The sequence below is a fragment of the Methylobacterium tarhaniae genome, from assembly GCF_001043955.1.
Lineage (GTDB): Bacteria > Pseudomonadota > Alphaproteobacteria > Rhizobiales > Beijerinckiaceae > Methylobacterium > Methylobacterium tarhaniae.
This window is the reverse complement of the sequence record NZ_LABZ01000201.1, coordinates 1-48,119: the sequence shown is the minus strand read 5'-3', so window position 1 is coordinate 48,119 and position 48,119 is coordinate 1. Positions and strand designations below refer to the sequence as shown.

Here is a 48,119-nt window from a genome sequence, read left to right as displayed (position 1 = left end):
CGGGCGCGGCGGCCGAGGCCGGATCCCGCTTGCCCGCGAGTGCCGCGGCCTTCGCCTCCGCCGATCCGGAGGTGTCGATCCCGTTTCCCGTCCCCGACGCGGCGATCAACCCCCCCGCCCCGGTGCCGAGCGTGCCCGATCCCGGCCGGCCGGCCCTCGGCACCGAGGTCGACGGCCCGGCCCTGCGCAGCGCGGTCGAGGCCTATCGGCGCGGGCAGGTGAGCGAGGGCGACCGCATCCGCGACGGTCTCAAGGACCCGGCCGCCCGCACCCTGCTCGACTGGGTGGCGATCCGCGCCGGGGCCGGCATCGGCTTCGAGCGCACCATCGCGTTCATCCGCGACAACCCGGACTGGCCGGTCGGCGCCATGGTGCGCCGGCGCGCCGAGGAAGCGCTTCTCTCCCAGCGCAAGTCGGCGTCCCTGGTGCGGGCCTATTTCGCCGCGCGCCGGCCGCAGAGCGCGCCGGGCAAGTTCGCCCTGGCGCTGGCCTTCAAGGCCGACGGCCTTGCCGAGGACGCCGCCCTCCTCGTCCGCGACCTGTGGCGCGAGGACAATTTCGGCCGCACCCTGGAGCTGAGGGTGCTCGACGCCTTCCCGGGCACGATCGGCGAGGTCGACCACCGCTACCGCATGGAGCGGGCGCTGATGCGGGAGGATTGGGACGCCGCCGGCCGGGCCGCCGCCTACGCCGGCAAGGCCTACGGCACGCTGGTGCGGGCCCGCCGCGCGGTCGAGGCCAAGGCCGCGAATGCCGGCTCCGCCCTCGACGCGGTGCCGCCGAGCCTGCGCCAGGATTCCTCCTACCTCTTCTCCCGCGCCCAGTACCTGCGCCGCCTCGACAAGCCGGCCGAGGCCGCGGCCGTGATCGTCCAGGCGCCGCGCAACCCCGAGGTGCTGGCCGATTCCGACGAGTGGTGGATCGAGCGCCGCATCGTCGCCCGCAAGCTCCTCGATGCCGGCGACGCCAAGGCGGCCTACGCGGTCGCCGCCGGCCACAGCGCCCGCTCGGTCGAGAAGCGCATCGAGGCGGAGTTCCATGCCGGCTGGATCGCTTTGCGCTTCCTCCACGACGCGACCCTCGGGGCGACGCATTTCGCGACCGCCGCGGCGATTGCCGAGACGCCGATCTCGGTGGCGCGCGCCGCCTATTGGCAGGGCCGCGCCGCCGAGGCCATGGGCCAGGCCACGGAGGCGCGGGCCTTCTACGAGCGCGCGAGCGCCCAGCCGATCGCCTATTACGGCCAGCTCGCCCGGGCCAGGCTCGGCCAGGGCTCCCTGGCGCTGCGGCCCTGCGGCACCCTCGACGAAGCCGCCCGCACCGCCTTCGAGAACCGCAACGCCGTGCGGGCCCTGCGCCTGCTCGCCGCCGCCGGCATCAAGGAGCTGATGCTCCCGCTCTACATGGATTTCGCCCAGCGCTTGACCGACCCGGCCGAGCTCAACGCCCTCGGCGACGTCGCGATGTCGTTGAACGACCCCCGCGCCCTGGTGGCGATCGGCAAGACCGCGGTGCAGCGCGGCCTGCCTCTCGACCGGCACGCCTACCCGACCAACGGCATCCCGTCCTACGAGGCCTCGGCCGCCGTGCCGCAGGTCGAGCGCGCGATGGTCTTCGCCATCGCCCGGCAGGAGAGCCAGTTCGACCCGCGGGCACAATCGAGCGTCGGGGCCCGCGGCCTGATGCAGATGATGCCGGCCACCGCCCAGCGCACCGCCCGCAGGGTCAGCGCCGCCTTCGACACCGACCGCCTGACCAGCGATCCGGCCTACAACGCCCGCCTCGGCCACGCCCATCTCGGCGAGCTGATGGAGGATTGGCGCGGCTCCTACATCCTCTCCTTCGCCGCCTACAATGCCGGCGGCGGCAACGTGAAGAAGTGGATCGACGCCTACGGCGATCCCCGCAACCCGAACGTCGACCCGGTCGACTGGGTCGAGCGCATCCCCTTCACCGAGACCCGCAACTACGTGCAGCGGGTGACCGAGAACCTCCAGGTCTACCGCAACCGCCTTGCCGAGGCCGGGGACGGGCGGAGCGCGCTGCTCATCGCGGATGACCTGAGGCGCGGGGCCCGGTGAGGAACGGGGCCGGCTGACGCCCCCGCGAACGGGCGTCTCGCTCGTCGCCCTGGCCTGTCAACCGGCGTCCCCGGAGGCGGCACGCCAGTTGCGGATCAGGGCGATGGGCGCCCAGATGAGGATCGCCGCGATCGCCCCCATGATTGCCAGGAGGGTGATCGTCCGGTTCCACAGTCGGTCGAGGCCGAGATCGGTGGTGACGAGGTCCGGGCGGGCGGGATCGGCCATCACCCCGACGCGGTAATCGCCGACAGGCAGCCCGGTGAAGACGTAGTTCACCCGCCGGGTCACCGTTTCCTCGGGCGTGCGGAGCGCGAGGGTCGCGTTGCAGACGTGGATGACGATCCTGGCCTTGCACCTGCCCTCGCTCATCCGGGCATCCGGGGCGGCTTTCGCCGCGGCGTGGACCTGCCAGTCGGAGATCACCACCGGTGCCGTGTAGACGGCGCAGGCGACCAGGATGGCCCCGAGCCCGACCCAACCGACCAGAACCCACATGGTGTTGAACCAGCCCTGCCGCCGGGGCGGCAGCCGCAGGGATTCAGGGTGCGGGGACGAGGCGGTCTCTGGCGATCCGGTCATGGTTCCTCTCGCGGCTCCTCTCTTTTCAGATCCGTCCTGGCCGATCCTCAGGCAGGTTCGGCTTCGGACCGGACGGCTTTGTCGGCGAGGATCCGCCGGGCTTGTGCCGCCGCCCGGTAGGTGCCGATCAGGTCGGCGAAGCCCTGCGGCGTCAGCTTGTGCGGTAGGGGAAGGGGCAGCGTGACGATGCGGCGCTTGGCATCGAGCTTCACGGCGTGGTGGCCCGGCAGCCGCTGCGGCCAGGGCGCGGCCGGCGGCAGCAGGATGCGCGTGACGATGCCCGTGTAGGTGGCCGTCATGTCGAGATCGGCGATGTCGTCCCAGGCGATCGGCCGGTCGAGCCCGGGCACCGTCAGCCCCTCGGCCCGCAGGACCAGGATGACGGGCTCGCCCCGCGACAGGACGAAGGCCCCGGCCCCGCCCATGACGACGGCGAGGGCGAGCGCCGCGACGAGGATGACGCCGACCTCGCGCGGCAGCATCCCGGGAATCCCGAACACGGCGACCCCCAAGGCAACCGCCGCGAAGAGGCCGCCGGCCATGACGAGCACGAGACCGCGGGTCCGGTCATTCGCGCGCAGCACCTGTTCGCCGGTACCGACCCCTGCGGCCGTGGCTTCCAGTTCGGCGCGGAATGCCGCGTCGCGGGCGCGGACGGCATCGAGGAAGTCGGCGGTCGCCGCCCGGCACAGGCCGGCCGGATCGGCGAAATAGGCGGCGAGCTGGCCCAGGGCATGCGGCGGCGGCGTGACGCCGGCGGCCGTCAGGAGGTTGGCATCGATGGTCTGCCCGAGGGCGGCGATACGCTCGCGGGTCGGCGGGTGGGTGTCGGTGGGGTGGGCCTGCTCGGCCTCCAGGTGGATGGCCGGGTCGTCGAGGCCGCGGGCGGCGGCGCGGTCGAGCATCGCCGCCACCAGGTCGGCGGGCGCGGCATGCGGTGCCGCGGCGGCGGCTTCCAGGGTCTCCGCGATGCGCGGCGCCACCGCGCCGCTGCGCAGGAGTGCCCGCGACGCGGCCTCGGCCGAGACCGTGCCGGCCCCGACCGCGTCGGCGGCGAATTCGCGCTGCCGGCTCCAGTGGCGCACGGCGAGGTGGAAGCGCTCCATCACGAACAGGCCGAGATGCAGGGCGGGGCCGAGAGGGCCGAGCGCGCTCGACTGGCGTGCGGCCACCGCATCGAGGGAACGCCCGACCCCGACATAGATCGGCAGGAAGCGCTGGCTGTAGGCGGTGTCGCCGCCTGCGTAATGCGCGAGTTCGTGGGCGACGATCGCCGCCGTCTCGTCTCCCCGCAGGAGGGCGAGCTGCGCCAGCGGGACATGGAGGATCCGGCCCGACAGCCGCGCGCCGCCGGGCTCCAGCTCGGCCGGGCCGGCGGTGACGAAGAAGCCGTCGGTGAGGCCGACGACCACGGCCTCCGGCTTCAGCGCGCCGATCCGCGCGGCAAGACCCTCGACCAGGCGCCACAGGCCCGGCGCCTCGGCCGGCGAGATCGGCCGGCCGAGGATCGGCAGCGGATCGGGCTCGAAGGCATCGAGCGCCCGGCGCAGGCCGACGAGGGCGCCGGCCGCCGCCAGGACCGTGCCGCCGACCGCGACGGCGGCGACGGCCAGAAGCTTCATGCCCTCGCCCGAGACGCCGCCCCGGACGAGGATCCCCGCCTCGAACACCACGACGGCGACGAACCCGGCGGTCGTCGCCAGGATCTGGACGGCGAGCGCCGCCGGGAGGATCCGGCGCACCAGCGAGAAGCCCCTCACCAGCGCGTCGCGCGACCGGCGCCCCCGCCACCCGAGCGCCGCGCCGGCGATCAGGACCAGGAGGGAGAGCCCGGCCGCGACCGCGCCGCCCGCGATCGCGACCGGCGGCAGCCGGCGCCGCCACTCCATCACCGTGGCGAGCGTGTCCATGCGGTCCCGGGCCTCGTGCGCCTTCACCACCGCGTAGGGACCGCCGTAGAGCTGGCCGTCGTACCGGAACTGCAAGCGGAAATCCGGGCGTCCGTCGCGCGGCGTGCGGGCTTCCAGATCCGCCACGATCCGGACGAGGCGATCGTGCTCGGCCCTGACCTCGGCCCAGTCGCCGGCGCCGCGCTGCTGCTCCCACAGGCCGACGAGCAGGAGTGCGAGCGGCACCAGCACGGTGGCGGCGACGAGGCTGGCGAGGGCGCGTGGACGCGAAGGCGCGAGCGAAGTCGTTGCCTCGGGGATGGTCACCTCCTGACGCGCGGGAGATCAGACGGCGGCGCGGCGCGTGGCGTGCCTGACGATCGCAAGACGATCCGGCATCGTCGTCGATGGCCGGCCTGTCCGAGGGGCCGGCAAAGCGGAGAAAGATCGGGCGCGATGCGTCCGATGCCTCGAATGACGACGAAATGTCTACCGTGACGGACGCGCAGGTCAACCCGATGTGTCCCGCGCAGGCGGAGCGGGTATGCGCGCCGTGCACGCTGCGGGGCCTCCCTCCCGGTCTGTCCCTTCCGTTGGAGCAGGACCCGGATTGCTCATGAGAGACCCTGGGTCAGGGACCGCCCTCCTGGCCTGCGCTCTGGTGCCTCGTCCGTCCGGTTTCCTGGTCCGTCGCAGGCGGTGATCGCGGAGGCGCCGGCCGGACGCCTGTTCAGCATTCCGCGTCGAACCGCTCCCCCTCGTAATCGAGGTGCAGGTAATCGGGATCGAACCGGGCGACGGCGGTCAGGGCATCGAGGTCGGGGATGGACAGATGCTTGTCGCGCCAGTCGATCAGGCCGGACAGGCGCAACTCGCGCAAGGTGCGGTTCACGTGCACCGCCGACAGGCCCAGCGCATCGGCGAGCTCGACCTGGGTGACCGGCAGCTCGCACCGTCCGCCCTTCACCCGCCCGACGGAGTCCTGGCGGACATAGATTTCGCAGAGCAGGTGGGCGACGCGCTCCAAGGCCGTGCGCCGGCCGATATTGACCAGCCATTCGCGGTGGATCGCCGCCGTGACCAGCACCTCCCACCACAGGGCCCGGTTGAGGCGCGGATCGGCGTTCAGCATCTCCTGGAGCAGGTCGCGGGAAATCTTGGCGACCGCGACCGGGGTGAGCGTGCCGAGCGCGTGGTCCATCCGGCGCAGGAGGAAGATGTTGAGATCGCACAGGTCGCCCGGGAGCAGGAACGACATGATCTGGCGACCGCCATCGGCGAGCTGCTTGTAGCGGCAGACCCAGCCGGCCAGGATCAGGTTGACGTCGTTCGGCTCCTCGCCCTCGGCGATGATGTCCTGGTGCGAGTCGTAGTTGACGATCCGGGCCGAGGCGGCCTGCTGCAGCAGGCGCTTGTCTTCGTCACTCAGGCGTGTGAACCGTTCCAGCTTCCGGATCAACGGATTCATCGGGCAAGCCCTCCCGGTCGCGGCCCGGCGGCACGGGCCTCCGTCGTTCCCTGCGAAAAGTTAGGGTCCGTTGCGGATCAGTAAAGCGCGGGGTCGTGCAGTGGCGTCAGGCAGCGGGAATGCTTGGTGCCGCATGGCTGATTTGCGGCCGCCCCCTCTCTCCCTTGCGGGAGATCGAGGATGAGCGGTGGTGTCGCACGGTCCGGAGGACGGGGACATGGTCCCCGTCGCGCCCGGGGGCCGCGCCCGGCCCGTCGAGGGCAGATGGACAGGGGCAGGTGGACAAGGGCCGGTGGAGAGGAAGCGGCCGTTATCCGCTCCCTCCCCCGCCGGGTCAGCCCTGCGCCAGGGCCGCCGCCACCCGGCGGGCGAAGGCGACGGGGTCGCGCGGCGGGTCGCCGCCCTGGACGTGGGCGAGGTCGACGAGCGTCTGTGCCGCCTCCCCGACATCCTCGCCGGCGGCCGCGCGCTCGGCGATGCGGCGGATCAGTTGGTGGCGCGGGTTCAGCTCCAGCACCGGCTGGCCGCCCATCCCGCCCGCACCGCGGCCGGCGCGGCGCAGCAGGCGCTGCATCTGCAGGTCGGGCCCGAAGGCCGGAGCCGAGAGCAGCACCGCGCTGTCGACGAGGCGCTGGCTCGCCTTCACGTCGGAGACGTCGTCCTTGAGCGCCTCCTTCAGCTTCGGCAGCAGGTCGGTGAGGTCGGCCGGGGCGTCCGCCTCGGAGACCGTCGGCTCGAAGGCCGAGAGGTCGTCGCTCCCTTGCGTGATGCTGCGGATCGGCTTGCCCTCGAACGTGTCCATCCGCTCGGGCCAGAACGCATCGACGTGGTCGGAGAGCAGCAGCACTTCGAGGCCGCGGGCCGAGAAACCCTCGATCTGGGCCGAGCGCTTCAACGCCTCGACGTCGTCGCCGACCAGGATGTAGATCGCCTCCTGGTTCGGCTTCATCCGCGAGACGTAGTCGGCGAGCGAGGTCCAGCCCTCGACGGTCGAGGAGCGGAAGCGCAGGAGGTTGGCGATGTCCTGGCGGTGCTCGGCATCCTCCCACAGCCCCTCCTTCAGCACCGGCCCGAAGGCCTGCCAGAAGGTGGCGTAGCTGTCCGCGTCCTTCGCCCGGGTCTTCAGCTCGGAGAGCACCTTGGCGGTCACCGCGCGGCGGATGCGGGCGAGCACCGGCGTCGCCTGCAGCATCTCGCGCGAGACGTTGAGCGGCAGGTCCTCGGTATCGACCACGCCCTGGACGAAGCGCAGCCAGGGCGGCAGCAGCCCGGCCTCGTCGGTGATGAACATCCGGCGCACATGCAGGCGCACCTTGCTCTCGCGCTCCTCCTCGACGGCGAGGAACGGCTTCATGCCGGGCACGAACAGGAGCGCGGTGAATTCGAGCTGGCCTTCCGCCCGCCAGTGCAGGGTCGCCCAGGGCTTGTCGAAGGCGTGCGCGACCTGGCGGTAGAACTCGGTGTATTCCTCCTCGGTGACCTCGGATTTGGCCTTCCGCCAGAGCGCCGTGCCCTTGGTGGAGGGCACCTCCTCGCCGTCGCGCACCAGCGTCACCGGCACGGTGATGTGGTCGGCCCATTTGCGCACGATGGTCTCGAGGCGCAGGGGCTCGAGGTATTCCTCGGCATCGGCCTTCATGTGCAGGACGATGTCGGTGCCGGGCTCGGACCTCGTCGCCGGGGCCAGCGTGTACTCGCCCTGCCCCTCGGACGCCCAGGTCCAGGCCTCGTCGGAGCCGGCCTTGCGCGAGGTGACCTCGACACGGTCGGCGACCATGAAGGCCGAGTAGAAGCCGACGCCGAACTGGCCGATCAGGCTCGGTCGCTCCTCGGGCTTGGCGTCGGCGAGCGACTGGCTGAAGGCCCGGGTGCCGGAGCGCGCGATGGTGCCGAGATTCTGCGCCAGCTCGTCCTTGGCCATGCCGATCCCGGGATCCGAGATGGTCAGGGTCCGGGCCGCCTTGTCGGGGGTGATGCGCACCTTGGCATCCGCCGGCAGGGCCAGGGCGGATTCGGTCAGCGCGCCGAACCGGCGCCGGTCGACCGCGTCGGCGGCGTTGGCGACCAGCTCGCGCAGGAAGATCTCGCGCTCGGAGTAGAGGGCGTGGACCACCAGGTCCAGGAGGCGCCCGACCTCGGCGCCGAACGAATGCCGCTCCACAGTCTCGCTCACGTGTTGGCTCTCCGATGGGAACAAATCGTCGCGGGCGGATATGCGGGGCCGGCTCCGGCTTTTCAAGGAAGCGGGAGCGCTACTCCGCCAGCCGATCGACGATCGCCCGCACCTCCTCGCGGTCCGCCGGACGTGGATCGACCGAACGGTGGATCGTCAGGCCCTCGATCATCGCGTCGAGCGCCCGGGCGGTCTCGGGGGCGAAATGCTGCTCCAGGGCCGCGCGGCTCCTGCCCATCCAGCCCTGCATCACGCGGCGCAAAGCCGGCACGCGAGCCGCGTAGGCATAGAGCTCGTAGCTCAGCAGCAGGTTGCGGGGATCGGCCCAGCTCTCGTCGACCACGAGGTCGACCACCGCCTCGCAGGCCTCGGTGCGGGTCCGGGCGGCGGCGAGCCGCTCGGTGAACCGGGCCGACACCGTGTCGGCCAGCAGCGTGAAGGCCTCGGTCAGGAGGTCGTCCAGGCCGGCGAAGTGGTAGGTCATCGAGCCGAGCGGCACGTCGGCGGCCGCCGCGATCCGCCGGTGGGTCGTGCCGGCGACGCCGTGCTCGGCGATGGTGTCGAGGGTGGCCCGGAGGATGCGGGCGCGGCGGTCGGGATCGTGGCGGCGTGTGGCGGGGGGCAAGCGGGTCTCGCGGGCGGGCTGGCTTTCGCATGCGATATGGACATATGTACGCATCGCGGCCGAGAGCCAACCGACAGCGAGGAACCATGACGGGCCAGAAGCCAAAGATGCTCGCCGGCGAACTCTACATCGCCGACGATCCGGAGCTGATCGCCGACAACCGCCGCATCTCGGAATGGATGGACCGCTACAACGCCCGCAACACGTCGAGCCAGCCGGAGCGGCAGGCGCTGATGGAGGAGGCCTTCGCCCGGGTCGGCGAGGGCTGCAACATCCGGCCGCCCTTCTTCTGCGACTACGGCTACAACATCAGCCTCGGCCGCGGCGTGTTCCTCAACTTCAACTGCTGCATCCTCGACGTGGTGCAGGTGACGATCGGCGACATGACGCAGATCGGGCCGGGCGTGCAGATCCTCACCGCCGACCACCCGCGCGATCCGGCCCAGCGCCGGCAGATGCTCGAATTCGGCCGGCCGGTCGTGATCGGGGCGAATGTCTGGATCGGCGGCGGGGCGGTGATCCTGCCGGGCGTGACGATCGGGGACGACGCCATCATCGGTGCGGGCAGCGTGGTGACCCGAGACGTGCCGGCGGGCGGCGTCGCGGGGGGGAATCCGGCCCGGCTGCGCAATCCGCAATAGGAAGCGCGATCCAGGGCCGGCCTGCCGGTCGACGACGTGTCCTACGCTCTCGCCTCATCGTGAGAGCCTGTTCGGGCGGTTTGCGTCGATCGATCCGGTGCACGCGCCGCCATCTCTCCGCGCCATCCCGGGTTCCGCTGCGCGGCCCCGGGATGGCGCGGAGACTGTGAAGCGGGCCTGCCAACTCCAAGCCGGCTCCCGGGGCATGGCCGAGGGTTGGGATGCTGCGTCGGTCGCGAGATCCATCACCCCTCCGGGCGGCGCACCACCAGCAGGTTGGCCACGAGCACCTGCACCGGCTCGCCGTGCTGGTTCAGGGTGGTGGTGCGCACCTTGGCGAGGCCCTGGCTCGGCCGCGAGCGGGAGGGACGCACCTCGATCACCTCGCTTTCGAGCCGGATCGTGTCGCCGGGGCGCAGGGGCTTGGGCCAGCGCAGCTCGTCCATGCCGGCCCCGATGATCCCGCCGGCAAGCCGCATTTCGCTCCCGACGAGGAGCCGCATGGTCAGCGCCGCGGTGTGCCAGCCGCTCGCCGCGAGGCCGCCGAAGAAGGTCGATGCGGCCTCCTCGGCGTCGAGATGGAAGGGCTGCGGATCGAAGCTTCTCGCAAAGCCGACGATGTCGGCCTCGGTCACCGTCGTCTCGCCCGAGCCGTAGACCTGTCCGGGTTCCAGGTCGTCGAGGTACAAGTCGCGCGTCATCGCCTATTCCCCTCCCGCCGTGACGAGGGCGGGCGACGGCGTCCGCTCCCCGCGAAACCACATCCCGGCGGCGACCGCGCCGGCATTGATGAGCCCGAGCGCGGCGAGCCCGAGGCCGAGCGCCAGGAAGACCCCGTCGAGCCCGAGGCCGAGGCGGAGCGCCAGGACGCCGCCGCCGACCGAGACCGCCATGCGGGCGAGCCCCGCCACCAGCGGCCAGCCGACCCGGCCGGCCCCTTGCGAGGCGAAGTAGAGGGCGAGGCCGATTCCGGCAAAGCCGTAGAACGGCCCGACGAGCTGCAGGTAGCGGCTGCCGGTGGCAAGCATCTGCGGATCGTGGCCGAACAGGCCGAGGAACGGCAGCGGCCACAGGGCCGCGGCGAGGCCGATCGCCTCCGTGAGCCCGCCCGCGATCGCCGCCCCGGTCCAGGCCACCCGTAGCGCCCGGGCGCGGTCGCCGGCGCCGATGCTGGTGCCGACCATCGCGCCGATCGGCGCGCCGAGGCCGAAGACGAGGGGCACCAGCAGGTATTCGAGCCGCGCCCCGGTGCCGTAGCCCGCCACCGCCGCCGGGCCCTCGGCCCCCGCGAAGGCGGTGGCGGCGGCGATGGTCACGTTGGTGGTGGCGCTGACGATCGACGAGACGGCGCCGATCCGCAGGATGTCGCGCAGGGGCGCCCAGGCGAGGCGCGGCGGGCGGGGGCTCGGCCGCAACAGGCCGCGCCCGGCCCAGAGATGGTGGGCGAACACCACCGTGCCGGCGGCGTAGTAGGCCAGCACCGCGACGCCGCCCCCGACGATGCCGAGCCCCGGCACCGGGCCGAACCCGTAGATCAGCGCCGGCGAGAGCGGCACGAGCAGGGCCGCGCCCACGCTGATGACGATGGCCGGCAGCGCCATGTTGCCGGTGCCGCGGATCACCGCCGCGAGCGCGTTGAACAGCCAGACCAGCACCGCGCCGCAGAACACCACGCCGCCATAGGTGGTGGCCGCTTCGAGCGAGGCGCCCTCCCCGCCCATCGCGCGGTAGAGCGCCGGCCCGAAGGCAAGGTCGAGCCCCGTGGTGAGGAGGCCGAGGACGAGGGCGATGGCGGCGGCGTACCAGGGCAGCCGGTCCGCATCCGCGCGCCGCCCGGCCCCCAGGCTGCGGGCCACCGCCGACAGGATGCCGCCGCCCATGGCACCGGCGGAGATCATCTGCACCAGCATCAGCACTGGGAAGACCAACGCCATGCCGGCGAGCGCATCGGTGCCGAGCCCGGCGACGAAGGCGGTCTCGATCAGCCCGACCAGGGCCTGGACCAGCATCACGACGACGTTGGGCGCGGCGAGCCGCAGCAGCGTCGGCCCGATCGGGGCGTGGAGCAGGCGGTGGGTGCGCGCATCCATCGGGCGGCACTCCTTCACGTGAGTCAGCGCGGCCGGCCAGCCCGGCAACGGATAATTAGTGGCATATGCAAGTTTTTCGTCAAGCCGGGAAGGTGGGCGCAGCCCATGTCGGCGCCCCTACGCCGCCACCCCGAGCGCCGCCAGCCGCTCCGCCTCGAAGGCCGCGAGGTCGAAATCGTCCTCGGGCACGCGGGGCAGGAAGCGCTCGACCTGCTCGCACAGCACGATGTCGGGCAGGATCCGCTCGACATAGCCCCAGTCGAGGTTCGACGACCAGATGAAGTGGACCTCGCGAAACGTCTCGGCCAGCATCGCGGTCAGGCCGTTGGGGGCGAAGTTGGCGCAGGAATCGCCAAACAGCACCAGGGTGCGGGGGTCGGCCTGCGGAGAGCGGTTGCGGTAGACCGCGTGGGCACCGCCATGCAGCTCGCCGAGACGCCCGGCGGCCGAATAGGCGTCGATCAGCGCGCCGCCGCCGACCCGCTCGGCATCCCGGAAGAGCTGGTAGTTGCGCACGGTCTCGAGAGGCTGCGCGTCGAGCTTGTTGCCGATATCGAGCACGGCCTCGAACTCGTGGAACGGCCGCTCCAGGAGGTCGGTGCGCGGCGTGGCGCGGCAGGCCCGGCAGACCATCCGGTAGGCCAGGAGGCAGCCGTGGATGTTCCAGTGCGTGTCGGTGCGGTAGTGCAGGTCCGGGCCGCCCCGATGCGCCCGCATCGGCCCGAGGAGATCGATCCAGGCCCGGCGCCCCGACCACGACCAGCGCATCAGGGCGCCGAGGCGGCGGGCCGGCGCGTGGCGCGGGTCGAGGGCGAGGCCGTCGAAGCGATCCTCGTAGATGCTGAGCTTCTCGGGGACCACCAGGTGCAGGTAGCGGGCACCGAGACCCTGGCAGCGCCGGACCCGCTGCACGATCCGCCGGCGCCACTGGCGCAGCACCCGGTCCATCGGGGGAATCCGCCGGTACTGGTCCGCGACCTCGTTGGTGCCTCCGGTGAGGAAGAGCCAGCCGTCCTTGCCCTCGTGATACATCCGCTTCCCTGCCCGCGGTCCCGCCGGGGAGATCCGCTACTGGGGCGGTCTGCTACCGCAGGATGGAAAAATAAAGGTCACCGCTCCGGCTCCGTCCACGGGGGCCGCGCCCGGGCCCGCCCTCAGCGCTCGCGGACCTTGGCGCCGTAGCGGCGGTTCCATTCGGCCAGGATGCGGGTCCGGTTGCGGGCCATCCAGTCGAGGTCGTTGCGGATCATCCGCGCCTCGGCGTGAGGCGGGTAGAGCGGCCCCGGGCTGGAGACGCCCGGATAGGCCACGATGGCGAAGCTGCGGGCATAGAGCGCGTTGGCCTCGCGGCTCGCCGCCCAGTCCGCCACCCGCCGGGCGAGCGCCTGGTGCGGCCGGCCGGCCACGACCGCGAAGCCCTCGGCCTCCCAGCCGGTGCCGTCGACCGGCACCACGATGTCGATGGGCGCGCCGGCCGCCTTCTCGGCCGCGGCCCGCATGTCGAGGGACAGGCCCACGGCGTGGCGTCCGGACGCGGTCTCCTGGCAAGGGGCCGAGCCGCTGGGCAGGTAGGCGGAGACGTTCTCGTGCAGGGCATCCATGAAGGCCCAGCCCGCCTCCTCCCCGAGGGTCTGCAGCCAGGCCGCGACCAGCATGTAGCCGGTGCCGGAGGCCGCGGGGTTGGGCATGACGATCCGCCCCTTGAGGGCCGGGCCGAGCAGGTCGCGCCAGAAGCTCGGGCGCGTGATCCGGTGCCGGGCCGCGACCTCGACGTTGAAGCAGATCACCCCGAGATAGGCGTCCATGCCGGTCCAGCTATAGGGCGGGCTCGGGTCGCGGAAGAACGGCCGCAGCGCCTCGACGCCGGCGGGGCGATAGGGATCGAGGAGGCCGGCGGCCTCGAACTGCAGGAGGCTGGTGGCGGCGATCCCGAGCAGGAGGTCGGCCTGCGGCGCGTCCCGCTCGGCGAGCAGGCGGTCGGTGATGATCCCGGTCGAGGCTCGCAGCCAGGCGATCTCGACCTCCGGCAGCGCCGCCTCGATCGCCCGGCGCATCGGATCGAGCTGCTCGACCTCGAGGGCGGTATAGGCGACGAGCCGGGTGCGCTCCGCCGCTGCGGCGGGCGTGGGGCCCGGAAGGCCGGATCCCGGGACGGCCATGCCGGCGACCACGAAGGCGAGCCCGGCGCAAAGCCGCCGGACGGCCGTGAGACGTCCTCCCCTGTCCCCCACGGATGCCTTCCGCATCTCGCTCCGCTCCTCGTCTGGTCCCTGCCGCCCCGCCGCCGCCCACCGGTCTCGCGTCCCGGCCGCGATATTCACTTCAACGCGGGCCGCTCCCAGGATAGAAATCCCGCACGACGGTGCGGTGACGCGCCGCAGGCCGCCGGTCCGGCCCTCGCGCACGGGAAGCCGGCTCCGTCTTCGCGCGCAACTCTCGCGGCGATGGCGAACCGTGCGATAGGTCGTTGATATTGCCAGTTATTCCGTGGCGGGAGGGTACCCACGTGCCCCCGACTTGCTCTACGATTGCCGGACGCACGGTTTCCAGAGACGCCACGGTATGACCCAATCGACTCCGCCAGTCGCCCTGATCGCGGATGACGACGACTTCTTCCGTCTCGCCGTGGTGGCGATCCTCACCCGCAGCTTCGGCTTCGTCGAGGTCGTCGAGACCGGCTCCCTCGACGCCGCCGTCGACCAGCTCTCCAACCGTCGGGGCGCCGTGACCCTGGCGCTGTTCGATCTCGCGATGCCCGGCATGGAAGGCCCCGGGAGCTTGAGCGCGGTGCGCGAGTGCTTCCCGTCCGTCAAGGTGGCGGTGGTCTCGGCCTCGACCGAGCGCAACAAGATCCTCACCGCCCTCGAGGTCGGCGTCCACGGCTACATCCCGAAGGGGATCGGCTCGGCCGAGCTGACCCGGGCGGTGGGCATGATCCTCGACGGCCAGATCTTCGTGCCGGCGTCCCTGGCGGTGCTCGACGGCGCCGGCCCGCGCCCGGCGCTCGAGATCCGGCCCGCGGGCCTCGACGGGCGCCAGGACGGACGGCAGCCCCGCATCCCCGACCTGACGCCGCGCCAGCGCGACGTGCTGGCCCTCCTGGTCGAGGGGCGCTCCAACAAGGAGATCGCCCGCCGGCTCCAGCTCGGCGAGGGGACCGTGAAGGTCCACATGGCGGCTCTCCTGCGCAGCCTCGGGGTGCAGAACCGGGCCGCGGCCGCGGTGGTCGGGGCGCGGCTCCTGGCAGACTGATCCGGCGGGCTTCCTCAGCGCGCCGGCGCGGACGAAGACCTGGCCGATGTCGGTATCCGGAAATATAGCCTCGATGCGATCGTCGCGCGGCACGGTCGTTCTCTCGTCCTCGTCGTCCCCGGCCAAGCGGCCCGACCCCGTCGTCTGTCGTCAGGGCGCCGGAATGGTCGGTCTATTTGCCGTTGTTGACCTTGCGGAAGATGGACGGCACAGTCTATGACTTGACACTGTGGGCTGCTGCCGTATCAGCTTACGGCGTAGCGGATCGGACGACGAGGGGCGCTCGCATCATCGGTTGACGGTTCAATCGTGGCGGGACGGAGCGCTGTCGCGTTGCGGGATCGACGGGATCCGCTGCGGGGCGAAGCGTGACGGGAACGAGCGATGGATCGGGAAGCGATCGGGACCGAGAACATCCACGCTGCCCTGGACGTCTTGCTGAACCTGCCGCCGCTGAAGAAGTCGCCGCAACTCTCGGCCTTCCTGTCCTACGTGGTGCACGAGAGCCTGGCCGGACGCGGCAGCCTGCTCAAGTCCTACACCATCGCGACCGACGCCCTCGGCCGTTCGACCAGCTTCGATCCGGCGACGGACGCCATCGTGCGCGTCGAGGCCCGGCGCCTGCGCCAGGTGCTGCAGCAGATCTACGCCGACCCCACCTGCCCCCTCGACGTGCGCATCGACCTGCCGCTCGGCCGCTACGAGCCGAGTTTCCGGCAGATCGCGCCGACGGCGAGTGCGCCGCCGGTCTCCGGCCCGCAGGAACCGGCGGACGGCCTGCAGGAGAGCGAGCAGCGCTACCGTGCCCTGGTCGAGGCGAGCGCGGCGGTGGAATGGCGCTCGGGCCCGGACGGCAGCCTGGCCCAGACCTTCGGCCTGAGCGCCCGCACCGGTCTGTGCGATTCCGAGCTTCAGGGCTTCGGCTGGCTCGACGCGCTGCACCCGGACGACCGTGCGGCCACCGAGGCCCTGTGGCGAGCCTGCTGCCAGAGCGGCACCCCGCTCGACACGACCTACCGGGTGCGCCACCGCGGCGGCCAGTATCGCTGGATGCTCGGCCGCGCCGTGCCGCTCGAGAGCCCCGACGGCACGATCCGCGAGTGGGTCGGCACCATGGCCGACATCGACGAGCAGGTCCGCGCCGCCGAGGCCCTGCGCACCAGCGAGGAGCGGCTGCGCCTCGCCATGGAGGCGGCGGAGATGATGGCCTGGGACGTCGATCCGCTCACCCGGCAGGTCACCTGCTCCGAGATCGGCGACCGCCTGATGGGCGCGACGACCGGACCGCTCGACGAGTTCCTGGCGATGATCCTGCCGGAGGATCTCCCGCGCGTCCTCGCCAGCCTCGAGCCGGCCCTGCGGGGCGAGTCGGCCTATGACGCCCAGTACCGCATCATCGACCACGAGGGGCGGCTGCGCTGGCTCTCGGCCCGCGGCAGCATGGTCCGGATGCCGGGAGGCGGCGGCCGGCTGATCGGGGTCGCCTGCGACATCACCACGCGCTACCCGGAACCGCAGGTCGCCGCCCAGAGCCGGTGGATGTCCGCCTGACGCGGGCGGCATCCCCGGGGGCCGTCGTTCAAGCCGCGGCCTTGGCCGGACGGGGGGTGCGCGGCGCGGCGGCGCGCTTGCGGGGCGCCTTCGCGGCGGGGGCGGCTGGTGCGCGCGCCGGCTCGGCGCCTCGGGCGCGCTCGCCCGCATCCCACTCGCCTTTCCGCCACCAGCCCTGCCAGCTCCAGCCGCCCGGGCCGGTGACGGCGTAGAGCACGAAGCCGGCGGCGAGGCCGAGTTGGGCCAGGAACAGCTCCTGCTCGACCCGGGCGACGGCGCCGGAGAAGTCCCAGAACCGGTGCAGCAGCAGCCCCGCCACCACCGCGTGGACGGCGAGGCCCAGGCCGACGAGGCGCGGCAGCAGCCCGAGCGCGAGGAGCAGCGGCCCGAACAGCCCGATCACCACCGAGGCGGTGGCGACGGCGTTCGGGTAGGGCATGCCGGTCGCCGCGAGCGTCAGGGCGAACCCCGACGGATTGAGCGCCCGCCCGATCGCCGCCGGCAGCAGGGCGGAGGCCAGGAGCAGCCGCCCGGCGAGCAGGATTCCGTCGTTGCGCGCACCCATCCCGAGACTCCTCGTCGTGATGCGGGGACGGTGGTCCGCGAGGGGTTAAGGGTGCTCTACCGGCCCCCGCTGCCGAACAGCCGGCCGCGCTCGGTCCACAGGACCGTCGCGAGGCCGAGGCCGCTCAAGACCCAGTAGCCGAGCGCGAGCGGGGTGACGGTGCCGTCGAAGGACTGGCCGACGAGGAGGCCGCAGAAGGCCGCGAGCAGCGTGGTGTAGAAGCCGATGAAGGACGAGGCGGTGCCGGCGATCGCCGCCAGCGGCTCCATCGCCAGGGCGTTGAAGTTCGGCATCGCGAAGCTCATCAGGAATTGGCACGCCGCCAGGGTGGCGATCAGGAGCCACAGGGGCGGCTTGCCCGCGAAGGCCAGGATCAGCGCGAGCTGGAGGCAGGCGGCGAGAAACAGGCCGAGCATGCCCGCATGGGCCAGCCGCCGCATGCCGAGGCGGCGCACCAGGCGCGCGTTGATCAGCGTCGCGACGCCCATCGCCCCGGCGATCAGCGCGAAGGCGACCGGGAACAGCGGCCCGAGATGGTAGAGGCCGGTGTCGAAGACGCCTTGCGCCGAGCCGACATAGGCCATGATGCAGCCGGTGGTGAGCCCGAGCGCCGTGGCGTAGCCGAAGGACGCCCGCGTCCGCACCGTGACGGCGATGCCCGACCCGATCGCCCGGGCCGAGACCGGCCGGCGGAAGGCCGGGTGCAGGGTCTCGGGCAGGCGCGTGCCGAACCAGGCCAGGGTGACGAGCGCCAGCACCAGCATCATGCCGAAGATCAGGCGCCAGCTGCCGGCGAGAAGGACGGCTCCGCCCATCGAGGGGGCGAGGATCGGCACGATGAGGAAGACCATCATGCAGAACGACATCACCCGGGCCATGTCGCGCCCCTCATAGCGGTCGCGCACGATCGCCACCGCCAGCACCCGGCCCGCCGCCCCCCCGATGCCCTGGATGGCGCGGGCGAGGAGCAGCACCTCGAAGCTCGGCGCCAGCATGGCGAGCACGCTGCCGGCGAGGTAGATGCCGATGCCGGCGATCAGGGCCGGGCGCCGCCCGGTCCCGTCCGAGATCGGGCCGTAGAAGAGCTGGGCGGTGCCGAAGCCCAGCATGTAGACGTAGACCAGCAGCTGCAGCCGGTTGGGATCCTCGACCGCGAAGTCGCGCTGGATCGCCGGGAAGGCTGGCAGGAAGCTGTCGATGGTGACCGCGGTCAGGCCCATCATCAGGGCCATCAGGGCCACGAACTCGACGAAGCCGGGCCCGGCCCAGCCCGGCTCGGCCCGTGTGGTCTCGACGGGGACCGGGGTCGCCCCGCCGCTTGCGCTGCTCGCCATGATGATCCTGAGAGGCCGGTACGGTTCCGATCAGTGCCGGAGGCGGTGCGCACCAACAAGGTGGGCCGGGGCATGGCAGCGATGCGGCGGTCCCGCCGCCGGACCGATGACGACACGGCCGCCCTTCGCCTCCGCCAGCCCTTGCGAGGCGAGCCCGTGCCGGGGCGTCGCCGGAAGTGCCGCGAGCGGCGGGACACGTCCTCTTTCGATCCCTCGATCACCGTGCCAAACTCGGCGGCCCGTGGCGCCCGGAGGACGTCCGATCGGTCCGTCGTCCGGTCTCCGGATCACGACCGGAAGAACGTCCGAATGCCGTCGCGAACCGATCTCTGCGACATCGCCTTTGTGCCGAGCCTCCCTTTCGACTACATCCCCCGTCGATAGACATCCCTTTTCCGCGCAGCCCTCCGGGCCGCGCGGCCCGGAGCCCGACCATGTCCGATGCTGGTGACTTGATCCACCCGGTGATCCTGTGCGGCGGATCGGGGACGCGGCTGTGGCCGGCCTCCCGCGAGAGCTTTCCCAAGCAGTTCATTCCCCTCGCCGAGCCCGGGCGCTCGTCGTTCCAGGCCACCGCCGCGCGGCTGTCCGACGCCACCTTCGCTCGGCCGGCGGTGATCACCGCCAACGACGCCCGCTTCCTCGTCGCCGAGCAGCTCGCCCAGGGCGGGATCGGGGCCGACATCCTGCTGGAGCCGTGCCGGCGCGACTCCGCCCCGGCCGTCGCCGTGGCGGCGCTCCACGCCGCCGCCCGCGACCCGCAAGCCCTGGTGCTGATCCTACCCGCCGACCACGCGATCGGCGACGAGGCTGGCTTCGTCGCTGCCGCCCGGGCCGCCCGGGCCGGGGCCCGGGCCGGCCACATCATGACGCTCGGCATCGCGCCGACCCAGCCCTCCACCGCCTACGGCTACATCCAGCCGGGCGGCGCCCTGCCCGGCGAAGCGGGTGCGTCCGGCGCCCGCGCCGTCGCGCGCTTCCTCGAGAAGCCGGATGCGTCCCGCGCCGCCGGCCTCATCGACGAGGGCGCATTGTGGAACGGCGGCTACTTCCTGTTCCGCGCCGACGTGATGCTGGACGAGCTCGAGGTCCATGCGCCGGAGGTGCTCGCCGCCGCCAGCGCGGCGCTCGCGACGGCCGCGCGCGACCTCGACTTCGTGCGCCTCGGCGCGGAGGCCTTCGGGAAGGCGCCGCAGATCTCGATCGACTACGCGGTGATGGAACGGACCGAGCGGGCCGGCGTCCTGCCGGTGAGCTTCCCGTGGTCGGATATCGGCACCTGGGGCGCCCTGTGGGACATCGCCGCACGGGACGCCGAGGGCAACGCCCTGCGCGGCCGGGTGGCCTTGCGCAACACCCGCAACAGCCTGGTCCATTCCACCGGCGAGATCCTGACCACGGTGGTCGGCCTCGACGACGTGGTGGTGGTGACGACGGACGACGCGGTGCTGGTGACGAGCCGCACCGCCGCGGGCGAGGTGAAGGGCCTGGTCGAGGGCCTGCGCCGGCGGAGCGAGCCCGAGGCGGATGCCCACCGGCTGATGTACCGGCCCTGGGGCTCCTACCAGCGCATCGACATCGGCGGACGCTTCCAGGTGAAGCGGATCACCGTGAAGCCGGGCGGGCGGCTGTCGCTGCAGAAGCACCATCACCGGGCCGAGCACTGGGTGGTGGTGCGCGGCACCGCCGAGGTGACGGTGGACGGAGTGGTGCGCCTCGTGCACGAGAACGAGGCGGCCTACCTGCCGATCGGCTGCGTGCACCGTCTGGCCAATCCGGGCAAGATCCCGCTCGAGCTGATCGAGGTCCAGGTCGGCAGCTATACCGGCGAGGACGACATCATCCGCATCGAGGACGTCTACGGCCGCGAGGGCGCGTAACGCCCGAAAGCCGCAGGAAGGCGGGGCGGCGCGCCACCCCGCCTTCCTGCGCGAGGCGAACGGGCTGGGACCACAAGACGGGTATCGGGAATAAATTCCGATCGATTCTTTTGGTGTTCCCGGGCTTCGCGACGGGGCCCGAGATCCTGCGCCCCGAGATCCTGCGCCCCGAGATTCTGCGCGATGCCGGGAAGCCGGAGGCGATCCGGTTCGCCGCGCCGCGGGGGCCCGCTCAGCGGGCGGAGCAGCGCAGGGCCTCGCGCTGGCAGGCGAAGCCGGGAGTGGAGCAATGGACCCCGTCGGCGTCGCGGGTGCAGACGCGGCAGGAATCGGTCCATTCGCGGCAGCCGGGATCCTCGGCGGGCGACAGGGCGATCGGCTGCGGCGCCGGCCCGCGGGCCGGCGCGACGTGGGCCACGAGAATCGTCGCCAGGGTGGCGGCGGCGGCGATCCACGCGAAGGCGGCGTCGCGGGAGCGGTCGGGTCGGAGTTCGGCCATGCCGGGGGTCCTCACCCGCCGCTTCCCGCCTGTCAATCCATCCGCGACTCGCCACCCGCTACTCGGCCGCCCGGACCTCCGGCACGCCCACGCCGGCCGCGGCGAGGCGCGGCGACGCGGAGGCCTGTGCCACCGGAAGGTCGTCCTCCTCGGCGAGGACCACGAAGCGGCCGACCTCGCCGTCATAGACCAGCAGGTGACCGGTCTCGATCTCGAACAGCCAGCCGTGCAGGGTGAGCTGGCCCGCGGCGAGCGCGCTCGCCACCGCCGGGTGGGTGCGCAGGTGGTTGAGCTGCACCAGCACGTTCTCCATGGCGAGGGCGTGCAGGCGGCGCTTGTCGTCGATGTCGTCCGGATAGGCGTCGCAGACGATCTTGCGGGCGGCCTCGCCGTGGCGCAGCCAGGCGCCCACGTTCGGCATCTTCTCGGCGAGGCCCGGCGTGAGCAGGCCCTTCATGGCGCCGCAATCGGAGTGGCCGCAGACCACGATGTCGCGCACGCCGAGCGCCATCACCGCGTACTCGACCGCCGCCGTCACGCCGCCCAGCATGGTGGCGAAGGGCGGCACGATGTTGCCGACGTTGCGGGTGACGAACAATTCGCCCGGACCCGCCTGGGTGATCAGTTCGGGCACGACGCGGGAATCGGCGCAGGAGATCACCAGGGCCTTCGGTTTCTGGCCGTCATGAACGAGGCGCTGATAGACGGAGCGCTGGCTCGGAAACACCTGCTCGCGGAACTGCGTGAACCCCTGAACGATATTGTCCATCATCGGCAACCTCCTCTCGACGGCCGCAAACGCGCGGGCCCGTCGCCGGGCCGCGCCACGAAGCCGAGAACGCCGGAAGCATCGCCGGGTTGCCTAAGGTCGCGCGTCTGCCGGCGCGTCATCTGGCCCGGCGGGGGAGCGGGATGAGACGCCGGTCCTCGACCGTGATCGCGCCTCCGGCGCCCTTTGACGGTGCGGCGATTTCTGCGACGAAGGGACGACCGCGCATCTCCCTGAGGCCCTTCCCGCCATGCATCCGCACACCTTCCTCTGCGTCGACGCCCATACCTGCGGCAACCCGGTGCGGGTGGTCGCCGGCGGGGCGCCGGTCCTGCCCAACGTGTCGATGGGCGAGAAGCGGCAGATCTTCGTCGCCGAGCACGATTGGGTGCGCCGGGCCCTGATGTTCGAGCCGCGCGGCCACGACGCGATGTCCGGCTCGATCCTCTACCCGCCGTCGCGGGAGGATTGCGAGCTCGGCGTGCTGTTCATCGAGGTCTCGGGGTGCCTGCCGATGTGTGGCCACGGCACGATCGGCACCGTCACGGTAGCCTTGGAGCAGGGCTTCGTGGTGCCCCGCCAGGAGGGGCGCCTCGCCCTCGAGGTTCCGGCCGGCAAGGTCGAGGTCGAGTATCGCCGCAACGGCCGCTTCGTCGACGAGGTCCGGCTCTACAACATCCCGAGCTACCTGCACGCCGCCGACGTCGAGGTCGAGGTGCCGGGCCTCGGGCGCCTCACCGTCGACGTGTCCTACGGGGGCAACTTCTACGCCATCGTCGAGCCGCAACCCGGCTGGGCCGGCCTCGACGGCATGACCTCCGCCGAGATCCTGACCCTGAGCCCCCGGGTGCGCGAGGCAGTGCAGCGGGCGGTGGCGCCGGTCCATCCGGAGGATCCGCGCATCCACGGCGTGAGCCACGTGCTCTGGGCCGACCGCCCGAAGCACCCGCAGGCGCATGCCCGCAACGCGGTATTCTACGGGACTAAGGGCATCGACCGCTCGCCCTGCGGCACCGGTACCTCCGCCCGCATGGCGCAGCGCGTCGCCAAGGGGCTGCTGACGGTGGGCGACGACTTCGTGCACGAGAGCATCATCGGCACGCTGTTCCACGGCCGGGTGGAGAGCGAAGCGGAGGTCGGCGGGCGCGCCGCCATCCGCCCGAGCATCGGCGGCTGGGCCCGGGTGATCGGGCACAACACCATCCTGGTCGACGAGCGCGACCCCCTCGCCTTCGGCTTCCAGCTCGCCTGATGCGGGCGGGGCACCCTATTGCGACGCCCCCTCCCCGATCATCGTGAAGCCCGGCGCCTCGAAGAAGCGCCGGGCGGCCTTGCCCCTCAGATAGGCGAGGAAGCGCGCGCCGCCCTCGCCCTTGGCCTCCGCCGTCACCGCGAAGGGATAGACAACCGGCGGATGGCTGTCGGCCGGAAACACCCCCACCACCTTCACCCCCGGATCTGACTTGGCGTCGCTCTCGTAGACCACGCCGAGCGGCGCCTCGCCGCGCGAGACCAGCGCCAGCGCCGCTCGCACGTTGTCGGCCTGGGCGAGCCGCGGCTGCACCTGCGCCCACAGCCCCAGCTTCTCGAACGCCGCCTTGGCGTACTTGCCGATCGGCACCGAAGAGACCTCCCCGGTGGCGAGCCGCCCGCCGGGACCGAGGGCCCGGGCGAACCAGTCCGGCGTGAACGCCGCCTCCCCCACCCGCGCGTCCTTCGGCGCCACCACGACCAGGCGGTTGGCGAGGAGGTTCACCCGGGTCTCGGGCCGGATCAGCTTGCGGGCGGCGAGATAGTCCATCCAGTCGAGGTCGGCCGAGGCGAAGAGGTCGGCGGGCGCGCCCTGCTCGATCTGGCGCGCCAGCGCCGAGGAGGCGGCGTAGCTCGCCCTGACCGGGATCCCGCTCTCGGCCGTGAAGGCCTTGCCGGCCTCGTCGAGGGCGTTCTTCAGGCTCGCCGCCGCGAACACCGTCGTGGGATCCGCGGCCGAGGCCGGAGCGGCGAGGAGAAGGAGGCAGGCGGCCCAGAGGGCGCGGGTGTGACGCATGGCGGGTGTCCTTCGCTCGTTGCAGCCGGCAGGTCAGGCCGTCGCGTCATATGCCGCCGCGCATAGCGCCAGCCAGCCCTGTCGTGAGGCGGGGGAGGATGCGCCGCGGCGAGCCTCCACCAACCATCGTCGGGTTCCCGTGACGCGTCGGCGCGTGCAAGGATGCGGCAAACAAGACGGTTCCGGGGGGGCCATCGCCATGCTGCTCTACGAGCACCCGCTCTCGTCCTATGCGCAGAAGGTCAAGATCGCCCTGCGCGAGAAGGGCATCGCCTTCACCGCCGAGTTGCCGGAGACCTTCGGTACCGGCCGGAGCGACGGCGCCTTCGCAGCTGCCAATCCGCGCACCGAGGTGCCGGTGCTGGTCGATGGCGGCGTGAGCATCTTCGAATCGACCGTGATCCTCGAATACATCGAGGAACGCTGGCCCGAGCCGCCGCTGCTGCCGCGGGACCCGGCCGCCCGCGCCCAGGCCCGCATGACCGAGGAGGTCTGCGACACCCAGTACGAGGCGGTGAACTGGGGCTTCGGCGAGATCCTGTGGTTCCGCCGGGCCACCGGGAGTCTCGCCGACCACCTGCGGGCGCAAGCCGCGGCGCAGACGAAGATCCTGCAGGACTGGCTGACGGGGCGTCTCGGGGCGGCGGAGTGGTTCGGGGGCGCGTCCTTCGGCTGGGCGGATGCGGCGGTCGCCCCGATGGTCAACCGCTCGGTCCATTACGGGCTCGGCCCGCCGGGAGGCAGCCCCCTTGCGCGCTGGCACGCGAGGATGCGCGAGCGGCCCTCCGTGGCGGAGACGTTCCGTGAATTCGACGCGGCGGCGGCCCGGATGGCCGAGGCCGCCGACCTCTACACCACCGGCGGGCGCCGGCGCGAATACCGCGACCATCGCCTCGAATGGATGGTCAAGTCGGGCGGCGTCGAGGTCGTGCTCGCGGGCCTGCGCGACCGCAACATCCGCTTCGCCTGGCCGGACGCCTTGCCCGACGCCGACCTTCGGCCCGACGCCGACACGCCCTGACGCGCCTCGCCGCCCGCCCCTGGGAGATCCCATGCACCCCTTGCGCATCCTCGACCGCCTCGAGGAGATCCTGATCGCGAGCCTGATGGCGGGCGCGACGCTCCTGATCTTCGTCGCCGTCGTCCACCGCTACGCGTCGGGCATCGACCTGCTCTACCCGGTCACGACCGCGATCCACCTCTCCTGGGCCCAGGAGCTGTGCATCTACATGTTCGTCTGGATGGCGAAGTTCGGCGCGGCCTACGGCGTGCGCACCGGCATCCATGTCGGCGTCGACGTGGCGGTGAACCAGCTTCCCCCCGCCTGGCGCAGCCGGGTCGTGCTGTTCGGCCTGCTCTGCGGCGCCCTGTTCACGGTCATCGTCGGCACGATGGGCGCACGCTTCGTCTACGGCCTCGTCGACACCGACCAGACCACGCCCGACCTCGAGATCCCGAGCTGGCTCGTCTACCTGGCGATCCCGCTCGGCTCCTACCTGATGTGCTTCCGCTTCCTGCAGGTGGCCTGGAGCTTCTGGCGCACCGGGGAACTGCCCCACCACGATCCCGGCCATGTCGAGGGCGTGGTCGAGAGCCCGCACGCCGCCGAAGACCTTGGGCAGGAACTGGCCAACGAGTCCCGCACCGGAGGATCTGCGCGATGAACGCCGCCATCATCTTCGGGCTGCTCATCGCCCTGATGCTCACCGGGATGCCGATCTCGATCGCGCTCGGCCTCTCGGTCCTCACCTTCCTGTTCACCATGACCACCGTGCCGATCGAGGCGGTGGCGCTCAAGCTGTTCACCGGGATCGAGAACTTCGAGATCATGGCGATCCCGTTCTTCATCCTGTCGGGCAACTTCCTCACCCATGGCGGCGTCGCCCGGCGGATGATCAACTTCGCCACGTCGATGGTCGGCCACTGGCACGGGGGCTTGGGGCTCGCCGGCGTGATGGCCTGCGCGCTGTTCGCCGCCATCTCGGGCTCGAGCCCGGCCACCGTGGTGGCGATCGGCTCGATCATCCTGCCCGCCATGGTGGCGCAGGGATTCCCCAAGCGCTTCGGTGCCGGGGTCATCACCACCTCCGGCGCGCTCGGCATCCTGATCCCGCCCTCGATCGTGATGGTGATGTACTCGGTGGCGACGAGCGGCGCGGTGGTGACCGGGCCGGACGGGCAGCGCGTCTCCTCGGCCTCGATCTCGACCCTGTTCGTCGCCGGCGTCATCCCGGGCCTGATGCTGGCCGCGCTTCTCGGCCTCACCACCTGGTACCGGGCGCGAAAGTTCGGCTATCCGCGGATGCCCAAGGCCAGCTGGCACGAGCGCTGGGTGGCGTTCCGCAAGTCGGTCTGGGGCCTCCTGCTGATCGTGCTGGTGCTGGGGGGCATCTATAGCGGCGCCTTCACGCCGACCGAGGCCGCCGCCGTCAGCGCCGTCTACGCCTTCGTGATCGCGCTGTTCGTCTATCGGGATCTCACCTGGCGCGACGTGCCCCGGGTGCTGCTCGACTCGGCCAACATGAGCGCGATGCTGCTCTACATCATCACCAACGCGGTGCTGTTCTCGTTCCTGATGACGAGCGAGCAGATCCCGCAGGCGATGGCGAGCTGGATCACCGGGGCCGGCCTGAACTGGGTGGTGTTCCTGCTGATCGTCAACCTCCTGCTGCTCATCGCCGGCAACGTGATGGAGCCCTCCTCCATCGTGCTGATCATGGCGCCGATCCTGTTCCCGATCGCCGCCAAGCTCGGCATCGATCCGGTGCATTTCGGCATCCTGATCGTGGTCAACATGGAGGTGGGGATGTGCCACCCGCCGGTCGGCCTCAACCTCTACGTGGCGTCGGGCATCACCCGCATGGGCATCACCGAGCTGACCATCGCGGTCTGGCCCTGGCTGCTGACCATGCTGATCTTCCTGGTCGTCGTCACCTACGTCCCGGCGATCTCGCTCTGGCTGCCGCGGATGCTCGGGATGATGTGAGAAGGATCCGCCGGGCGCGATCTTCCCGCGCCCGGCTTTACCGTTCGTCAGGTTGTCGGCCGTACCCGTTATCCGCTTCCCGAGAGAGCAGATGAACCGATATGCGCCCCGACCGACGGCCGCTCTCGCCCCTGACCGCCGCCGGCATCCTAGGCCTGGCGCTGCTGGTCCCCGTCCTCGCCGCGCTCACCCCCCGCTCCGGCCCCGTCGCCGTGCTCGGGCCCCCCGGGTCCGGAGCGGCGGGAACCGCCCGCATCGTCGCGGCCGCCGGGGGCGTCCTCCTGCGGGCCGGCCGCTTCGACTCCCTGTTGATCGCCGCCTCGGACGAGCCGGGCTTCGCCCGCCGCCTCTACGCCGCCGGGGCCTGGCTCGTCGTGCATCCGGCACTGGCCGGCTCCTGCGCGCCTTCCTTCTCGCCGCCCCCGACGGACCTGCCCTCGCGATGACGAACATCGACACGCTCCGGCGCGCCTTCGCGCGCGTCCTGGTGACGCTCCTCTGGCTGCATCTGCCGGTGCTGGCCGTCACGCAAATCCTGGTCGGCGGGCTCGAACCCGGCTCCCTCGTCGGCGCCTGCCTGCTCGCCCTGGCCGCTACGCTTCTGTGGTGGCGCGACCCGATCGGCCTGCCGACCCGGCTGACCAGCGGCGTCGCCCTGATCGGCATGCCGGCCCTGCTGCTCGCCGCCCTCGATGGCCATCCCTGGCAGGCCGACACCCATATGTACTTCTTCGCCTGCCTGGCGGTTCTGGTCGGCTGGTGCGACTGGCGGGTGCTGCTGGCGGCGGCGGGCGCGACGGCGCTCCACCACCTCGTCCTCAGCCTGACCGTGCCGGCCCTGGTCTTCCCGGGCAGCGCCACCGGCGACATCGCCCGGGTGCTGCTCCATGCGGCGATCGTGCTGATCGAGACGGGTGTTCTGATGTGGGTCGCGCACCGCGTCGCGCTCGCCTGCTCGGCCCTCGACAGCGCCGAGGCGGCCGCAGCCCAGATCGAGCGCCTGCGCCGGCTCGAGACCGAGCGGAGCAGCGCCGAGGGTGAGGCCGAGCGGGCCCGCCGGGCTGCGACGCGCCAGCTCGCCGACGGGTTCGAGGTCGCGGTCGGCGGCATCGTCGGCGAGGTCTCGCGGGCGGCGGGCGACCTCCAGGCCTCCGCCGATTCCCTCTCGGCGGCGGCCGCCCGCAACGCCGACAAGGCGAACGCGGTGGCGGGCGCCGCCACGAGCGCGGCCGAGGCGGTCGACTTCGTCGCCCGCGCGGTGACGGATCTCGGCGCCTCGGTGGCCGAGATCGGCCGGCAGGTCGACGCGTCGGCCGAGCGCGCCGAGGCGGCAGTGGGCGAGGCCGCCCGCACCGCCGAGCTGGTTCGCGACCTCAGCGAGGCCGCGACGCGGATCGGCGACGTGGTCGGGCTGATCTCGTCGATCGCCAGCCAGACCAACCTGCTGGCGCTCAATGCCACCATCGAGGCCGCCCGCGCGGGTGCGGCCGGCCGCGGCTTCGCGGTGGTCGCCGCGGAGGTCAAGGAGCTGGCCGGCCAGACCGCCAAGGCCACCGAGGAGATCACCGGGCAGATCGGGCGGATCCAGCGCTCGACCGAGCAGGCTGTCGGCGCCATCGGGACGATCGACGGGCGCATCCGCGAGATCAGCACCGTGACGGGGACGATCGCCGCGGCGGTGGAGCAGCAGGGGGCGGCGACGCAGGCGATCATCCGCAATGTCGGCGAGGCCGCGGCCGGAACCGGCGCGGTGCGCGAGACGATCGGTGCCGTCGCCGTCATCGCGGGCGAGACCGGCCACGCCGCCGAACGGATGCTGGCCTCGGCCTCCGCCTTGTCGCGCCAGGCCGGGCATCTCGAGGGCGAGGTCCGCGACTACGTCACCTCGGTGCGGGCGGGCTGAGGAGCGCCGGGGCTTCGCAGCCCGGCAGGCTGGGTTAGGATCTCCGGGCGGTCCTCGTTCCGGAGTCTGCCATGTCGCTCGTGTTCCCGGTCATCCTCGGCTCGGTGCGCCAGGGGCGCAACGGCCTGCGCGCCGCCCGCTACCTGGTCGAGGCCCTCGAATCCCGCGGCCACGAGGCGCCGCTGGTCGATCCGGCGGAACTCGGCCTGCCGCTGCTGACGCGGATGTACAAGGAATACCCGAAGGGCGAGGCGCCCGAGGCCCTGGAGCGGCTCGCCGCCCTCTACCGCCGCGCCGACGGGCTCGTGGTGGTCTCGGCGGAGTACAACCACAGCATCCCGCCGGCCCTGTCGAACACCCTCGACTATTTCCTGGAGGAGTATTTCTGGCGGCCCTCGGCCATCGTCTGCTACTCGGCCGGCCGCTACGGCGGCGTGCGGGCGGCGATGCAGCTGCGCGCCATGCTGGGCGAACTCGGCACCCCGAGCATCCCGTCGCTGCTGCCGATCCCGGAGGTGCAGAAGGCCCTGGACGAGGACGGGCGGCCGCTCCAGCCGTGGTTGGAGCGCCCGACGGGACGGTTCCTCGACGAGCTGGTCTGGTACGCCGAGGCGCTGCGGGAGAAGAGAGGGAGCGGCGTGCCGTACTGAACGGTTCGGTCGGCGCCGAACCATGCGCGGGGGGCGCATGGGTAGTATCCGGCACCGGCCACCGATCGCGCCGGCGAGGATCGACCATGAGCCTGGACGCCGCCTTCCGCCATATCCACGAGCAGTGGCACGACACGGTCGTGCGTCGCGATATCGACGGGTTGATGGCGCTCTACGCCGACGACGCCGTCTTCGAGAGCCCGCTGGTCTGGGCGTCCCAGCCGGAGGGCTGTGCCGGGGTGCTGACGGGCAAGCCTGCGATTCGAGACTTCTTCGCGCGCGGGTTCCAGTCACCGCAGAACGGACTTGGCCGCTGGTACCGCACCGGCGTCGTCTTCACGCGGGGACACCAGCTGGCCTGGGAATACCCGCGCGAAACGCCCGACGGCGACCAGATCGACCTCATGGAGATGATCGACGTCTCGGGTGGGCTCATCGCCCATCACCAGGTATATTGGGGCTGGGTCGGCATGCGGGCGCTCTCAAGCCTGCCCGGGCGGTAATCCCGGGCAGACGGCAGGCGAGCCGCCCTCACACCACCCCCGCCCGCAGGATGTCGTGGATGTGCAGGATGCCGATCGGGCGCCCGCTCTCCACCGCGAACAGGGCGGTGATCCGGCTGCGGTTCATCAGCTCCACGACGGCGCTGGCGAAGGTGCTGGGGGTGGTGGTGATCGGCGACGGCGTCATGATCTCCTCGACCCGGCGGGCGAGGAGGTCGCTGTGGGCGGCGCCGGTGCTCATGTGGCGGCGCACGTCGCCGTCGGTGATCATCCCGACGAGCTGGCCGTCATCGTCGACGACGCCGGCGCAGCCGAAGCGCTTGCCCATCACGGCGATCAAGGCCTCCGAGACCCGGATGCCGCGGGGCACCAGCGGCATCTCCTCGCCGGAGTGCATCAACTGGGCCACGGTCTTGAGCCGGGCCGCCAGCTTGCCGCCCGGATGGAAGACCTTGAAGTCGCTGGCCGAGAAGCCGCGGCGCTCCAGCAGGGCCACCGCGAGCGCGTCGCCGAGCGCGAGCTGGATCACGCTCGACGAGGTCGGCGCGAGGTTGTGCGGGCAGGCCTCCTTCACCAGGGGCAGCGGCAGCAGGATGTCCGCGGCCTGGCCGAGCGTGCTGCCCGGTTTCGAGGTCATGCCGATCAGCGTCACGGCGAAGCGCTTGGAGAAGCTGATGAGGTCGCCGAGTTCCGTCGTCTCGCCCGACCACGACAGGGCGATGACGATGTCCTGCTGGGTGATCATCCCGAGGTCGCCGTGGCTGGCCTCGCTCGGGTGGATGAAGGCGGCCGGCGTTCCGGTGGAGGCGAGCGTCGAGGCGATCTTGCGCCCGATATGGCCGCTCTTGCCGATGCCCGACACGATCACCCGGCCCGGGATGTCGTGGATCGCCGCGACGGCGGCGCCGAACCCGGCCTTCAGCTCCTGGTCGAGGGCACGGGCGAGGGTCAGGAGCGCCTCGGCCTCGGTGCGGACGCTGCGGATGGCGGAGAAATGCGCCGCCTCGACCACCCGTCCCGTCGCGCTGCCTGGCGCCGCGTCGTAGCTCTCGGCCCGGTTCGAACTCTCCATCGTGCTCCTCGGCTCCCACGTGTTTCCAGATGATGACCCGATGAGCCTGCCGACTCATTTGCGGCCAGAATGCGTGCGGTCCTCGGCCGCGCCGGAGATTCTCGCGCGAGCCCGGCCCCCTGTGGCGCCCGGGCCTCAGGCCCCGCGCCGCGCGGCCCCGAGATAGCCCTCGACCAGGCCGGTCAGCTCGGCGGCGGTTTCGGCCACGGTGTGGTCGGCGGTGTCGATCACCGCGCGAGCGCGGGCATAGAGCGGCTCGCGGCTCATCAGCACCGCCCGGATCTCCCGCAGGGCGTTGTCGCTGTCGGGCATCCGGGCCTGGGCGAGGCCCTTGGCGGCCTGCTCGCGCACCCGGTGGATGTGCTCCTCGGGCCGCGCCTTGAGCCAGACGGTGAAGAACGACGAGAGCAGCAGGTCGAAGGTGACGGGCTCGGCGACGATGCCGCCGCCGGTCGCCAGCACCATCGGGCCCGGCCGCTCGGCGAGGCGCCGCAGCGCCCCCTGCTCCAGGCGGCGATAGGTCTCCTGGCCGTAGATCGCGAAGATCTCCGCCACCGAGAGGCCGTTCTCGCGCTCGATCTCGCGGTTGAGCTCGACGAAGGTCCAGCCCATCCGCTCGGCGAGGATGCGCCCGAGGGTCGACTTGCCGGCGCCGCGCAGGCCGATGAGCGCCACGCGCTGCGTCGGGCCCTCCCCGGGGGCCGCCGCGCCCGAGAGGATGCGCTTGGCCTCGGCGATCTGCTCCGCCCCGGCCTTCTCCAGGAGGTCGCGCACCACCGGCCAGTCCGGCGGGCTCTCGACCGTGGCGATCAGGTCTTCGAGCCGCACCCCCATGGCGAGGGCCACCCGGCGCAGCAGGATGATCGAGACGTTGCCCTGCCCGCCTTCGAGCTGGGCGATGTAGCGCTCGGACAGGCCGGAGGTCTGCGACAGGACCTTGCGCGACATCGCCCGCACCGAGCGCATGGTGCGGACGCGCTGGCCGAGCACCGTCAGGAAGTCCGCCTCCGCGTCGCCGGTCTCGGCGCCGTCGGATTCGGCGGCATTCGGGGAGGCTTCCGCGTCCGGGCGCGACCCGGTCTTGCTGGGCATGGTGGGCCTCACCGGGGCGAAGGGGCGATACGGCGGCCGCGATCGGACGGCGGGAGCACGGGGCCGGTGGCTGAAGCGTGGCGGGTCATGGGATCGTTTGCGCCGCGGGATCCGTCCCGCGAGGGCGGGCGCATCGTCCGCGCGGTTCCGGAGGAAGGGCGAGACTGGTTCATACTTAAACCATGCCACGCGGCCCCGCCATGGTGCAGTGCGGCACGATGAGACGCTCGTCCCCGAATTCGAGATCCCGTCCCGATTCCATCCGGGGCGGAGCGGGGACTCCGCCCCGCTCCGCAACCGGTGGTGTCCCGATCAGCCGACCCGCTCGACCGCGAGGGCCACGCCCTGGCCGACGCCGACGCACATCGTCGCGAGGCCGAGCCGGCCGCCGCTCCGGCCGAGCTGGAGCGCGACGCTGCCGGCGATGCGGGCGCCCGACATGCCGAGGGGATGGCCGAGGGCGATGGCGCCGCCATTCGGGTTCACGTGGTCGGCGTCGTCGGGCAGGCCGAGGCCGCGCAGGCAGGCCAGCGCCTGCGAGGCGAAGGCCTCGTTGAGCTCGACCGCGTCGAAGTCGGACGGCTTCAGGCCCAGGCGCGCGCAGAGCGTCTCGACGGCCGGGATCGGGCCGATGCCCATCACCCGCGGCGGCACGCCCGCCGAGGCGAGGCCGAGGACCCGGGCGATGGGAGTGAAGCCGTGGCGCTCCGCCGCCTCCCGCGTCGCCAGCACCAGGGCGGCGGCGCCGTCGTTCACGCCCGAGGCGTTGCCGGCGGTCACCGTGCCGTCCTTCCTCACGAAGGGCTTGAGCTTGGCGAGCCCCTCCGCCGTGGTGTCGGCCCGGGGATGCTCGTCCCGTTCGACCTTGACGTGGCCGCCCTTGCGGTCGGGGATCTCGACCGCGACGATCTCGGCCGCGAAGGTGCCGTCTCCCTGCGCCCGCGTCGCCCGCTGCTGCGAGCGCAGCGCGAAGGCGTCCTGGTCCTCGCGGCCGACCTGGTAATCCTCGGCGACGTTCTCGGCGGTCTCCGGCATCGAATCGACGCCGTACTGGTGCTTGAGCACCGGGTTGATGAAGCGCCAGCCGATCGTGGTGTCGTGGATCTCGGCTTGGCGCTGGAACGCGCCCTCGCTCTTGCCCATCACGAAGGGCGCCCGGGTCATCGATTCGACGCCGCCGGCCACCGCCAGATCGATGTCGCCGGCCCGGATCGCCCGCGCCGCCGCCCCGACCGCGTCGAGACCCGAGGCGCAGAGCCGGTTGAGGGTGAGGCCCGGCACCCGCTCGGGATAGCCGGCGAGCAGCAGGGCCATGCGGGCGACGTTGCGGTTGTCCTCGCCGGCCTGGTTGGCGCAGCCGAGGAAGACCTCCTCGACCGCCCCCTTCAGGGCCGGGTTACGCCGCGCGAGCTCGGCCAGCGGCATGGCCGCGAGGTCGTCCGCCCGCACCTTGGCGAGCGCACCGCCGTAGCGGCCGATCGGCGTGCGTACGTAGTCGCAGATGTAGACGTCCCGCGCCGCGCTCATGCGCCTCTCTCCCGCTTCAGGTCCGGAGACCGTGTTTCGAAAAACCGGTACGGCGAGGCGCGGCTTCGATCAAGCCCCCGCGCCCGCCCGCCGGGACGTCGCGCCGGGTCTGACAGAATGTCGCGGCGTCTTGTGCGGTGCAGTCGGAACCCCCACTGTCCCGTTCCGTGATCGGTCGCATCTGGACATCTCTCGCGCGCTTCTGCGCGACCGCCTTCCTCGGCCTCGGCCTCGCCCTCCTGGCGGTGTCGGCGGCGGATGCGGCGTCCGGCCGTCCCGAGCCGGTGCTGCGCGCGAGCCAGGGCGCCTCGCCGATGGCGAGCCTCCACGCACATTGGGTGAAGAGCCCGGCCTGCACCCTCACGGCCTCCGGCGTCGACAACCCACGGCCCGACGACGGCGGCGCGGCGAGCACGAACCTCGCCTGCCCGGCCGACGGCCCGGCCGCCTCCGCCGCCACGCTCCTGCCCCCGCGCCGCCTCGGCGCCCTGGTCCAGGCCGGCGCCGCCCTGCCCGAGCGCCCACCGAAGGCTTAGGGCCTGACGCCCGGCTCCGCTTTCGGTACGGAAGCGGTCCTGACGTCACATCTCCGCCTCGGAACCCTGCGAGCCTCGCGGCTCGACGAGGCTGCGTGCCTCGCCGGCCGCTGCGGACAGGGCCGGACAGGCGGCGCCCGAGCGCATACGATATCCGTCCGAGGCGAACCTGCCTGGCCCTGCGCCACGGCGGCGCCTCACCGGGAACTCTTTGTGGCCCTTGCCCGGAAGCCCGGCGGCGCGACGCGCCCCGGCCGCTTCCCTACCGTGCAGGAAAGACCGACCCGTGATCCAACGCCGCCGCATCCTCCTCGGAGCGACCGCCCTCTTCCTCGGGCTCGCCGCCTGCAAGCCGGCCCAGCAGGCCGCCGCGCCGGCGGCCCCCTCCGCCCCGCCGGAAGTCTCGATCGTGACGGTCAAGCACCAGCCGATCCCCTACGAGCGCGACCTGCCCGGCCGCGCCGCCCCGACCCGCATCGCCGAGGTGCGGGCGCGCGTCGCCGGCCTCATCATCAAGCGCACCTTCGAGCAGGGCAGCCAGGTCAAGGAGGGCGACCTCCTCTACAAGATCGACCCGATGCCGTTCCGCGCCGACCTTTCCAGCGCCGAGGCGACCCTGGCCAAGGCGGAGGCCGCCCTGGTGCTGGCCCGCCAGCAGGCCGAGCGCCTGGAGACCCTGCTCACCCGACAGACCGCGAGCCAGGCCCAGTACGACGCCGCCTTCGCGGCCCAGAAGCAGGCCGAGGCCGAGGTCGCCGGCGCCAAGGCCGCCCGCGACCGGGCGCAGCTCAACCTCGGCTATACGGACGTGCGGGCGCCGATCTCGGGCCGCATCGGCCGGGCCCTCGTCACGGAAGGGGCGCTGGTCGAGCAGGGCGGCGCCAGCAACCTGGCGACGATCCAGCAGCTCGACCCGATCTACGTCGACATCACCCAGTCGGTCGGCGAGCTGAACAAGCTGCGCCGCGACCTCGCCAGCGGCGAGCTCGACCGCCTCGCCCCCGATGTCGCGAGCGTGCGCGTCATCATGGATGACGGCTCGCTCTATCCCGAGCCCGGCCGGCTGCTGTTCTCCGACGTGACCGCCGATCCGAGCACCGGCCAGGTGACGCTTCGTGCCGTGGTGCCGAACCCGCACGGGGAGCTCTTCCCGGGCATGTATGTCCGCGCCCGGATCAAGCAGGGCATCGATTCCGACGCCATCGCGGTCCCGCAGCAGGCGGTGCACCGCTCCAATGACGGCCGCGCCCAGGTCTGGCTCGTCGGGCCGGACCAGAAGGTGGTGCTCCAGCCGGTCGAGGTCGGCCCGGTGGTCGAGGGCCAGTGGGTGATCCGCGACGGGCTCAAGGAGGGCGACCGGGTCGTCGCCGAGGGCTTCCAGAAGATCGTCGCCGGCACCCAGGTCTCGGCGGTACCGTTCGAGACCACCACCGTGGCGTCGGCCGGCACGGGGTCCCACCCCGCCCCGGCCTCGACCGAACAGCGCTGAGGAGGACACCACCTTGGCGAGCTTCTTCATCGACCGGCCGATCTTCGCCTGGGTCGTCGCGCTGTTCATCTGCCTGGGCGGCGCGCTCACGATCCCGATGCTGCCGGTGGCGCAATACCCGATCATCGCGCCGCCCTCGATCGCCCTCTCCACCGCCTTCCCGGGCGCTTCGGTGGAGGATCTCTATACCGGCACGACGCGCCTCATCGAGGATGAGCTGAACGGCGCGGCCAACATCCAGAGCTTCGAATCGGCGAGCGATTCGTTCGGCGTCGTCGAGATCACCGCCAACTTCGAGCCGGGCACCGATCCGGGCTATGCCGGCGTCGAGGTGCAGAACCGCCTCAAGCGCGTCGAGGCGCGCCTGCCGGCCGAGGTGCGCCAGCAGGGCATCCTGGTCGAGGAGGCCTCGGCCGCGACCCTCAACATCATCACCCTCGTCTCCAAGGACGGGTCGATGGACGAGGTCGCGCTCGGCGACTTCCTGATCCGCAACGTCATCAACGAGATCCGCCGCATCCCGGGCGTCGGGCGCGCCACCCTGTACTCGACCGAGCGCTCGTTGCGCGTCTGGATCGACCCCGACAAGCTGCGCGGCCTGTCGCTCAACGCCTCCGACGTGACGCAGGCGATCACGCGCCAGAACGTCCAGATCGCCTCGGGCGCCGTCGGCGCCCAGCCGAGCCCGGAGACCCACGCGGTCAACTACCCGATCGTCGTCAAGGGCCAGATGCGGGCCCCGGAGGAGTTCGGCGCGATCGTCCTGCGCGCCAATCCCGACGGCTCGACCGTGCGCCTGCGCGACGTCGCCCGCATCGAGCTCGGCGGCGAGGATTACAAGTTCACCACCCGCCTCAACGGCGGGCCGGCCGCCGGCATCTCGGTGACGCTCGCCCCTGACGGCAACGCGCTAGACACCGCCAAGGCGATCCGGGCCAAGATGGTGGAACTGTCGCAGTTCTTCCCCGACACGGTGAAGTGGGACATCCCCTACGACATCACGCCCGCCGTCGAGGCCTCGATCGAGAAGGTGCTCCACACCCTCGTCGAGGCGGTGGTGCTGGTGTTCATCGTGATGTTCCTGTTCCTGCAGAACATCCGCTACACGCTGATCCCGACGATCGTGGTGCCGATCGCGCTTCTCGGCACCTGCACGATCATGCTGCTCGCCGGGTTCTCGATCAACGTGCTGACGATGTTCGGCATGGTGCTCGCCATCGGCATCCTGGTCGACGACGCCATCGTGGTGGTCGAGAACGTCGAGCGGATCATGGCCGAGGAGGGCTTGCCCCCCAAGGAGGCGACCCGCAAGGCCATGGGCCAGATCACCGGCGCGATCATCGGCATCACGCTCGTGCTGATCGCCGTGTTCATCCCGATGGCGTTCTTCCCCGGGTCGGTCGGCATCATCTATCGCCAGTTCTCGATCGCGATGGTGACCTCGATCGCCTTCTCGGCCTTCCTGGCTCTGTCGCTGACCCCGGCGCTCTGCGCCACGCTGCTGAAGCCCGTCGAGCCCGGCCACCACCACGCCAAGCGCGGCTTCTTCGGCTGGTTCAACCGCGTCGTCGACCGCGAGACCGCCCGCTACGGCCGCGGCGTGTCCTGGGCGGTGAAGAAGTCCGGCCGGATGATGGTGGTCTACCTGATCCTGGTCGCGGGCGTGGCCTACGCCTTCGTGCGCCTGCCGGAGGGCTTCCTGCCGGTCGAGGACCAGGGCTTCTTCACCGTCGACATCCAGACCCCGCCGGGCTCCTCGTTCAACCGCACGCTGGCGGCGGTGAAGAAGACCGAGGAGCACCTGCTGGCCCAGCCGGGCGTGGCGACCGTGACGATCGTCAACGGCTTCTCGTTCTCAGGGCAAGGCCAGATGACCTCGCAGGCCTTCGTGACGTTGAAGCCCTGGTCCGAGCGCGGCAAGGACCAGTCGGCGGCGGCGCTCGTCGCCGGCACCAACAAGGCGATGGCGGGCTATCGCGACGCGGTGATCCAGGCGCTGGAGCCGCCGCCGATCGACAACCTCGGCAACGCCTCGGGCTTCAGCTTCCGCCTCCAGGACCGGGCCCAGAAGGGCTACGCGGCCCTGATGGCGGCGCAGGAGCAGCTGCTCTCCCTCGCCCGCAAGAGCCCGATCCTCAAGAACGTCTATGTCGAGGGCCTGCCGCCCGCGCCGCAGGCGGAGCTGGTGATCGACCGCGAGAAGGCGGCGGCGCTCGGCGTCAACTTCGCCGACATCAACGACACGATCCAGGTCAACCTCGGCTCGGTCTACACCAACGACTTCCCCAACCGGGGCAAGATGCAGCGGGTGATCGTCCAGGCCGAGGACAACCAGCGCCTCAACGCCACCGACCTGCTGAACTACGGCGTCAAGAACCACCTCGGCGCGATGGTGCCGATGTCGTCCTTCGCCCACCTGAAGTGGAGCGTCGGCCCGGCCCAGATCATCGGCTTCAACGGCTACCAGTCGGTCCGCTTCACCGGCGAGCCCGCGGCGGGCTTCACCTCGGGCGAGGCCATCGCCGAGATGGAGCGGCTGATGACCCAGCTGCCGAAGGGCTTCGGCTATACCTGGACCGGGCAGTCGCTCCAGGAGAAGCAGGCCGGCTCGCAGGCGACCCTGCTGCTCGCCCTCTCGGTGCTGATCGTCTTCCTGTGCCTGGCCGCGCTCTACGAGAGCTGGTCGATCCCGCTCGCGGTGATGCTGGTCATCCCCCTCGGCGTGATCGGCTCGGTCGCCGGCGTGATCATCCGCGACATGCCGAACGACGTGTACTTCAAGATCGGGCTCATCACGATCATCGGCCTCTCGGCCAAGAACGCGATCCTGATCATCGAGTTCGCGCGCGAATTGTGGAAGCCCGGCACCAAGCTCGTCACCGCCACGGTGGAGGCCTCGCGCCTGCGCTTCCGCCCGATCGTGATGACCTCGCTGGCCTTCATCTTCGGCGTCGTGCCGCTTGCCATCGCGACCGGCGCGGCCTCGAAGAGCCAGCAGGCGATCGGCACCGGCGTGATGGGCGGGATGATCTCCGCCACCGTGCTGGCGGTGATCCTGGTTCCGGTCTTCTTCGTCGTCGCGATGCGGTTCTTCCAGAGGAAGCGCGTGCGCGAGGAGAACCTGGACGCGGCGCCGGGGGCGGTGCACGCGCCGGAGCAGGCGCGGGAGCCTGCGCACGGTCACTGAGTGCGACGGCGCGGGCCGGCTTCGTCGGCCGGCCCGCGCGTCTCGGCCTTTCGTGGACCCCGCCGGACGGACGGCGCGGGGCTCTCCGGCCCCACGGCGGCGGGAACGGACTTCCGCAACGCCGATGGCGGCGGCGCGCGGCTCGTCGACCCTCGAAGGTCAGGACGAGGCCAGGGACCGGTCGGCCCGGGTCGATGCGGAGCGCGCCGGCACCCTGGCGGCTCCCCGCCCCTCCCCCGCCCGGTGCCCGCGCCGGCGGCGCGATCGTGCAGGAGACAGCTGCGGCCCGGTCTGCTATATTAGCATCGCCTAAAGAAGTCGGGTCTGACTTTCCGGGACACGGGGCCGATGGACGCCGCGACGCCGACCGACCTGATGCGCCTCCAGGACAAGGCCGCCGACGCGGCTCGCCTGCTCCGCCTCCTCGCCAACGAGAAGCGGTTGCTGATCCTGTGCCTGCTCGTCGCCCGCGGCGAGATGGATGTGACGAGCCTCGCCGGGGAGGTCGAGCTCAGCCAGTCGGCCCTGTCGCAGCATCTCGCCAAGCTCCGGGAGGACGGGCTGGTGGCGTTCCGCCGCGAGAGCCAGACGCTCTATTATCGGCTGGAGGACCCCCGGGCCGCCCGGGTGCTGGCGACCCTCAAGGACATCTTCTGCCCGGAGCCCGGCTGATGGCGTTCGGCCCCGGACGATCTCCGCCGCGCTCCCCGGGCGGACCGGCCGGTTGCGCAGCCGGAGGCTCAGGCCGCTCCGTCAGGACGCCATCCCGGCGAAGCCGAGGCCGCTTCCCGTTTCGAGCCGGCCGAATTCGCCCTTGCCATTGCATTAGTGATATCTAATAAAGATAAGCCTAATGTTTCGGCGTGGCGGGGCACGGCATGCTCCGCGGCAATTCGGGCGCCGCCCGGACCGACGCTCGGGAGAGACCACGATGGATGGCTTCACGCCTGTCAGCGCCCTCGTCGGCGGCGCCATGATCGGCACTTCCGCGGCCCTGTTGCTGCTCCTCAACGGACGCGTGGCCGGCATCAGCGGCATCCTCGGCGGGCTGCTCGCTCCACTCACGCGCGAGACCGGCTGGCGGGCCGCCTTCCTGGCCGGGCTGGTCCTGGCACCGCCCGTCTATGCCGGCATGGGCGGGAGCCTGCCGCCGGTGACGGTCGAGGCCTCGTTCCCGCTCCTGGCGCTCGCCGGGCTGCTGGTCGGGTTCGGGGCGCGCCTCGGCTCCGGCTGCACCAGCGGCCATGGCGTCTGCGGCCTCGGCCGCCTCTCGCCCCGCTCGCTGGCCGCGACCGGCACCTTCATGGCTGTCGCCGTCCTGACCGTTCTCGTCATCCGTCACCTGCTCGGAGCCTGACGCCGTGGCCAAGATGGCTTCCGCCTTCGCCGTCGGTCTGCTCTTCGGCCTCGGCCTCCTCGTCTCCGGGATGAGCGATCCGGCAAAGGTCCTCGCCTTCCTCGACCTGACCGGTCGCTGGGATCCGAGCCTCGCCTTCGTCATGGCGGGCGCCGTCGCGGTCTCCGCCGCCGGTACCCTCGTCGCCCGTCGCCGCGGCCGGCCGCTGCTCGCATCCCGGCTGGAGATCCCGGCCCGGCGCGACATCGACCCGCGCCTCGTCGCGGGGGCCGCGATCTTCGGTCTCGGTTGGGGCCTCGCCGGCCTCTGTCCCGGGCCGGCACTCACCCTCCTGACGGTGGCGCCGGCGCAGGCCGCGACCTTCGTGGCCGCCATGGTCGCCGGCATGCTGCTGTTCCGCCTCGTGCCACCGGCGGCCGCCTGCTCGAGCCCGAGGCGGACGGACGGCGTTCCCTGACGATCCCGCTCGACGCCCTCGGGGGCGCGGCACCGGGAGAATGATGTGGCGAGCGACGGAGGCGATCATGACGACGAAGAGCGCGAAGGATCTGGTGGCGCAAGCGAACCGCGAGGTGACGACGGTGTCGGCCGAGGAGGCGCTCGCTCGCCTCGGCCAGCCGGACACGGTGCTCGTCGACGTGCGCGAGAGCGAGGAACTGGCGAAGACCGGCAAGATCGCCGGCGCGGTCCACGTGCCGCGCGGCGTGCTGGAGTTCCAGGCCGACCCGGCGAGCCCGACCCACAAGGCCGAGCTCGGGAGCGGGCGGAGACTGGTGCTCTACTGCGCCTCGGGCAACCGCTCGGCCCTGGCCGCGAAGGCTCTTCAGGAGATGGGGCTCGTCCCGGTCGTTCACGTGGCCGGGGGCTTCGCCGCCCTGGAGAAGGCCGGCGGGGTCGTCGAACCGGCGTGACCGCGGCGGCGCACCGGTCGCGCCGGTGACGCGGGCGTCGCGAGCGATGGCAGGCGATGGAGCCGTCGAGACGAGCGGAATTCCGCTCGCGGGTGACGGGATCGAGCGGGTCATCGGGAAGCTCGGGTGAGCATCGTGTCGAATGAAGCAGGCCGCAGGCAAAGAACCGCAGGCGGCGATGGATCGGTTTCCGGACCTCATCCGTTACCGGACCTTCGATCCGGGTCAGTCCAACCCGGTAGAGGTCCAACCCGTCGATGGGAGCCGGTCCGTGACTGCTGCGATCCGCTACGAGGTGACGTTGGCCACTCGGGGAGGCTTGCGCGTGCTGACGGCGCAGGCCGAGCGCGAGGTCGCGCTGATGGCCGAGTCGGTGCTGCGCCGGTACGAGGGCGAGACTCTCGGCATCGGCATCACGGTCGCCTGCACGGATGGCGGAGCACGTCGACGGATCGCGTCGTATCTGAAGGATCTGATCCTGGAGCTCGGCGAGGACTGGAGCGGCGATGCTCTGCATCCGAGCCTGGGGATCGCTCCGTTCCTGTGATGTTGCCCGGGTCGCCCGTCTCGGCCGGCAAGGACCGTGCTCGCGGCCTGCGACGCCCTGTCGGGCACGGGTATGGGCATGGGCATGAGGCCGGCGCTCGCCGCCCTGGTCCTGTCGCGAGGCGGGACCGGTCGAAGCCCGCCGACGGACGATTCCGCGCAAGCGACCGGCTTCACGCCGAGACGAAGTCCGGCGCATCCTGATCGCGGCATGCCGCGCGGCGAGGCGCGGATCGCAGGGCCGGGATCACGGGGCGCGGCACTCCATCGCCTCCGCGGCCTGGATGACGCTGAGGGCCCTGCGCCGAACTTCCAGGGACATCCCCGGGCTGTCGGAAACGACGGCTGCCTCGCGTTTGAGCGTCGCATCGCAGGCGCATGAACTGTAGCCGGCCGCGTCGTAGCAGGCGTCGTGGCGCATGCAGGCGGCATCGAGGTCGTCGGTCGGGGGCAAGCCCTCGCCGCGCTGCCCCTTCCCGCAGTAATTGCCGTGGAACAGCTCCCTGCCGGCGACGACCCGGCCGAGATCGCCCTTCGGCGGGGCCGGCGCCTCCGCGCGGCCGCCGGGATTGAGCTCGTTCGCCGGTCCGCCGGCCTTGGATCCGGAGGCGCGAAGAGCCTGCGGGATGCCGGATCGCCCGCCGGGTTCGTTCAGGGCCTCGCCGGCCCGCCCGTTCGGTTGGGCGATGTCCGGCTGCGGTGGTGGCGGACCCGGACGCGGCTCGCCGTCCTCGATGGAGGCCGAGGGCGCTTCCGCGGCATCCTGCGCCAGGACCGCCTGTGGGCTGGTCGCGAGCATCAATCCAAGAAGGGCGAGAAGAGGCGTTCTCATGAAGGCTCCCGTTCGGCAGCCCCCTCAACTCGAAGCTTGAGCTTTCCGTTCCGAAGGCCGCTCGGCCCCGCGCGTGGCGCGCAGGCCCCGGGATGTCGGGCGTCGCGGTCGGTCGCGCGGAGCACGTCCCTTCCCGCGGTCACGACCCTGAGGGGCGGGCGCCCGGCCCGGCCCGCGGGAACCCGTGCGGACGGCCCCGGCCAGGGTCGGCCGCCGGACCGGCGCGGCGGGACCACCAGCACGTCTGCGCCACCGGCGGCGAGGACGGCCTCGGTGACGCTCCCCCGAAGAGCCTTCCCGATCCCGGTCCGGGCATGCGTGCCCATGACGAGGAGCCCGGAGGACATCCGCGCGGCGAGGCCGGCGATGACCTCGTCCGGGCGCCCCTCCTCCACCCGCCTCGACCAGTCCCGTCCCACGAGGCCGCTCGCTTCGAGGAAGGCCTCGACCTCCTCCGCGAACGTGGAGCGCCAGCTTTCGACATAGCGCTCGACCTGCTCGCGCGGCACGCCGAACCCGGACAGCTTCGGCTTGCCCAGCGCCTCGAAGGCGTGGACGACCGTGACGCGGGCGTGGTCGGCGAGACCGAGCGACGCGACGCTGCGCAGGGCCCGCGCCGAGGCGTCCGAGAGGTCGACCGGGACCATGACCCCGGCATAGGGCCCCGAAGCGGATCGATGGACCACGAGGACAGGGCACGGGGCGGCGCGGATCAGGCTGCGGACCGTCCGGCCGGAGCCTCGGGCGGCCGCCCGCCGGCTCGCCCCCACCACGATCAGGTCGGCCCGGTCGGCCGCCGCTGCGTCGCAGACCGCGTCGGGAAGGCGTCCCGCGACGACGCGCGGGCGGCATTCGACGCCGACGAGTTCCGGCACGACCGCGACTTGCTCGACGGTCATGCGCTGCGCCTCACGCAGGTCCCGCGCGGTCTCGCGCGCCTCCCCACCATCCACGACATGCAGCAGGACGACGTCGCCGCGGCCCTGTCCTGCCAGAATGCCGGCGCGCCGCACGGCTCGCTGCGAGCGGGGCGAGAAATCGGTGGCGACGAGGATGCGCATGGATTCTCTCCTGTTCGGGTTGGCGTCGGCCGGCGACCGGCCTCCGCGCGTGCGACGGCCGCCAGCCCGGCGAGGCCGGCGCCGACGACGTTGTCCCTCCCGGGGAGGACCGCCCCGGGTTCCGCCGTGTCATGACATGCTCCTGTCGGAGACAGGGCCGTGCCGGGCCGGCACGGGACGGCACCGGGGCTCAAGGCCCGCGCGGGGCGGGTGCGCGGCGCCCGGCGACCGGCTCGCCGACGGATCGCCGGTCGATGCCCGCGACCGTGACCACGTGCTGGGTGCCGCGGTGGTTGTCGCAGAAGGGCATCCGGTCCCCGACGCGCAGCCCGAGCAGCGCCATCCCGAGCGGGCTCGCGACCGAGAGCTCGTCGGGCCGGCCGGCGAGGTCGAGGGGATGGACGAGGCGGTGCTCCCGCAGGGCCGGCTCGTCGTCGAGCCGGTAGAGCACCCGGCCGTTCACCGACACCACCTCGCCCGGCAGCGCCCGCGGCGGGCACAGGGTTGCCCGCTTCAGCTCCGAAAGCAGGAAGTCGGCGTGGCTGTCGCCGCGCAGATAGGCGTGGAGGCCGAAGGCCACCAGCCGGTCGAAGTCGTGGGTCGTGACGGTGATGGGCGGCAGTTCATGGACCGCGTGCATCCTGGCACCTCGCAGCATGGCCGACCCGCGCGGAGGATGCGCGACGGCCCCGGCGGCGTCCGGAAGGGCGCCGCGCGAACGGATGGAAAGGTTGCTGGAGATCGTCCCTGGCCTCGGCCGGCTGCGAACAGGCCGGCGGAGCGCCAGGGCTACGAGCCTGCTTGCAGGCTGCCCGAGCGCGCCAGGAGACGGAGGCTCTGGAGGCGGTTCGACATGACCCTCCTAAGGTCGGGACGGCACCGCTCGGTGTCAAGCCGGGCCGCGGCGACCCCGCCCGGGGCTGGCGGCCGGGTTTGACAACCGCTCCCGCATGGCCAATCCTGAGCGCGTCATGCCGTTCGACACGACCCTCTACCGTGGCCTGCTCCGGGCAGGTAACCTGATCGCGGGCCACTAGCCCCGAGCCGACGGCGCGCCTGCGTCCGTCCCGCTCGGGGTCGCCGGGACGGCTTCCGCGAAGCGCCCGAAGGTCGGCCGAGAGGCGCGACGACACCCTTCCAGATCCATCCGACGCAAGGCGGCGGCGCGCGATGCGCCGGATCCCGTAGTCGCGCGGCGACGCCACGCGCCGGTACCGGCGTCGCGGCCCCGCAGGAGGCATCCATGATCGACGATACGCCCGGGCCGTCCCCCGCCCCGGAACCCGCCACCACGGAGGCGGGCGACCGGAAGGTCGTCCCGCTGGTCCGGCCGCAGCCGAACCCGCCGCCCGTCCCGGCGGGCGAGGATGACGACGACCCCGGCCCGCGCGCCGCCTGAACGAGGATCTGCGAGATGGACACGACGAGGACGCTTGCCGGCGGTGGAAGCCTGCCGGAGATCAAGGTGACCGCGGAGGACCGGGAGCGGCTGGCAGGGCTGGCATCCGCCGCGATGGACCGCATGCCGGACCTGGCGGGCTACCTGTCGGACGAGCTCGACCGGGCGCAGGTCGTGCCGATCCCGGTCGTGCGGGCCGGGAGGACGGCCCTCGGGTTCGTCCGGATGGGCAGCGAGGTCGCATTCCGCGACGACACGACCGGCAAGGTGCAGGCGGTGAGCCTCGTCTATCCGGGCGAGGCCGACATCGGACGGGGCCGCATCTCCGTCCTGACGCCGGTCGGCGCCGCCCTGCTCGGGCTCAGCAAGGGGCAGTCCATCGACTGGTCGACGCGGACCGGGACCGCCAAGCGCCTGACCGTGCTCGACGTGCGCGAGCCGGCCTTCGCCTGACCCGAGCGGGGCCGCCCTGCCCGCCCCCGGCGAGATCCCGCGGCGGGAGTGCCGGACCCCGCGCGCTCGTCCGCGCGTGCCCGGGCGGCGATCCGGTGCCGTGCCGATCCACCGATGCGCGGGGCGAGCCCGTCGGACCGGCGGCCCGCCGCGGCTGCGGCGCGGTCGAACGACCCTCTTCGAAGGCCCGGGACGGTTCATCGACGGCGCGTGAGGGGCGCCGCCGATGCGTGAAACGCCGACCCGGCTCTCGCCGTCCGGGGCAGCGCCGCTACATGGCGATCGACGGATAGCTAGCATCATATCTGTCGGCGCGCGGATCCGACGACGTCGTGCCGTCGGTCGAACGGGAGCGGTGATGTGACCGACGGGGACCCGCACCGGCGTCGTCAGGCCTACACGCACAGCCTTCTCCTCGCGGGACGACAGTGGCGTCGTCTCGCCGACGCGGCCGCCGAGGCCCATGGAATTTCGGAGGCGAAGGCACTGCCCCTGGTGCTGATCGGTCGCATGGCGGGCGAGCCGCGCCAGACGGCTCTGGCCGAGGCCGTCGGGATCGAGGGGCCGTCCCTCGTCCGTCTCCTCGACCAGCTCTGCGCGGCAGGCCTGGTCCAGCGTCGGGAGGATGCCACGGACCGGCGTGCGAAGGTGCTGAGCCTCACCCCCGCCGGACGGGCGGTCGTCGCGAGGATCGAGGCCGATCTCGAGCGCCTCCGGGAGGAGGTGTTCGGAGGCGTGAGCGCGGCCGACCTCGAGGCCGGCCTGAGGGTCTTCCGGGCCATCCAGGATCATGCACGCCCGGTTCTCGACATGCCGGTCCTGGGCCTCCCAGTCCTGGACCTCCCAGTCCTGGACATGGAGCCGGGATGCTCCGGGCTCCCGGACGACGAGGCGGCGGAATGACCGTCCCCGGCTGGCGCGACTGGGCGTTCTCGATCAAGACCTTCGCGGCGGCGATGCTGGCCCTGTTCCTGGCGTTCTGGATCGACCTGCCGAAGCCCTACTGGGCGGTCGGGACGGTCTACATCACCAGCCAGGTCCTGGCCGGGGCCACCCGGTCGAAGGCGGTATACCGGGTCGGCGGCACGCTGCTCGGCGCGGTCGTCACCGTCATCCTGGTCCCGAACCTCGTCAACGCGCCGGAGCTCCTGACGCTCGCCATCGCCCTCTGGGTCGCGGTCTGCCTGTATTTCTCGCTCCTCGACCGGACGCCGCGCAGCTACCTGATGATGCTCGGCGGCTACACGGCCGCCCTGATCGGCTTCCCGGCGGTCGGCGAGCCCGATGCGATCTTCGGCACCGCGGTCGCCCGGGCGGAGGAGATCACGCTGGGCATCCTCTGCGCCAGCCTGATGTCGTCGGTCGTGCTGCCGCAATCGGCCGCTCCGACGATCGCCGGCCGGCTCGACGCCTGGCTGCGCGATGCCCGCCTGTGGGCCTGCGACGTCCTCGGCCGGGCCCGGCCGGCGAAGGACACCCAGGCCAAGCGTCTCCGGCTCGCCTCGGACGCGATCGCGTTCGACGCGCTGGCGACGCCCCTGCGCTACGACATGACGGGGGCGGAGCGCTCGGCCGACGCCATGGCGACCCTGCGCCAGCACATGCTGATGGTCCTGCCGATCGTCTCGGCGATCGCGGACCGCATCGAGACCCTGGAGCGGGCCGGGGCCCTCCCCGACCGGCTGCGCGGCGTGCTCGACGCCATGGCCGCCTGGCTCGCCGTCGGCACGACCGACCCGGCCGAGGCCGCGCGGCTCAAGGCGAGCGCGGTCGCGGTCGATTCCCGCCTCGGCGAGCGCCCGTCCTGGAACGACCTCGTCCTCGCGAGCCTCGTGGCGCGGCTCGTCGACTTCATCGACCTGCGCCAGGATGCCCGCCTGCTCCAGCGGCACATCGCCGACGGAACGCCCGTCGCCGAGCACCTCGCCTTCCGCTACACGGCCGCGGCCCGCACGATCCGTCACCGCGACCGCGGCATGGCCCTCCTGTCGGCGGCGGGCGTGTTCCTCTCGATCGTGCTCGCCTGCGCGATCTGGATCGCGACCGGGTGGCCGGACGGCGCCGGAGCCCCGATGATGGCGGCGGTCGGGTGCTGCTTCTTCGCCGCGCAGGACGACCCCGCGCCCTTCATCGTCAGCTTCGCCAACTCGGCCATCGTCGGCGCGCTCGGGGCGGGCGCCTACCTGTTCGCCATCCTGCCGCTGGCCACCACCTTCGAGATGCTGGCCCTGGCGCTCGCGCCCGGATTGCTGCTCTGCGGCGTGTTCATGGCGCAGCCGCGGACCGCCCCGAGGGCGATGGGCGCGGCGGTCAACGGCTCGACCATGATCGCCCTCCAGGGCAGCTTCAGCGCCGATTTCGCGGCCTTCGCCAATTCCGCCGTCGCGGTCATCCTCGGGATGTGGACGGGGGCGGTGGTCACGCGCCTCGTCCGCTCGGTCGGGGCCGGCTGGTCGGCACGACGGCTGCGGGGCATCAACCGGCGCGAGCTCGCCCGCGCCGCCCGGCGCCGCGGCGCGCAGAACGGCCTCGAACTGGCGGCGCTCATGCTCGACCGGGTCGGTTTGATCGCGCCGCGCCTCGCCGCCCTGCCGGCCGACGACGCGGAATGGACGGCCGACCTCCTCGCCGAGGTGCGCGTCGGCATCAACGTGGTCGAGCTGCGCCGCGACCGCCGGCAGCTCTCGCCACCCGGCAGGGACGCGGTCGAGCGGCTCCTCGCCGCCCTGGCCCGCCATTTCGAGAGCCCGACCCTGGAGCCGGCGCCGGCCCTCCTCGCCTCCGTCGATGCGGCCTTGGACGCGGTCTCCGCCGATGCCCGGCAGGCGGCGGGGCGCGCCGCCCTGATGGGCCTCGTGGGGATCCGCCGCGGCCTGTTTCCGGAGGCGGATCCCTACCGGCCGGCCCGTCCCTCGGACACCCGACCGGAGCTCGCGGCATGACGGGTGAGTTCGACCTCTACGGCGTCTTCGTGCCCAGCCTCGCGGCCTGGATGCTGCTCGCCTTCCTCGTCAGCCTGCCGCTGCGCCGGTTGCTGGCCTGGAGCGGCTTCTACCGCCTGGTCTGGCACCGGCCCCTGTTCGACCTCGCCCTGTACGTGGCGCTCCTCGGCGCGGTCGTCGCGGTCGCTCTGCCCCTCACCTCGTGAGCGTGCCGCCCTCCCTCCTCC

At 72.2% G+C, this 48,119-nt stretch carries 46 protein-coding genes; 26 read left to right on the top strand and 20 right to left on the bottom strand.

Annotated elements, in window-relative coordinates; translation table 11 throughout:
- The first annotated feature begins 29 nt into the window (after positions 1-29).
- On the top strand, positions 30-2,081 hold the full coding sequence (locus VQ03_RS25150) for a lytic transglycosylase domain-containing protein (protein WP_425350091.1): 2,052 nt from the start codon (positions 30-32) through the stop codon (positions 2,079-2,081).
- A 57-nt stretch (positions 2,082-2,138) separates the two neighbouring features.
- Here VQ03_RS25150 and VQ03_RS25145 read toward each other — a convergent pair whose 3' ends face one another.
- The 5 genes from VQ03_RS25145 to VQ03_RS25125 all read right to left on the bottom strand — a co-directional run bounded on the left by VQ03_RS25145 (position 2,139) and on the right by VQ03_RS25125 (position 8,818).
- Positions 2,139-2,663 carry a hypothetical protein gene (locus VQ03_RS25145; RefSeq protein WP_048453639.1) on the bottom strand — a complete coding sequence of 175 codons (525 nt, stop codon included), beginning with the start codon at positions 2,661-2,663 and terminating at the stop codon, positions 2,139-2,141.
- A gap of 47 nt (positions 2,664-2,710) precedes the next feature.
- Entirely contained in the window at positions 2,711-4,879 is a 2,169-nt protein-coding gene (locus VQ03_RS25140; RefSeq protein ID WP_483428673.1) for a M48 family metallopeptidase, read from the bottom strand.
- Positions 4,880-5,282: 403 nt separating this feature from the next.
- The gene (locus tag VQ03_RS25135) at positions 5,283-6,020 is read right to left on the bottom strand and encodes a Crp/Fnr family transcriptional regulator (protein WP_048453638.1); all 738 of its coding nucleotides are present in this window, start codon (positions 6,018-6,020) and stop codon (positions 5,283-5,285) included.
- 334 nt (positions 6,021-6,354) lie between these two features.
- On the bottom strand, positions 6,355-8,193 hold the full coding sequence (htpG, locus tag VQ03_RS25130; RefSeq protein WP_048453637.1) for a molecular chaperone HtpG: 1,839 nt from the start codon (positions 8,191-8,193) through the stop codon (positions 6,355-6,357).
- Between the two features lie 79 nt (positions 8,194-8,272).
- Positions 8,273-8,818, bottom strand: coding sequence for a TetR/AcrR family transcriptional regulator (locus tag VQ03_RS25125; RefSeq protein WP_048453636.1), 546 nt, complete (start codon positions 8,816-8,818; stop codon positions 8,273-8,275).
- A gap of 86 nt (positions 8,819-8,904) precedes the next feature.
- Between VQ03_RS25125 and VQ03_RS25120 the strand changes: the two genes are divergently transcribed.
- Complete coding sequence (locus VQ03_RS25120; protein ID WP_048453635.1) at positions 8,905-9,459, top strand: sugar O-acetyltransferase; 555 nt, start codon at positions 8,905-8,907, stop codon at positions 9,457-9,459.
- Positions 9,460-9,704: 245 nt separating this feature from the next.
- On the opposite strand, the gene VQ03_RS25115 is transcribed toward VQ03_RS25120, so the two are convergent.
- From VQ03_RS25115 to VQ03_RS25100, 4 genes are all read right to left on the bottom strand, one after another.
- Positions 9,705-10,160, bottom strand: coding sequence for a MaoC family dehydratase (locus VQ03_RS25115; protein WP_048453634.1), 456 nt, complete (start codon positions 10,158-10,160; stop codon positions 9,705-9,707).
- Positions 10,161-10,163: 3 nt separating this feature from the next.
- Positions 10,164-11,549 (bottom strand): MATE family efflux transporter, encoded by a 1,386-nt coding sequence (locus tag VQ03_RS25110; RefSeq protein WP_048453633.1) that lies wholly within the window; start codon positions 11,547-11,549, stop codon positions 10,164-10,166.
- 117 nt (positions 11,550-11,666) lie between these two features.
- Complete coding sequence (locus tag VQ03_RS25105; RefSeq protein WP_048453632.1) at positions 11,667-12,581, bottom strand: alginate O-acetyltransferase AlgX-related protein; 915 nt, start codon at positions 12,579-12,581, stop codon at positions 11,667-11,669.
- Positions 12,582-12,703: 122 nt separating this feature from the next.
- Positions 12,704-13,795 (bottom strand): extracellular solute-binding protein, encoded by a 1,092-nt coding sequence (locus VQ03_RS25100; RefSeq protein ID WP_245292189.1) that lies wholly within the window; start codon positions 13,793-13,795, stop codon positions 12,704-12,706.
- 316 nt (positions 13,796-14,111) lie between these two features.
- Here VQ03_RS25100 and VQ03_RS25095 point away from each other — a divergent pair, with 316 nt between their 5' ends.
- Together VQ03_RS25095 and VQ03_RS25090 are read left to right on the top strand one after the other, a co-directional pair.
- Positions 14,112-14,801 carry a response regulator gene (locus VQ03_RS25095; protein WP_048453631.1) on the top strand — a complete coding sequence of 230 codons (690 nt, stop codon included), beginning with the start codon at positions 14,112-14,114 and terminating at the stop codon, positions 14,799-14,801.
- A gap of 384 nt (positions 14,802-15,185) precedes the next feature.
- Positions 15,186-16,352: a PAS domain-containing protein gene (locus tag VQ03_RS25090; protein ID WP_048453630.1), complete on the top strand. Its 1,167-nt coding sequence runs from the start codon at positions 15,186-15,188 to the stop codon at positions 16,350-16,352.
- Positions 16,353-16,380: 28 nt separating this feature from the next.
- Here VQ03_RS25090 and VQ03_RS25085 read toward each other — a convergent pair whose 3' ends face one another.
- Positions 16,381-16,917: a DoxX family membrane protein gene (locus VQ03_RS25085; protein WP_048453629.1), complete on the bottom strand. Its 537-nt coding sequence runs from the start codon at positions 16,915-16,917 to the stop codon at positions 16,381-16,383.
- Positions 16,918-16,973: 56 nt separating this feature from the next.
- Entirely contained in the window at positions 16,974-18,251 is a 1,278-nt protein-coding gene (locus tag VQ03_RS25080; protein WP_048453628.1) for a multidrug effflux MFS transporter, read from the bottom strand.
- Between the two features lie 434 nt (positions 18,252-18,685).
- Here VQ03_RS25080 and VQ03_RS25075 point away from each other — a divergent pair, with 434 nt between their 5' ends.
- A complete protein-coding gene (locus VQ03_RS25075) occupies positions 18,686-20,131 on the top strand; it encodes a mannose-1-phosphate guanylyltransferase/mannose-6-phosphate isomerase (protein WP_048453627.1) in 1,446 nt (481 codons plus the stop codon).
- A gap of 232 nt (positions 20,132-20,363) precedes the next feature.
- Here the strand turns inward: VQ03_RS25075 and VQ03_RS25070 are convergent, their stop codons facing one another.
- Both VQ03_RS25070 and VQ03_RS25065 read right to left on the bottom strand, forming a co-directional pair.
- Complete coding sequence (locus VQ03_RS25070) at positions 20,364-20,630, bottom strand: hypothetical protein (protein ID WP_048453626.1); 267 nt, start codon at positions 20,628-20,630, stop codon at positions 20,364-20,366.
- 58 nt (positions 20,631-20,688) lie between these two features.
- Entirely contained in the window at positions 20,689-21,399 is a 711-nt protein-coding gene (locus VQ03_RS25065) for a carbonic anhydrase (protein ID WP_048453647.1), read from the bottom strand.
- 250 nt (positions 21,400-21,649) lie between these two features.
- Between VQ03_RS25065 and VQ03_RS25060 the strand changes: the two genes are divergently transcribed.
- Positions 21,650-22,651 carry a 4-hydroxyproline epimerase gene (locus tag VQ03_RS25060; RefSeq protein ID WP_048453625.1) on the top strand — a complete coding sequence of 334 codons (1,002 nt, stop codon included), beginning with the start codon at positions 21,650-21,652 and terminating at the stop codon, positions 22,649-22,651.
- A gap of 15 nt (positions 22,652-22,666) precedes the next feature.
- Here the strand turns inward: VQ03_RS25060 and modA are convergent, their stop codons facing one another.
- Positions 22,667-23,446, bottom strand: coding sequence for a molybdate ABC transporter substrate-binding protein (modA, locus tag VQ03_RS25055; protein WP_048453624.1), 780 nt, complete (start codon positions 23,444-23,446; stop codon positions 22,667-22,669).
- Between the two features lie 199 nt (positions 23,447-23,645).
- On the opposite strand from modA, the gene VQ03_RS25050 reads away from it, so the two are divergent.
- The 7 genes from VQ03_RS25050 to VQ03_RS25020 all read left to right on the top strand — a co-directional run bounded on the left by VQ03_RS25050 (position 23,646) and on the right by VQ03_RS25020 (position 29,488).
- Positions 23,646-24,467, top strand: a complete 822-nt coding sequence (locus VQ03_RS25050; RefSeq protein WP_048453623.1) for a glutathione S-transferase family protein — start codon at positions 23,646-23,648, stop codon at positions 24,465-24,467.
- 31 nt (positions 24,468-24,498) lie between these two features.
- A complete protein-coding gene (locus VQ03_RS25045; RefSeq protein WP_048453622.1) occupies positions 24,499-25,110 on the top strand; it encodes a TRAP transporter small permease in 612 nt (203 codons plus the stop codon).
- On the top strand, positions 25,107-26,432 hold the full coding sequence (locus VQ03_RS25040) for a TRAP transporter large permease (protein ID WP_048453621.1): 1,326 nt from the start codon (positions 25,107-25,109) through the stop codon (positions 26,430-26,432). The genes VQ03_RS25045 and VQ03_RS25040 overlap by 4 nt, the downstream gene beginning before the upstream one ends.
- A 101-nt stretch (positions 26,433-26,533) precedes the next feature.
- Positions 26,534-26,878, top strand: coding sequence for a hypothetical protein (locus VQ03_RS25035; protein ID WP_048453620.1), 345 nt, complete (start codon positions 26,534-26,536; stop codon positions 26,876-26,878).
- Positions 26,875-28,335, top strand: a complete 1,461-nt coding sequence (locus VQ03_RS25030) for a methyl-accepting chemotaxis protein (protein WP_048453619.1) — start codon at positions 26,875-26,877, stop codon at positions 28,333-28,335. Before VQ03_RS25035 ends, VQ03_RS25030 begins: the two co-directional genes overlap by 4 nt.
- 71 nt (positions 28,336-28,406) lie before the next feature.
- Entirely contained in the window at positions 28,407-28,985 is a 579-nt protein-coding gene (locus VQ03_RS25025; RefSeq protein WP_048453618.1) for an NADPH-dependent FMN reductase, read from the top strand.
- Positions 28,986-29,071: 86 nt separating this feature from the next.
- Complete coding sequence (locus VQ03_RS25020) at positions 29,072-29,488, top strand: nuclear transport factor 2 family protein (protein WP_048453617.1); 417 nt, start codon at positions 29,072-29,074, stop codon at positions 29,486-29,488.
- 28 nt (positions 29,489-29,516) lie between these two features.
- Here the strand turns inward: VQ03_RS25020 and VQ03_RS25015 are convergent, their stop codons facing one another.
- The 3 genes from VQ03_RS25015 to pcaF form a co-directional block, all read right to left on the bottom strand.
- On the bottom strand, positions 29,517-30,560 hold the full coding sequence (locus VQ03_RS25015) for a KpsF/GutQ family sugar-phosphate isomerase (RefSeq protein WP_048453616.1): 1,044 nt from the start codon (positions 30,558-30,560) through the stop codon (positions 29,517-29,519).
- Between the two features lie 135 nt (positions 30,561-30,695).
- Positions 30,696-31,652 carry a helix-turn-helix transcriptional regulator gene (locus VQ03_RS25010; protein WP_048453615.1) on the bottom strand — a complete coding sequence of 319 codons (957 nt, stop codon included), beginning with the start codon at positions 31,650-31,652 and terminating at the stop codon, positions 30,696-30,698.
- A 312-nt stretch (positions 31,653-31,964) separates the two neighbouring features.
- Positions 31,965-33,179: a 3-oxoadipyl-CoA thiolase gene (pcaF, locus tag VQ03_RS25005; RefSeq protein ID WP_048453614.1), complete on the bottom strand. Its 1,215-nt coding sequence runs from the start codon at positions 33,177-33,179 to the stop codon at positions 31,965-31,967.
- A gap of 167 nt (positions 33,180-33,346) precedes the next feature.
- On the opposite strand from pcaF, the gene VQ03_RS25000 reads away from it, so the two are divergent.
- The 8 genes from VQ03_RS25000 to VQ03_RS24965 all read left to right on the top strand — a co-directional run bounded on the left by VQ03_RS25000 (position 33,347) and on the right by VQ03_RS24965 (position 41,206).
- On the top strand, positions 33,347-33,715 hold the full coding sequence (locus tag VQ03_RS25000; RefSeq protein ID WP_053078721.1) for a hypothetical protein: 369 nt from the start codon (positions 33,347-33,349) through the stop codon (positions 33,713-33,715).
- 211 nt (positions 33,716-33,926) lie between these two features.
- Entirely contained in the window at positions 33,927-35,204 is a 1,278-nt protein-coding gene (locus VQ03_RS24995) for an efflux RND transporter periplasmic adaptor subunit (RefSeq protein ID WP_425350090.1), read from the top strand.
- A gap of 13 nt (positions 35,205-35,217) precedes the next feature.
- Positions 35,218-38,391 (top strand): efflux RND transporter permease subunit, encoded by a 3,174-nt coding sequence (locus tag VQ03_RS24990; protein ID WP_048453613.1) that lies wholly within the window; start codon positions 35,218-35,220, stop codon positions 38,389-38,391.
- Between the two features lie 348 nt (positions 38,392-38,739).
- Entirely contained in the window at positions 38,740-39,063 is a 324-nt protein-coding gene (locus VQ03_RS24985) for an ArsR/SmtB family transcription factor (protein WP_048453612.1), read from the top strand.
- Between the two features lie 259 nt (positions 39,064-39,322).
- Complete coding sequence (locus VQ03_RS24980) at positions 39,323-39,748, top strand: YeeE/YedE family protein (protein WP_048453611.1); 426 nt, start codon at positions 39,323-39,325, stop codon at positions 39,746-39,748.
- Positions 39,749-39,752: 4 nt separating this feature from the next.
- Positions 39,753-40,205, top strand: coding sequence for a DUF6691 family protein (locus VQ03_RS24975; RefSeq protein WP_048453610.1), 453 nt, complete (start codon positions 39,753-39,755; stop codon positions 40,203-40,205).
- 67 nt (positions 40,206-40,272) lie between these two features.
- A complete protein-coding gene (locus tag VQ03_RS24970) occupies positions 40,273-40,659 on the top strand; it encodes a rhodanese-like domain-containing protein (RefSeq protein ID WP_048453644.1) in 387 nt (128 codons plus the stop codon).
- Between the two features lie 142 nt (positions 40,660-40,801).
- Positions 40,802-41,206, top strand: a complete 405-nt coding sequence (locus VQ03_RS24965; RefSeq protein ID WP_342586476.1) for a hypothetical protein — start codon at positions 40,802-40,804, stop codon at positions 41,204-41,206.
- 246 nt (positions 41,207-41,452) lie between these two features.
- Here the strand turns inward: VQ03_RS24965 and VQ03_RS24960 are convergent, their stop codons facing one another.
- The 3 genes from VQ03_RS24960 to VQ03_RS24950 form a co-directional block, all read right to left on the bottom strand.
- Positions 41,453-42,037: a phospholipase A2 family protein gene (locus tag VQ03_RS24960; RefSeq protein ID WP_048453609.1), complete on the bottom strand. Its 585-nt coding sequence runs from the start codon at positions 42,035-42,037 to the stop codon at positions 41,453-41,455.
- The gene (locus VQ03_RS24955; RefSeq protein ID WP_083468208.1) at positions 42,034-43,098 is read right to left on the bottom strand and encodes a universal stress protein; all 1,065 of its coding nucleotides are present in this window, start codon (positions 43,096-43,098) and stop codon (positions 42,034-42,036) included. Before VQ03_RS24955 ends, VQ03_RS24960 begins: the two co-directional genes overlap by 4 nt.
- Before the next feature lie 190 nt (positions 43,099-43,288).
- The gene (locus VQ03_RS24950) at positions 43,289-43,738 is read right to left on the bottom strand and encodes a GreA/GreB family elongation factor (RefSeq protein ID WP_048453608.1); all 450 of its coding nucleotides are present in this window, start codon (positions 43,736-43,738) and stop codon (positions 43,289-43,291) included.
- Positions 43,739-44,341: 603 nt separating this feature from the next.
- Here VQ03_RS24950 and VQ03_RS33960 point away from each other — a divergent pair.
- The 5 genes from VQ03_RS33960 to VQ03_RS24930 all read left to right on the top strand — a co-directional run bounded on the left by VQ03_RS33960 (position 44,342) and on the right by VQ03_RS24930 (position 48,098).
- Entirely contained in the window at positions 44,342-44,497 is a 156-nt protein-coding gene (locus VQ03_RS33960; RefSeq protein ID WP_167376131.1) for a hypothetical protein, read from the top strand.
- 15 nt (positions 44,498-44,512) lie between these two features.
- On the top strand, positions 44,513-44,950 hold the full coding sequence (gene rnk, locus VQ03_RS24945) for a nucleoside diphosphate kinase regulator (RefSeq protein ID WP_083468207.1): 438 nt from the start codon (positions 44,513-44,515) through the stop codon (positions 44,948-44,950).
- A gap of 360 nt (positions 44,951-45,310) precedes the next feature.
- On the top strand, positions 45,311-45,853 hold the full coding sequence (locus VQ03_RS24940) for a MarR family winged helix-turn-helix transcriptional regulator (RefSeq protein WP_083468206.1): 543 nt from the start codon (positions 45,311-45,313) through the stop codon (positions 45,851-45,853).
- A complete protein-coding gene (locus VQ03_RS24935; RefSeq protein WP_048453607.1) occupies positions 45,850-47,892 on the top strand; it encodes an FUSC family protein in 2,043 nt (680 codons plus the stop codon). Before VQ03_RS24940 ends, VQ03_RS24935 begins: the two co-directional genes overlap by 4 nt.
- Positions 47,889-48,098 (top strand): DUF1656 domain-containing protein, encoded by a 210-nt coding sequence (locus tag VQ03_RS24930; protein ID WP_048453606.1) that lies wholly within the window; start codon positions 47,889-47,891, stop codon positions 48,096-48,098. Before VQ03_RS24935 ends, VQ03_RS24930 begins: the two co-directional genes overlap by 4 nt.
- The last annotated feature ends 21 nt before the right edge of the window (positions 48,099-48,119 follow it).

What these genes read in the sequence shown, in the direction of transcription:
- VQ03_RS25145 (WP_048453639.1), bottom strand. Translation starts at nt 2,663, where the DNA reads ATGACCGGATCGCCAGAGACCGCCTCGTCCCCGCACCCTGAATCCCTG.
- VQ03_RS25135 (WP_048453638.1), bottom strand. Translation starts at nt 6,020, where the DNA reads ATGAATCCGTTGATCCGGAAGCTGGAACGGTTCACACGCCTGAGTGAC.
- VQ03_RS25120 (WP_048453635.1), top strand. Translation starts at nt 8,905, where the DNA reads ATGACGGGCCAGAAGCCAAAGATGCTCGCCGGCGAACTCTACATCGCC.
- VQ03_RS25115 (WP_048453634.1), bottom strand. Translation starts at nt 10,160, where the DNA reads ATGACGCGCGACTTGTACCTCGACGACCTGGAACCCGGACAGGTCTAC.
- VQ03_RS25110 (WP_048453633.1), bottom strand. Translation starts at nt 11,549, where the DNA reads ATGGATGCGCGCACCCACCGCCTGCTCCACGCCCCGATCGGGCCGACG.
- VQ03_RS25105 (WP_048453632.1), bottom strand. Translation starts at nt 12,581, where the DNA reads ATGTATCACGAGGGCAAGGACGGCTGGCTCTTCCTCACCGGAGGCACC.
- VQ03_RS25100 (WP_245292189.1), bottom strand. Translation starts at nt 13,795, where the DNA reads ATGCGGAAGGCATCCGTGGGGGACAGGGGAGGACGTCTCACGGCCGTC.
- VQ03_RS25095 (WP_048453631.1), top strand. Translation starts at nt 14,112, where the DNA reads ATGACCCAATCGACTCCGCCAGTCGCCCTGATCGCGGATGACGACGAC.
- VQ03_RS25090 (WP_048453630.1), top strand. Translation starts at nt 15,186, where the DNA reads ATGGATCGGGAAGCGATCGGGACCGAGAACATCCACGCTGCCCTGGAC.
- VQ03_RS25085 (WP_048453629.1), bottom strand. Translation starts at nt 16,917, where the DNA reads ATGGGTGCGCGCAACGACGGAATCCTGCTCGCCGGGCGGCTGCTCCTG.
- VQ03_RS25080 (WP_048453628.1), bottom strand. Translation starts at nt 18,251, where the DNA reads ATGGCGAGCAGCGCAAGCGGCGGGGCGACCCCGGTCCCCGTCGAGACC.
- VQ03_RS25075 (WP_048453627.1), top strand. Translation starts at nt 18,686, where the DNA reads ATGTCCGATGCTGGTGACTTGATCCACCCGGTGATCCTGTGCGGCGGA.
- VQ03_RS25070 (WP_048453626.1), bottom strand. Translation starts at nt 20,630, where the DNA reads ATGGCCGAACTCCGACCCGACCGCTCCCGCGACGCCGCCTTCGCGTGG.
- VQ03_RS25065 (WP_048453647.1), bottom strand. Translation starts at nt 21,399, where the DNA reads ATGGACAATATCGTTCAGGGGTTCACGCAGTTCCGCGAGCAGGTGTTT.
- VQ03_RS25060 (WP_048453625.1), top strand. Translation starts at nt 21,650, where the DNA reads ATGCATCCGCACACCTTCCTCTGCGTCGACGCCCATACCTGCGGCAAC.
- modA (WP_048453624.1), bottom strand. Translation starts at nt 23,446, where the DNA reads ATGCGTCACACCCGCGCCCTCTGGGCCGCCTGCCTCCTTCTCCTCGCC.
- VQ03_RS25050 (WP_048453623.1), top strand. Translation starts at nt 23,646, where the DNA reads ATGCTGCTCTACGAGCACCCGCTCTCGTCCTATGCGCAGAAGGTCAAG.
- VQ03_RS25045 (WP_048453622.1), top strand. Translation starts at nt 24,499, where the DNA reads ATGCACCCCTTGCGCATCCTCGACCGCCTCGAGGAGATCCTGATCGCG.
- VQ03_RS25040 (WP_048453621.1), top strand. Translation starts at nt 25,107, where the DNA reads ATGAACGCCGCCATCATCTTCGGGCTGCTCATCGCCCTGATGCTCACC.
- VQ03_RS25035 (WP_048453620.1), top strand. Translation starts at nt 26,534, where the DNA reads ATGCGCCCCGACCGACGGCCGCTCTCGCCCCTGACCGCCGCCGGCATC.
- VQ03_RS25030 (WP_048453619.1), top strand. Translation starts at nt 26,875, where the DNA reads ATGACGAACATCGACACGCTCCGGCGCGCCTTCGCGCGCGTCCTGGTG.
- VQ03_RS25025 (WP_048453618.1), top strand. Translation starts at nt 28,407, where the DNA reads ATGTCGCTCGTGTTCCCGGTCATCCTCGGCTCGGTGCGCCAGGGGCGC.
- VQ03_RS25020 (WP_048453617.1), top strand. Translation starts at nt 29,072, where the DNA reads ATGAGCCTGGACGCCGCCTTCCGCCATATCCACGAGCAGTGGCACGAC.
- VQ03_RS25015 (WP_048453616.1), bottom strand. Translation starts at nt 30,560, where the DNA reads ATGGAGAGTTCGAACCGGGCCGAGAGCTACGACGCGGCGCCAGGCAGC.
- VQ03_RS25010 (WP_048453615.1), bottom strand. Translation starts at nt 31,652, where the DNA reads ATGCCCAGCAAGACCGGGTCGCGCCCGGACGCGGAAGCCTCCCCGAAT.
- pcaF (WP_048453614.1), bottom strand. Translation starts at nt 33,179, where the DNA reads ATGAGCGCGGCGCGGGACGTCTACATCTGCGACTACGTACGCACGCCG.
- VQ03_RS24985 (WP_048453612.1), top strand. Translation starts at nt 38,740, where the DNA reads ATGGACGCCGCGACGCCGACCGACCTGATGCGCCTCCAGGACAAGGCC.
- VQ03_RS24980 (WP_048453611.1), top strand. Translation starts at nt 39,323, where the DNA reads ATGGATGGCTTCACGCCTGTCAGCGCCCTCGTCGGCGGCGCCATGATC.
- VQ03_RS24970 (WP_048453644.1), top strand. Translation starts at nt 40,273, where the DNA reads ATGACGACGAAGAGCGCGAAGGATCTGGTGGCGCAAGCGAACCGCGAG.
- VQ03_RS24965 (WP_342586476.1), top strand. Translation starts at nt 40,802, where the DNA reads ATGAAGCAGGCCGCAGGCAAAGAACCGCAGGCGGCGATGGATCGGTTT.
- VQ03_RS24960 (WP_048453609.1), bottom strand. Translation starts at nt 42,037, where the DNA reads ATGAGAACGCCTCTTCTCGCCCTTCTTGGATTGATGCTCGCGACCAGC.
- VQ03_RS24955 (WP_083468208.1), bottom strand. Translation starts at nt 43,098, where the DNA reads ATGCGCATCCTCGTCGCCACCGATTTCTCGCCCCGCTCGCAGCGAGCC.
- VQ03_RS24950 (WP_048453608.1), bottom strand. Translation starts at nt 43,738, where the DNA reads ATGCACGCGGTCCATGAACTGCCGCCCATCACCGTCACGACCCACGAC.
- VQ03_RS33960 (WP_167376131.1), top strand. Translation starts at nt 44,342, where the DNA reads ATGATCGACGATACGCCCGGGCCGTCCCCCGCCCCGGAACCCGCCACC.
- rnk (WP_083468207.1), top strand. Translation starts at nt 44,513, where the DNA reads ATGGACACGACGAGGACGCTTGCCGGCGGTGGAAGCCTGCCGGAGATC.
- VQ03_RS24935 (WP_048453607.1), top strand. Translation starts at nt 45,850, where the DNA reads ATGACCGTCCCCGGCTGGCGCGACTGGGCGTTCTCGATCAAGACCTTC.
- VQ03_RS24930 (WP_048453606.1), top strand. Translation starts at nt 47,889, where the DNA reads ATGACGGGTGAGTTCGACCTCTACGGCGTCTTCGTGCCCAGCCTCGCG.